Annotated in this window: 56 protein-coding genes and 2 pseudogenes (2 of these 58 cut by a window edge); 24 read left to right on the top strand and 34 right to left on the bottom strand. The window is 49.0% G+C overall.

Translation table 11 applies throughout. From position 1 onward, the window contains the following. The 4 genes from IO95_RS22965 to IO95_RS22950 all read left to right on the top strand — a co-directional run. Positions 1–59 carry the 3' end of a hypothetical protein gene (locus IO95_RS22965; protein ID WP_037384846.1) on the top strand. The gene continues 208 nt to the left of window position 1, outside the view, so the window shows 59 of its 267 coding nt (coding positions 209–267); its start codon lies beyond the left edge, outside the window; the stop codon is at positions 57–59. Positions 60–233: 174 nt separating this feature from the next. Continuing rightward, the gene (locus IO95_RS22960) at positions 234–2,150 is read left to right on the top strand and encodes a PTS mannitol transporter subunit IICBA (protein WP_037384843.1); all 1,917 of its coding nucleotides are present in this window, start codon (positions 234–236) and stop codon (positions 2,148–2,150) included. A gap of 65 nt (positions 2,151–2,215) precedes the next feature. Next, complete coding sequence (locus tag IO95_RS22955; protein ID WP_023491295.1) at positions 2,216–3,370, top strand: mannitol-1-phosphate 5-dehydrogenase; 1,155 nt, start codon at positions 2,216–2,218, stop codon at positions 3,368–3,370. 143 nt (positions 3,371–3,513) lie between these two features. Continuing rightward, on the top strand, positions 3,514–4,071 hold the full coding sequence (locus IO95_RS22950) for an MltR family transcriptional regulator (RefSeq protein WP_023491294.1): 558 nt from the start codon (positions 3,514–3,516) through the stop codon (positions 4,069–4,071). A gap of 1 nt (position 4,072) precedes the next feature. Here the strand turns inward: IO95_RS22950 and dinD are convergent. Both dinD and IO95_RS22945 read right to left on the bottom strand, forming a co-directional pair. Then, a pseudogene (gene dinD, locus IO95_RS26275) lies at positions 4,073–4,168 on the bottom strand (DNA damage-inducible protein D); the annotation flags it as partial. 281 nt (positions 4,169–4,449) lie between these two features. Continuing rightward, positions 4,450–6,483 carry an RNA-binding domain-containing protein gene (locus IO95_RS22945; protein WP_051791157.1) on the bottom strand — a complete coding sequence of 678 codons (2,034 nt, stop codon included), beginning with the start codon at positions 6,481–6,483 and terminating at the stop codon, positions 4,450–4,452. A 304-nt stretch (positions 6,484–6,787) separates the two neighbouring features. On the opposite strand from IO95_RS22945, the gene IO95_RS25465 reads away from it, so the two are divergent. Then, the gene (locus tag IO95_RS25465; RefSeq protein ID WP_152554916.1) at positions 6,788–7,051 is read left to right on the top strand and encodes a hypothetical protein; all 264 of its coding nucleotides are present in this window, start codon (positions 6,788–6,790) and stop codon (positions 7,049–7,051) included. 249 nt (positions 7,052–7,300) lie between these two features. On the opposite strand, the gene IO95_RS22935 is transcribed toward IO95_RS25465, so the two are convergent. After that, positions 7,301–8,164, bottom strand: a complete 864-nt coding sequence (locus IO95_RS22935; RefSeq protein ID WP_023490025.1) for a YicC/YloC family endoribonuclease — start codon at positions 8,162–8,164, stop codon at positions 7,301–7,303. 130 nt (positions 8,165–8,294) lie between these two features. Here IO95_RS22935 and rph point away from each other — a divergent pair, with 130 nt between their 5' ends. Next, positions 8,295–9,011, top strand: coding sequence for a ribonuclease PH (gene rph, locus IO95_RS22930; RefSeq protein ID WP_023490026.1), 717 nt, complete (start codon positions 8,295–8,297; stop codon positions 9,009–9,011). A gap of 88 nt (positions 9,012–9,099) precedes the next feature. Then, on the top strand, positions 9,100–9,741 hold the full coding sequence (gene pyrE, locus IO95_RS22925; protein WP_023490027.1) for an orotate phosphoribosyltransferase: 642 nt from the start codon (positions 9,100–9,102) through the stop codon (positions 9,739–9,741). A gap of 65 nt (positions 9,742–9,806) precedes the next feature. Here pyrE and slmA read toward each other — a convergent pair whose 3' ends face one another. The 3 genes from slmA to coaBC all read right to left on the bottom strand — a co-directional run bounded on the left by slmA (position 9,807) and on the right by coaBC (position 12,276). Continuing rightward, the gene (gene slmA / locus IO95_RS22920; RefSeq protein WP_023490028.1) at positions 9,807–10,403 is read right to left on the bottom strand and encodes a nucleoid occlusion factor SlmA; all 597 of its coding nucleotides are present in this window, start codon (positions 10,401–10,403) and stop codon (positions 9,807–9,809) included. Between the two features lie 219 nt (positions 10,404–10,622). After that, positions 10,623–11,081, bottom strand: a complete 459-nt coding sequence (dut, locus tag IO95_RS22915) for a dUTP diphosphatase (protein ID WP_023490029.1) — start codon at positions 11,079–11,081, stop codon at positions 10,623–10,625. Beyond that, a complete protein-coding gene (gene coaBC, locus IO95_RS22910; RefSeq protein ID WP_023490030.1) occupies positions 11,059–12,276 on the bottom strand; it encodes a bifunctional phosphopantothenoylcysteine decarboxylase/phosphopantothenate--cysteine ligase CoaBC in 1,218 nt (405 codons plus the stop codon). Before coaBC ends, dut begins: the two co-directional genes overlap by 23 nt. A gap of 196 nt (positions 12,277–12,472) precedes the next feature. On the opposite strand from coaBC, the gene radC reads away from it, so the two are divergent. From radC to mutM, 4 genes are all read left to right on the top strand, one after another. After that, entirely contained in the window at positions 12,473–13,141 is a 669-nt protein-coding gene (gene radC / locus IO95_RS22905; protein ID WP_200874164.1) for a DNA repair protein RadC, read from the top strand. Between the two features lie 262 nt (positions 13,142–13,403). Further along, positions 13,404–13,640, top strand: a complete 237-nt coding sequence (gene rpmB, locus IO95_RS22900) for a 50S ribosomal protein L28 (protein WP_004931195.1) — start codon at positions 13,404–13,406, stop codon at positions 13,638–13,640. 11 nt (positions 13,641–13,651) lie between these two features. After that, positions 13,652–13,819, top strand: a complete 168-nt coding sequence (rpmG, locus tag IO95_RS22895) for a 50S ribosomal protein L33 (RefSeq protein WP_002208990.1) — start codon at positions 13,652–13,654, stop codon at positions 13,817–13,819. 127 nt (positions 13,820–13,946) lie between these two features. Then, positions 13,947–14,756: a bifunctional DNA-formamidopyrimidine glycosylase/DNA-(apurinic or apyrimidinic site) lyase gene (mutM, locus tag IO95_RS22890; protein WP_023490032.1), complete on the top strand. Its 810-nt coding sequence runs from the start codon at positions 13,947–13,949 to the stop codon at positions 14,754–14,756. Here mutM and coaD read toward each other — a convergent pair whose 3' ends face one another. From coaD to waaA, 3 genes are all read right to left on the bottom strand, one after another. Next, positions 14,757–15,242, bottom strand: a complete 486-nt coding sequence (coaD, locus tag IO95_RS22885; protein ID WP_023490033.1) for a pantetheine-phosphate adenylyltransferase — start codon at positions 15,240–15,242, stop codon at positions 14,757–14,759. A 62-nt stretch (positions 15,243–15,304) separates the two neighbouring features. Beyond that, a complete protein-coding gene (locus IO95_RS22880) occupies positions 15,305–16,075 on the bottom strand; it encodes a glycosyltransferase family 2 protein (protein WP_023490034.1) in 771 nt (256 codons plus the stop codon). Continuing rightward, positions 16,076–17,353 carry a lipid IV(A) 3-deoxy-D-manno-octulosonic acid transferase gene (gene waaA, locus IO95_RS22875; protein ID WP_023490035.1) on the bottom strand — a complete coding sequence of 426 codons (1,278 nt, stop codon included), beginning with the start codon at positions 17,351–17,353 and terminating at the stop codon, positions 16,076–16,078. 123 nt (positions 17,354–17,476) lie between these two features. On the opposite strand from waaA, the gene IO95_RS22870 reads away from it, so the two are divergent. Continuing rightward, on the top strand, positions 17,477–18,493 hold the full coding sequence (locus IO95_RS22870) for a glycosyltransferase family 9 protein (RefSeq protein ID WP_037384833.1): 1,017 nt from the start codon (positions 17,477–17,479) through the stop codon (positions 18,491–18,493). 33 nt (positions 18,494–18,526) lie between these two features. On the opposite strand, the gene IO95_RS22865 is transcribed toward IO95_RS22870, so the two are convergent. From IO95_RS22865 to rfaQ, 3 genes are read right to left on the bottom strand one after another with little or no spacing between them, the layout of a single operon-like run. Continuing rightward, a complete protein-coding gene (locus tag IO95_RS22865) occupies positions 18,527–19,624 on the bottom strand; it encodes a glycosyltransferase (protein WP_023492583.1) in 1,098 nt (365 codons plus the stop codon). Between the two features lie 2 nt (positions 19,625–19,626). Beyond that, entirely contained in the window at positions 19,627–20,754 is a 1,128-nt protein-coding gene (locus IO95_RS22860) for a glycosyltransferase family 4 protein (RefSeq protein ID WP_023492584.1), read from the bottom strand. Next, complete coding sequence (gene rfaQ, locus IO95_RS22855; RefSeq protein WP_023492585.1) at positions 20,751–21,833, bottom strand: putative lipopolysaccharide heptosyltransferase III; 1,083 nt, start codon at positions 21,831–21,833, stop codon at positions 20,751–20,753. Before rfaQ ends, IO95_RS22860 begins: the two co-directional genes overlap by 4 nt. A gap of 214 nt (positions 21,834–22,047) precedes the next feature. On the opposite strand from rfaQ, the gene IO95_RS22850 reads away from it, so the two are divergent. Together IO95_RS22850 and IO95_RS22845 are read left to right on the top strand one after the other, a co-directional pair. Next, positions 22,048–23,004, top strand: a complete 957-nt coding sequence (locus tag IO95_RS22850; RefSeq protein ID WP_037384831.1) for a polysaccharide deacetylase family protein — start codon at positions 22,048–22,050, stop codon at positions 23,002–23,004. A gap of 1 nt (position 23,005) precedes the next feature. After that, positions 23,006–24,103, top strand: a complete 1,098-nt coding sequence (locus tag IO95_RS22845; RefSeq protein ID WP_037384828.1) for a glycosyltransferase family 9 protein — start codon at positions 23,006–23,008, stop codon at positions 24,101–24,103. Positions 24,104–24,110: 7 nt separating this feature from the next. Here the strand turns inward: IO95_RS22845 and IO95_RS22840 are convergent, their stop codons facing one another. From IO95_RS22840 to rfaD, 6 genes are read right to left on the bottom strand one after another with little or no spacing between them, the layout of a single operon-like run. Continuing rightward, positions 24,111–25,109, bottom strand: coding sequence for a glycosyltransferase family 2 protein (locus tag IO95_RS22840; protein ID WP_037384826.1), 999 nt, complete (start codon positions 25,107–25,109; stop codon positions 24,111–24,113). Beyond that, positions 25,106–26,338, bottom strand: coding sequence for an O-antigen ligase (locus tag IO95_RS22835; RefSeq protein WP_037384823.1), 1,233 nt, complete (start codon positions 26,336–26,338; stop codon positions 25,106–25,108). The genes IO95_RS22840 and IO95_RS22835 overlap by 4 nt, the downstream gene beginning before the upstream one ends. A 21-nt stretch (positions 26,339–26,359) precedes the next feature. Beyond that, positions 26,360–27,529, bottom strand: a complete 1,170-nt coding sequence (locus tag IO95_RS22830; protein ID WP_037384821.1) for a glycosyltransferase — start codon at positions 27,527–27,529, stop codon at positions 26,360–26,362. Continuing rightward, positions 27,529–28,491, bottom strand: coding sequence for a lipopolysaccharide heptosyltransferase RfaC (gene rfaC / locus IO95_RS22825; protein WP_023488970.1), 963 nt, complete (start codon positions 28,489–28,491; stop codon positions 27,529–27,531). Before rfaC ends, IO95_RS22830 begins: the two co-directional genes overlap by 1 nt. Positions 28,492–28,493: 2 nt before the next feature. After that, positions 28,494–29,540, bottom strand: a complete 1,047-nt coding sequence (rfaF, locus tag IO95_RS22820) for an ADP-heptose--LPS heptosyltransferase RfaF (RefSeq protein ID WP_023488971.1) — start codon at positions 29,538–29,540, stop codon at positions 28,494–28,496. Positions 29,541–29,562: 22 nt separating this feature from the next. Next, a complete protein-coding gene (rfaD, locus tag IO95_RS22815; protein WP_037384818.1) occupies positions 29,563–30,495 on the bottom strand; it encodes an ADP-glyceromanno-heptose 6-epimerase in 933 nt (310 codons plus the stop codon). 239 nt (positions 30,496–30,734) lie between these two features. Here rfaD and IO95_RS22810 point away from each other — a divergent pair, with 239 nt between their 5' ends. Together IO95_RS22810 and tdh are read left to right on the top strand one after the other, a co-directional pair. Beyond that, complete coding sequence (locus tag IO95_RS22810) at positions 30,735–31,931, top strand: glycine C-acetyltransferase (protein WP_023490542.1); 1,197 nt, start codon at positions 30,735–30,737, stop codon at positions 31,929–31,931. A gap of 9 nt (positions 31,932–31,940) precedes the next feature. Continuing rightward, complete coding sequence (gene tdh, locus IO95_RS22805) at positions 31,941–32,966, top strand: L-threonine 3-dehydrogenase (protein WP_023490541.1); 1,026 nt, start codon at positions 31,941–31,943, stop codon at positions 32,964–32,966. A 33-nt stretch (positions 32,967–32,999) separates the two neighbouring features. On the opposite strand, the gene IO95_RS22800 is transcribed toward tdh, so the two are convergent. The 3 genes from IO95_RS22800 to gpmM all read right to left on the bottom strand — a co-directional run bounded on the left by IO95_RS22800 (position 33,000) and on the right by gpmM (position 36,976). Then, positions 33,000–33,935 carry a divergent polysaccharide deacetylase family protein gene (locus IO95_RS22800; RefSeq protein WP_023490540.1) on the bottom strand — a complete coding sequence of 312 codons (936 nt, stop codon included), beginning with the start codon at positions 33,933–33,935 and terminating at the stop codon, positions 33,000–33,002. A 155-nt stretch (positions 33,936–34,090) separates the two neighbouring features. Next, positions 34,091–35,422: a murein hydrolase activator EnvC gene (gene envC / locus IO95_RS22795; RefSeq protein WP_023490539.1), complete on the bottom strand. Its 1,332-nt coding sequence runs from the start codon at positions 35,420–35,422 to the stop codon at positions 34,091–34,093. 9 nt (positions 35,423–35,431) lie between these two features. Next, the gene (gpmM, locus tag IO95_RS22790) at positions 35,432–36,976 is read right to left on the bottom strand and encodes a 2,3-bisphosphoglycerate-independent phosphoglycerate mutase (RefSeq protein WP_023490538.1); all 1,545 of its coding nucleotides are present in this window, start codon (positions 36,974–36,976) and stop codon (positions 35,432–35,434) included. Between the two features lie 356 nt (positions 36,977–37,332). Here gpmM and IO95_RS22785 point away from each other — a divergent pair, with 356 nt between their 5' ends. The 4 genes from IO95_RS22785 to cysE all read left to right on the top strand — a co-directional run bounded on the left by IO95_RS22785 (position 37,333) and on the right by cysE (position 40,271). Beyond that, complete coding sequence (locus tag IO95_RS22785) at positions 37,333–37,767, top strand: rhodanese-like domain-containing protein (protein WP_023490537.1); 435 nt, start codon at positions 37,333–37,335, stop codon at positions 37,765–37,767. A gap of 112 nt (positions 37,768–37,879) precedes the next feature. After that, positions 37,880–38,362, top strand: coding sequence for a protein-export chaperone SecB (gene secB, locus IO95_RS22780; protein ID WP_037384815.1), 483 nt, complete (start codon positions 37,880–37,882; stop codon positions 38,360–38,362). Next, positions 38,362–39,381, top strand: a complete 1,020-nt coding sequence (gpsA, locus tag IO95_RS22775; RefSeq protein WP_023491250.1) for an NAD(P)H-dependent glycerol-3-phosphate dehydrogenase — start codon at positions 38,362–38,364, stop codon at positions 39,379–39,381. The genes secB and gpsA overlap by 1 nt, the downstream gene beginning before the upstream one ends. A gap of 68 nt (positions 39,382–39,449) precedes the next feature. Beyond that, positions 39,450–40,271, top strand: a complete 822-nt coding sequence (gene cysE / locus IO95_RS22770) for a serine O-acetyltransferase (protein WP_023491251.1) — start codon at positions 39,450–39,452, stop codon at positions 40,269–40,271. A 254-nt stretch (positions 40,272–40,525) separates the two neighbouring features. On the opposite strand, the gene trmL is transcribed toward cysE, so the two are convergent. From trmL to cpxR, 3 genes are read right to left on the bottom strand one after another with little or no spacing between them, the layout of a single operon-like run. Further along, the gene (gene trmL, locus IO95_RS22765; protein ID WP_023491252.1) at positions 40,526–40,999 is read right to left on the bottom strand and encodes a tRNA (uridine(34)/cytosine(34)/5-carboxymethylaminomethyluridine(34)-2'-O)-methyltransferase TrmL; all 474 of its coding nucleotides are present in this window, start codon (positions 40,997–40,999) and stop codon (positions 40,526–40,528) included. Between the two features lie 57 nt (positions 41,000–41,056). Beyond that, the gene (cpxA, locus tag IO95_RS22760; protein ID WP_023491253.1) at positions 41,057–42,427 is read right to left on the bottom strand and encodes an envelope stress sensor histidine kinase CpxA; all 1,371 of its coding nucleotides are present in this window, start codon (positions 42,425–42,427) and stop codon (positions 41,057–41,059) included. Next, on the bottom strand, positions 42,424–43,122 hold the full coding sequence (gene cpxR, locus IO95_RS22755) for an envelope stress response regulator transcription factor CpxR (protein ID WP_023491254.1): 699 nt from the start codon (positions 43,120–43,122) through the stop codon (positions 42,424–42,426). Before cpxR ends, cpxA begins: the two co-directional genes overlap by 4 nt. A gap of 148 nt (positions 43,123–43,270) precedes the next feature. Between cpxR and cpxP the strand changes: the two genes are divergently transcribed. Further along, positions 43,271–43,732, top strand: a complete 462-nt coding sequence (gene cpxP / locus IO95_RS22750; RefSeq protein WP_023491255.1) for a cell-envelope stress modulator CpxP — start codon at positions 43,271–43,273, stop codon at positions 43,730–43,732. Between the two features lie 124 nt (positions 43,733–43,856). Here cpxP and IO95_RS22745 read toward each other — a convergent pair whose 3' ends face one another. From IO95_RS22745 to phnR, 5 genes are all read right to left on the bottom strand, one after another. Continuing rightward, the gene (locus IO95_RS22745) at positions 43,857–44,687 is read right to left on the bottom strand and encodes an alpha/beta hydrolase (protein ID WP_037384812.1); all 831 of its coding nucleotides are present in this window, start codon (positions 44,685–44,687) and stop codon (positions 43,857–43,859) included. A 287-nt stretch (positions 44,688–44,974) separates the two neighbouring features. Continuing rightward, positions 44,975–46,693, bottom strand: a complete 1,719-nt coding sequence (locus IO95_RS22740; protein ID WP_023492350.1) for a putative 2-aminoethylphosphonate ABC transporter permease subunit — start codon at positions 46,691–46,693, stop codon at positions 44,975–44,977. Next, positions 46,690–47,754, bottom strand: a complete 1,065-nt coding sequence (locus IO95_RS22735) for a putative 2-aminoethylphosphonate ABC transporter ATP-binding protein (RefSeq protein ID WP_023492348.1) — start codon at positions 47,752–47,754, stop codon at positions 46,690–46,692. Before IO95_RS22735 ends, IO95_RS22740 begins: the two co-directional genes overlap by 4 nt. A gap of 156 nt (positions 47,755–47,910) precedes the next feature. Beyond that, positions 47,911–48,930, bottom strand: coding sequence for a putative 2-aminoethylphosphonate ABC transporter substrate-binding protein (locus IO95_RS22730; protein WP_023492346.1), 1,020 nt, complete (start codon positions 48,928–48,930; stop codon positions 47,911–47,913). 99 nt (positions 48,931–49,029) lie between these two features. Further along, on the bottom strand, positions 49,030–49,737 hold the full coding sequence (phnR, locus tag IO95_RS22725) for a phosphonate utilization transcriptional regulator PhnR (protein ID WP_023492344.1): 708 nt from the start codon (positions 49,735–49,737) through the stop codon (positions 49,030–49,032). Between the two features lie 178 nt (positions 49,738–49,915). Between phnR and phnW the strand changes: the two genes are divergently transcribed. The 3 genes from phnW to phnX are packed head-to-tail and all read left to right on the top strand — an operon-like array spanning position 49,916 to position 53,251. After that, entirely contained in the window at positions 49,916–51,058 is a 1,143-nt protein-coding gene (gene phnW, locus IO95_RS22720; protein ID WP_037384979.1) for a 2-aminoethylphosphonate--pyruvate transaminase, read from the top strand. Continuing rightward, positions 51,055–52,449, top strand: coding sequence for an aspartate aminotransferase family protein (locus IO95_RS22715; RefSeq protein WP_023492342.1), 1,395 nt, complete (start codon positions 51,055–51,057; stop codon positions 52,447–52,449). Before phnW ends, IO95_RS22715 begins: the two co-directional genes overlap by 4 nt. Continuing rightward, positions 52,442–53,251: a phosphonoacetaldehyde hydrolase gene (gene phnX, locus IO95_RS22710; protein ID WP_023492341.1), complete on the top strand. Its 810-nt coding sequence runs from the start codon at positions 52,442–52,444 to the stop codon at positions 53,249–53,251. The genes IO95_RS22715 and phnX overlap by 8 nt, the downstream gene beginning before the upstream one ends. 124 nt (positions 53,252–53,375) lie before the next feature. Here the strand turns inward: phnX and IO95_RS22705 are convergent, their stop codons facing one another. The 5 genes and pseudogenes from IO95_RS22705 to IO95_RS22690 form a co-directional block, all read right to left on the bottom strand. Continuing rightward, a complete protein-coding gene (locus IO95_RS22705; protein ID WP_037384810.1) occupies positions 53,376–53,633 on the bottom strand; it encodes an antitoxin in 258 nt (85 codons plus the stop codon). Between the two features lie 38 nt (positions 53,634–53,671). Further along, positions 53,672–53,927: pseudogene (locus IO95_RS22700) on the bottom strand (type II toxin-antitoxin system RelB/DinJ family antitoxin). Positions 53,928–54,289: 362 nt separating this feature from the next. Further along, complete coding sequence (locus tag IO95_RS22695) at positions 54,290–55,795, bottom strand: anti-phage dCTP deaminase (RefSeq protein WP_023492933.1); 1,506 nt, start codon at positions 55,793–55,795, stop codon at positions 54,290–54,292. 138 nt (positions 55,796–55,933) lie between these two features. Further along, positions 55,934–56,110 (bottom strand): hypothetical protein, encoded by a 177-nt coding sequence (locus IO95_RS25755; RefSeq protein WP_023492934.1) that lies wholly within the window; start codon positions 56,108–56,110, stop codon positions 55,934–55,936. Between the two features lie 594 nt (positions 56,111–56,704). Next, positions 56,705–57,011, bottom strand: the 3' portion of a protein-coding gene (locus tag IO95_RS22690) for a DUF2058 domain-containing protein (RefSeq protein WP_023492844.1). It continues 233 nt past the right edge of the window; the window shows 307 of its 540 coding nt (coding positions 234–540); the start codon falls outside the window, past its right edge — the gene reads right to left on this strand; it ends in the stop codon at positions 56,705–56,707.

Genomic DNA, 57,011 nt, shown 5'->3' with positions numbered 1-57,011 from the left:
ACGCTTTATTGGTGTCTATTATTTCTAATATCGAAAGTAATTGTGATTTCAATCACTAAATCCACTGGGTTAACCCCCTCTGTTGTGTGATTTTAATCACGTTTCTTGGGTGAGGTTCGCGTAGTCAGAGGAGCGTGGTAGAGTCCATTTCGCAAACAGCAGCAACACGGCTGGATATGACAACAATGAATGCGCGCTCTTATTGTCAGCGCGTAGCAATAGGGGGGTGTTTTATGTTTTCACCAGATATCAAGGTTAAAGTGCAAAACTTTGGCCGTTTCCTAAGCAATATGGTTATGCCCAACATCGGCGCATTTATCGCCTGGGGTATTATCACCGCATTATTTATCCCTACCGGTTGGGTGCCAAATGAGACATTGGCCAAGCTGGTTGGGCCAATGATCACCTATCTGTTGCCACTGTTGATCGGTTATACCGGCGGTAAATTGGTGGGTGGCGATCGTGGTGGTGTGGTTGGTGCAATTACCACCATGGGTGTCGTGGTGGGTGCTGATATCCCGATGTTCCTCGGTGCCATGATCGCGGGTCCGCTGGGTGGTTGGGCGATTAAGCATTTTGACCGCTGGGTAGATGGCAAGATCAAAAGTGGTTTTGAGATGTTGGTGAACAACTTCTCCGCCGGTATCATCGGTATGCTGCTGGCACTTATCTCCTTTATGGGGATTGGGCCATTGGTCGAAGCGCTCTCCAAAATTCTGGCGGCGGGTGTACATGTCATGGTGGTTAATAACCTGCTGCCATTGACCTCGATCTTTGTTGAACCAGCAAAAATTCTGTTCCTGAACAACGCCATCAACCACGGTATCTTCTCGCCGCTGGGTATTCAGCAAGCCTCAGAGGCTGGCAAGTCTATCTTCTTCCTGATTGAAGCCAACCCGGGCCCAGGTATGGGAGTCTTGATGGCTTATATGTTCTTTGGCCGTGGTAGTGCCAAACAGTCTGCTGGTGGTGCCGCTATCATCCACTTCCTGGGTGGTATCCATGAAATTTACTTCCCTTATGTACTGATGAATCCACGCCTGCTGCTGGCGGTGATTCTGGGTGGTATGACAGGCGTATTCACGCTGACGGTGTTGAATGGGGGTCTGGTATCGCCGGCTTCCCCAGGGTCGATTCTGGCCGTATTGGCAATGACGCCAAAAGGGGCCTATTTCGCCAATTTGGCTGCCATCTTCGCTGCTTTCCTGGTCTCCTTCCTGGTTTCTTCTTTCCTGCTGAAAACGTCGAAAGTTAAAGAGGAAGAGGGTCTGGAACAAGCCACCCGTCGTATGCAGGAGATGAAGGCGCAATCCAAAGGAGCTAAAGCGCCTAATGGAGCGGTAGATGGTGATCTGAGTACCGTGCGTAAAATTATTGTGGCTTGTGATGCGGGTATGGGTTCCAGTGCGATGGGGGCGGGTGTTCTGCGTAAGAAAGTGACAGATGCAGGACTGAAAAATATCTCTGTTACCAATTGCGCGATCAACAGTTTGCCGGAAGATGTCGATCTGGTGATTACCCACCGTGATTTGACGGAACGTGCCATGCGTCATGCACCACAAGCACAGCATATTTCATTAACCAATTTCCTGGACAGTCAGTTATACAGTGATTTGACCGCACGCCTGCTAGCCGCTCACAAAACCAGCGAAACAGAACAGAAAGTGATTTCAACGTTGGATGACAGCTTTGAAGCTAGCGAAAAGAACCTGTTTAAATTGAGTGAAAATAATGTGTTCCTCGGTCTACAGGCTAGCGACAAACAGCAGGCAATTCGCTTTGCTGGTGAGCAATTGGTGAAGGGCGGCTATGTGGAACCTGAATACGTAGAGGCGATGCTGGAGCGTGAAAAGCTCACTTCTACCTACTTGGGAGAGTCGATTGCCGTACCACATGGCACCATCGAAGCGAAAGATCGCGTACTGCGTACTGGCGTGGTGTTCTGTCAATATCCGCAAGGCGTGCGTTTTGGTGACGGTGAGGATGAGGTTGCCCGTCTGGTGATTGGTATTGCAGCCCGTAATAATGAGCATATTCAGGTGATTACTTGTCTAACCAATGCATTGGATGATGAAACGGTTATTGAGCGGTTAGCTAATACGGCAAGCGTCCAAGAAGTTTTGGAACTACTTGGTAGTAAGAAGAGCTAATATCACAGCACTGTTTTAAAGGGTGCACCGGGTGTGCACCCTTCGATATTAACAAAGGTAGAACTATGAAAGCATTACACTTCGGCGCGGGTAATATCGGCCGTGGGTTCATCGGCAAGTTACTGGCTGATGCTCATGCCGAACTGACTTTTGCTGACGTTAACCAGACGTTGTTGGATGAACTGAACCAACGTAAAAGCTACCAGGTACACGTGGTAGGTGATGAATCACGTATTGAACAAGTGAATAATGTCAGTGCGGTTAACAGCGGCAGTGAGCAGGCGGTGGATTTGATTGCTGAGGCGGATATTGTGACAACAGCAGTTGGCCCACAGGTCTTGGCTAAAATCGCCGGGACTATTGCCAAGGGGTTGATTAAACGCCATCAACAAGGAAACACCCAGCCACTCAATATCATTGCTTGTGAAAATATGGTGCGCGGCACCAGCCAGCTCAAGCACTCTGTTTTCGACGTATTGCCGCAGGATGAGCAGGCTTGGGTTGAGCAGCATGTCGGGTTTGTGGATTCTGCCGTAGACCGTATCGTGCCACCCGCGGAAGCCAACAGCAGCGATCCGCTGGAAGTTACCGTGGAAACGTTCAGCGAATGGATTGTGGATCAGACTCAGTTCAAGGGGCCCCCGCCTGCTATTGCGGGTATGGAGTTGACTGACAACCTGATGGCGTTCGTTGAACGCAAGTTGTTCACTCTTAATACTGGCCATGCAATCACGGCTTATCTGGGGCAGCGCGCCAACTTACTGACGATTCGTGATGCTATTCTCGACCCACAAGTTCGTCAGGTGGTACGAGGGGCGATGGAAGAGAGTGGTGCGGTGTTGATCAAGCGTTATGGCTTTGATGCGGATAAACATGCCGCTTATATCAACAAAATCCTCTCTCGCTTTGAAAACCCCTATCTGCATGATGATGTTGAGCGTGTTGGGCGCCAGCCACTGCGTAAACTCAGTGCAGGCGACCGCTTGATTAAGCCATTGTTGGGAACATTGGAATACGATTTGCCACATGGCAACCTGATAAAAGGGATTGCGGCCGCCATGAGTTACCGCAGTGAACAAGACCCGCAGGCCAAAGAGTTGGTAGAATTGCTGGAAAAACTGGGGCCAAAAGCGGCACTGATACAAATTTCTGGCTTACCGGCTGACAGCAAGGTGGTGGAAGAGGCGGTGGCTGCGTATAACACCATGCAGTCGCAGTAAATTCCATGGCGCAATAAATCGGTGTCAATAAACACTCCCTTACTTCACGGATAACGGTTAGGATGCAGGGCAAATTTTTTTGCCCTGGCCTATATTGATTTCCGCTAAGAAAGGGCACCCCTAATGCTGTTCGAAAAGTGACGATGATTGACACAAAGGCATTTGAAAACAAAGTATTGGAAAAACTGAATGCTGGCAAAACGGTACGTAGCTTTCTGATCGCAGCGGTCGAGTTGTTAGCCGAAGCACTGAACGTATTAGTGGTGCAGGTATTTCGTAAAGACGATTATGCGGTGAAGTATGCCGTCGAACCCCTATTGTCTGGTGCTGGCCCGCTTGGTGAACTCTCAGTTCGCCTTAAACTGATGTATGGCCTGGGGGTTATTTCACGGCATGAATATGAAGATGCCGAGTTGCTGATGGCAATGCGCGAAGAGTTGAATCATGATGGCACTGAATATCGCTTTATTGATGATGAAATCCTGGGGCCCTTTGGTGAACTGCACTGTGTGAGTGAACTCCCCCCAGTACCCACCTTTTTACAGCCGAGTGAAGCGGATGAGTCGTTGATTGCCATGCAACACCAGCGCTATCAACAGATGGTACGTTCCACCATGGTGTTATCGCTTACCGAACTACTGGCTGGCATTGGTGCTAAACAACCGTCCAGGCTCTCGCCACTGGGTGAGCAAAAATCGTAGTAGCATACCGAGATAGATGAATATCATCTAATTCGCGTTGAGCCCCAGAACCAAGAGTGACCTTTTAGGTGGCTTCAACGAAATGATCCGATACATTCCGGTTTTGCTTCGTGGCTGCCATCAGGTAAATGCGCACTCATCCGACAATCTCATGTAAACGTTGCGTTTTATTGCTGCCTTATACTGCTCCATAACAAGCAAAAATCCCGCTGTTATGCGGGAATTCTGGATTTATGCGGCTTGTTGATGCTTCCTGAATGGTTACTCGATATTGGATTTATACATTGAGTGTCGGCTTAAAATCCTTTTGATTACTGGATTTCTTATAATGCGCTTTTCTATTGTGTACACCCTTGTGTACACGGTAAAAAGGAATGCTCACCTTTTCGGGCTGTTTTTTGTACACATGCTGGTATTCACCACTTCACAAGCTATGTAGCCCTGCCGTTTATGTCTTCTTGCATGAGGAAAGGCTAAACGAATTTTTCCCATCCTTACTAAAGGAACTAGTTGTTTCTCTCGCAAGTTTTGTGGGGTGCGGGACATCAGTTTAGAAATAATACTAAGCGGCATGTAATGGCCTGCGCAAAGCGCAAGGATAATTTCATCCATAACTTCATTTGAGAGTCTTTTTTTCTCTCTTGCTAATGCTGATGCTGCTTCTAGTTGCTGCCTTAGCGACAAAGAAAGGTGATCGAGGTTGTCGATATAAGGATAAGGAAGTTTGTCTGTAACAAAACGGCCCAGATCGTCTCGTTCTTGCTCGTTATCCGTTATTATCTCGTCGTTATCCGTGATCAAGTAGCTGCTATCCGTGATCAAAGAGGTATTATCCGTGATGATTTGGCCGTGTAGGGAATCGGGTGTGCTTGTTGATAACGGATTAACACCAAAAACATCTTCAGGAGAGGGGAGCTCTTGCCCTGGTAATGTGTATGATTTGTTTCTTTTTTCACCGTGTGGAATCAAAAAACCGCCAGTTACGAGGCGAGGAAGCGTAAGAGTAACTTCACGAGAATGCAAGCTGGTGAGTTGGCAAGCCCGTTCATGATCTATCCATTTTTCTACCGCTGCTGTAATTACGATACTGCGTTCAAGCTCGCTTAGGTGATCAACTTTGTCTCCGAATTTGGAATGCAGAAGAGCCGCTGTTTCTTCCGAGACAAGGTTACCAATAGAGAGTTCAAGCAGTGTTTGTTCCGGTTCTGTTTTTTCATACAACCGGGGGAGACGCCAGTTGGCCAACTTCCAACCACTAAATATTTTGGGAATCCCTGAGCCTGAGCGCTCCCCAGCACCGATAATCAAAAACATCTGGTGCATAAGACGATTACGGCAATCGCTCTCGTAACCTTTTATCGCTTGTTCAAGAGGTACACGCATGAGCCCAGGATTGCGAAAGCCGAATAAATCAGGTCTTTTTACGACCATGATTGAAATCCGGCCTGTATAGTCCGCATGTACCAAGGTGTTTACCAGCGCTTCACGCAGAGCGGTATGTATTTGTGTATCGTCTTGCCTGATACCTTCTTTTAGTTCAAAAGGCACTTTCAAGTCGGCTATTAGTTTTCGGTATGTACGCCTGTAGAAATCGAATACGTTACCCGACCACGTTCCATCAGGGCAGAGTCTATCAACCCACCTTCTCTCTGTTCTCGCTTCTGGTCGTTCTTGGTAATCTACGAAATAGTTTGGAGCTACGTCTTGTATGGCCTCCCATGTTCCAAACATGAGGATGCCTGCCAAAGTCATACCTTCAGTACCTGTTTGGCGATCTTTTCTATATCCGCCGATGCTGCGTAAGAATGCAAAATTGTCTAGCTCTAACGCGGGATGGACTGGATTAGAGGCTGAAAGAAGGTTTCGATAGGCCAGAAGACTCTCTAGGTTTATATCGTTCATATCGAAGTTCTGGACAATGCGGTTATCACGGCTTTCTTCAACTTGTTCAGCCATCATCCTGCGAACTTGTTCTTCAGAACAACGATGGTCACCTTCATGCATTCTGAACCATGTTTCTGTTATTGGTTGATTGTTTAAATAGACTGGTTTTTGCTCACGTCTTGCAATCGGTACCTCAATGACAAGTATCTCTTTGCCGTCTAATTTGACAGTTTGAACAAGCTGATCAGTAAGAAGATTAACGTTTACCTTTTTCTTGCTGCCTGCAAGGTCAAAGAGCTGCTTTTTGACGGTATTAACATCCGGAATACCCGCAACAGTGAACTCACCTTTCTTTTCACGAATACCTAAAACAACATATCCACCGCGACAATTTGCCATGGCGCTATAAGTTGGCCAGAAGTCATCCGGCAACTTGCCTCTACCATCTTTCCCTTGAGCCAATTTAAACTCCAGCTCTGAGGATTCAGATAGTGCACGCAGATCTGTCAGATCAGATATCCGGAACACTGTACCTCCATGTGAGTATTGTGGGTATAAATTGGTCGTATCTTACCCTAGTTTAAGTGATAAGAAAGTCCAGGAAGGATCATTAAAACGCCAAATTAAAAATATAACTGTATGTTTGAACAGTTTTTTAAGTGGGTAGCCTTGTGTGGTAAGAAGGCGAGTGATCTACAATCCGTTATGACGTTAAGCCTATCCGTGATCAATTGTTCCTTATCCGTTATGAGATTGGTGGAGTTCATTAGAGTAGGAAACTCTTGACGGAGAAGCTGTATGCACCGTTATCTGATAACCGTTAACTCCGCCGGTGGATCATCAATCCCAGCGCCAACAGACAAAGCCGATTACCTGCATCGGGTACGGGTTGGGCTTGTCCGACTCCACCAGCACTGTGGCGGCGGCCATAACTCGGCCCATTCGTGTCTTTATGCGCCTGGGTGTGTTGGCGATTGTGCCGGTAATCGTTGCCGTGTGCTGCGCAGCCTTTTCACGCCGATTCTTTCGCATCGATACCACCTCTCAGAGTTTTTTGTTATCGACTCGCCGTGGCCATGGTCATTTTACAGAATAAAACTCCGATATGGGGCAAGATCCATACCGTCACGAATTGCCTGGTAAATTGATACATCTTGCCAAGGCTGGTTCAAGTCATCAGGCCAAACTCATTTTAAGGCGATCTCGACCAATTTTTGAGGGGCAAAGCGAGGTACATGGCAATAGTGTGCTTTCTTGCTTCTTTATGCTAGCTCATGATAACAAAAAAGCCCGCTGTTATGCGGGCATTCTGGATTTATGCGGCTTGTTGATGCTTCCTGAATGATTACTCGATATTCTGGATTTGCTCACGCATTTGCTCAATCAATACCTTTAGTTCAATGGCTGAGGCTGTGACCTCCGCATTGATTGATTTTGAGGCCAAGGTATTCGCTTCACGATTGAATTCTTGCATCATAAAGTCGAGACGGCGGCCCACCGCTTCTTTTTTCTTCAGGATATTGAACGTCTCTTTGACGTGCGCTTCCAGACGGTCCAGCTCTTCTGCAACGTCAATGCGTTGTGCCATTAGCACCAGTTCTTGCTCAAGACGTGTGTTTTCTAATTGCACTTGCGCTTCTTCCAGCTTACTGACCAGCCGTTCACGTTGCCATTGCAGGATATTGGGCATCTGGGTGCGTACTTTTGCCACTTCAGTGTTTACGCCCTCCAGCCGCTGTTCGATCATGCCTTTCAGTGCACTACCTTCGCTTTCGCGTGCCGTAATAAAATCGTCGAGCGTATTTTCCAGTAACTGCATCAGCTCTTCACTGATGACATCCAGATCCTGTTCTTCTGCGGACATGACACCAGGCCAACGCAATACATCGATGGGGTCTATCTCCCCTTCATCGCTTTGCATTTTCACCCAGTTGGCGGCTTCAACCAGTTGTTTTGCCAGCTTTTCGTTCAGGATCATCGAGCTCTGTGCACTTGGGTCGAGTTCGAAACGTAGGTTACATTCCACTTTGCCACGAGTCAGGCGGCCACGGATACGATCGCGGATCACCGGCTCAAGGCTACGGAATTGTTCCGGCAAGCGGATATAGGTTTCAAGGTAGCGCTGGTTAACAGAGCGTAGCTCCCAGGCTGCACTACCCCATTCGCCCTTGATTTCACGCCGGGCATAGGCGGTCATACTGCGGATCATTGTTGCTTACCCTGTAATAGCTAAAGATGCGTTGATTATAGCGTTGCACCTGAGGGCAGGATAGGCATAACGTCACGAAGCTCGTATAATACGCCTCAAATTGTTGATAAGAAGCCGGAGAAAACAGCCCATGCGTCCTGCAGGCAGAGCACCACAACAAATTCGCCCCCTGACAATGACCCGTCACTACACCAAACACGCTGAAGGTTCAGTGCTGGTCGAGTTTGGCGATACCAAAGTTTTGTGCACCGCCACCGTCGAAGAGGGCGTTCCACGCTTCCTGAAAGGTCAGGGGCAAGGGTGGGTGACCGCTGAATACGGTATGTTACCGCGTTCTACCCATAGCCGTAATGCGCGCGAAGCAGCGAAAGGAAAACAAGGTGGGCGCACGTTGGAAATTCAGCGCCTGATTGCACGTTCACTACGGGCTGCTGTCGATCTGAAAAAACTCGGTGAATTCACCATTACTTTGGACTGCGACGTATTGCAAGCCGATGGTGGCACCCGTACCGCTTCAATTTCAGGTGCCTGTGTGGCCCTGGCCGATGCGCTGAATGCGTTGGTTGCTGCAGGGAAATTGAAAACCAACCCGATGAAAGGCTTGGTGGCGGCAGTTTCGGTGGGCATCGTTAATGGTGAAGCGTTATGCGACCTGGAATATGTTGAAGATTCTGCAGCAGAAACCGACATGAATGTGGTGATGATGGAAGATGGCCGCATGATCGAGGTGCAGGGGACCGCTGAAGGTGAGCCGTTCAACCATGATGAGTTGCTGGCCTTGCTGGCATTGGCCCGTGGGGGTATCGAAACCATCTTTCAAGCGCAGAAAGCGGCGTTGGCAGAATAATTTTTCAAAGGCGACGAAGTCGCCTTTTTTACAACTTAAATTTGCAACCACAGCATAAACATTACAGTTCAGACGAGGAAAGTGAGTCATGAAAGCCTATCAGCGCCAGTTTATTGAATTCGCGCTTAGCAAACAGGTACTGAAATTCGGTGAGTTCACCTTGAAATCGGGACGTACCAGCCCTTATTTTTTTAATGCTGGCCTGTTTAATACCGGGCGCGATCTGGCGTTATTAGGGCGTTTCTATGCTGAAGCCTTGGTGGATTCTGGTATTGATTTTGATCTGCTGTTTGGCCCAGCCTATAAGGGCATTCCCATTGCTACGACCACCGCGGTCGCACTGGCGGAACATCATGACCGAGATATGCCTTATTGCTTTAACCGTAAAGAGGCCAAGGATCATGGCGAAGGTGGCACTTTGGTGGGGAGTCCACTGCAAGGGCGGGTGATGCTGGTGGATGATGTGATCACCGCAGGGACGGCGATTCGTGAGTCAATGGAGATTATCCAGGCTCATCATGCCACTTTGGCTGGGGTGCTGATCTCCCTTGATCGCCAAGAGCGCGGCCGTGCTGATGTTTCGGCAATTCAGGAAGTAGAGCGCGATTATCACTGTAAAGTGATCTCAATTATTACGCTCAAGGAGCTGATTGCTTATCTGGAAGAGAAACCGGAGATGGCTGAACATTTGGCAGCGGTGCGGGCGTATCGCGAACAGTACGGAGTATAAAGAGTGATGCCGGGTTAACCCCGGCACCTCATTCATCACTATTTAAGTAGCGCTACTTCAAAAGATTATTGCAACTGTGCTGCCAGGAGTGGCCAGCGGGCATCGAAATCCTGTGTTGGACTGTAGCGGAATTCAGACCGGATATAGCGTGAAAATAGCCCTTCGCAAAATGCCAATAATTGGCTGGCCAGCAACGTTTCATCAACGTTAAAGCCTTTCCCTTCACGCAGTTTACGTTCCTTCAGCACCTGACGCAGCTGTGCTTCAATACGTTCAAACAACTGGTTGATCCTACCCTGCAGGCGATCTTGCTCAAACATCAGTGCATGCCCGGTGATGATACGTGTCAGGCCTGGATTGCGCTCAGCAAACCCAAGTAGGAGTAGCATAATTAGGCGCAGACGGTTGAGTGTCTCTTTTTCATCCTGCAGGATCAAATTGATGCGCGTTATCAGGGTGTCTTCAATAAACTCGATCAGGCTATCAAACATTCGTGTCTTGCTAGGGAAGTGCCGGTAAAGGGCTGCCTCAGAGACACCTACGTTCGCGGCAAGCTTGGCTGTGGTGATACGCTGGCTGCCATCGCTGGATTCCAGCATCTGGGCTAACGCCTGCAGTATGTCCTCGCGCCGATTCCTTTTGGTATTTTCTTTTTCTGCCATGTGTAATAAGACCCTTGCTAAAACAGCCGACACCCACCGTCTTTCAAACTGCTGTCGGGCAATTTGAATCAACCTGGATATAAGCCAAAAGTTTCTCCGACAATGATTCTGCGTGTGACCTGGTATTCGGTATTTTATTGTCGGGTAAACCTTGCCATAGAGATGTCTTCCTCTTTTGGGCAGCAAGGTTTTCAGTGATCATCTTAAGATAGAGCAACCCTATTGGCGTCCCGAATGGCCGAAACCACCGGCTCCACGCTCGCTACTATCAAACTCAGTCACCAGATTGAACTCCGCTTGTACAACTGGCACAAACACCATTTGTGCGATGCGTTCACCGGGTTCAATGGTGAAAGATTTCTGGCCACGGTTCCATACCGACACCATTAATTGGCCTTGGTAATCGGAATCGATCAAGCCAACCAGATTGCCGAGTACCACCCCATGCTTATGGCCCAGACCCGAGCGCGGCAGGATCACTGCGGCAAGACCGGTATCGGCAATATGAATCGCCAGACCGGTGGGGAGTAAAGTGGTTTCGCCGGGTGCCAACTCGACAGCACTGTCCAGACAGGCGCGCAGATCAAGACCAGCAGAGCCTGGGGTAGCATAGGTCGGTAATGGGAAATCTTGACCGATACGTGGGTCGAGGATCTTAACGTCGATTTTTTTCATCATAACGGCTGATTATCTCGTCTATTAAACGTTGGCCAAGGGATGCCTTGTCACTATGGGCGAGGCGTTTTTCTCCATCTTGCCAAAAAAGATGCAGTGCATTGGTATCACTATTAAAACCATGCTCTGCAAGCGATACATTGTTAGCGCAGATTAAATCCAGTTTTTTACGCGCCAGTTTTTGCCGGGCGTATTCTTCCACATTCTGGGTTTCTGCCGCAAACCCGACGACAAAAGGTCGATTTTTGTTCATCAGGGCAACACCCGCAACGATGTCGGGATTTTTTACCATTTTAAGGGTGATGGTATCACCCTGTTTTTTGATTTTTTCATTGGCAACCTGCTCTGCCCGATAGTCAGCGACGGCGGCACAGGCAATAAAAATATCTTGTTGTTCGACCTGTTGCTTTACTGCTTGTTCCATTTCCAGTGCACTGATGACATCCACACGAGTTACGCCAGGGGGCGTTGGCAGGTTTACCGGCCCGGCCACTAACGTCACTTGTGCACCACGAGCAGCAGCAGCATGGGCGATGGCAAAGCCCATTTTGCCGGAGCTGTGGTTGCTGATAAAGCGCACTGGGTCCAGCGCCTCGCGAGTAGGACCCGCGGTAATCATAATTTTTAATTGTTTCAGATCTTGTGGCGCAGAAAAATAGCTCTCTGCCAGTTCAATGATCTGCAGAGGGTCCAACATGCGCCCAGGCCCAACGTCGCCACAAGCCTGGCTGCCACAATCTGGCCCCCATAATAGCAAACCACGGGCTTGCAAGGTTTGCAGATTCGCTTGGGTGGCGGTTGCGCGATACATTTGCTGGTTCATGGCCGGGGCTGCGGCGATGGGGGCATCGGTTGCCAAGCAGACGGTGGTTAACAAATCGTTAGCCATACCGGCGGTGATACGAGCCAGCAGATCAGCGGTGGCGGGAGCCAGGATCACCAAATCAGCCCATTTACCTAATTCGATATGTCCCATGGCAGCTTCCGCCGCAGGGTCGAGGAGATCGTCGGAAACCGGGTGGCCGGAAACCGCTTGCAGTGTCAGTGGGGTAATAAATGCTTTGGCGGCGGTGGTCATTACCACCCGTACCTCTGCCCCCCTGTCGCGCAGTCGCCGTACCAACTCTGGGCATTTGTAAGCAGCGATACCGCCACTGATACCCAGCACAATATGTTTACCGGAAAGTCCCGTCATCATGATTGTCCGATTGAAAATCTAAAGATGCAGCATATTAGCATAACCACTGCCAGGGAGCGCGATTCTGCTGTGTATGCAGCCAGTTGCATGGTGGTTTTCGCTATGCATCGCAATGTTATCAAGCACCTGTCGCAGTCCAAAATCCCTCGAGGCATACTCTGTGGCTTGCAGGGAGGAGGCGATGAGTAGTCAAGATATGTCTATATGGCCAGGGGCTCTGGCGCCCAGAGAGAAACTGATGCGTGATGGTGCGGCGGCGCTGTCTGACATCGAGTTGTTGGCAATTTTTTTACGAACAGGTTCACCAGGCGTGCATGTTTCACAACGTGCTGAACAGTTATTGGCACATTTTGGCTCGCTGTATCACCTTATTTCGGCTGATTACCAACAATTTTGCAGCCAGAAAGGGTTAGGGATAGCGACGTATACACAGCTACAGGCGATTTCTGAATTGGCTTTCCGGTTATTTTCTGGCCCCCATCTGTTGGAGAATGCTCTACTCAATCCGAAAATTACCCAGCATTATTTGCATAGTTTGCTGGCTCATCACGAACGGGAGGTTTTTTTAGTGCTTTTTTTGGATAATCAACACCGGGTGATTCGCCATCAGGAGATGTTTGCTGGTACCATTAATAGTGTCGTCGTGCACCCAAGAGAAATTGTGCGTGAAGCGTTGAAGGCTAATGCAGCGGCCATCATTTTGGCGCATAATCACCCATCGGGTAAGGCGGAACCTAGCCACGCTGACCGTTCAATAACCGAGCAAGTGGTCAATGCCTGCCGATTATTGGAGATCCGAGTGCTCGATCATGTGGTGATTGGCCGGGGAGAATGCGTCTCTTTTGCTGAGCGTGGATGGCTTTAAGTCACTTTTTCGCGATCCTTGTGGGATCTTTATTTGTTCGGGACTTGAGCACTTACGCTTCAGAGCGTATACTACGCCACCTTTGAGAATCTTGGGTTTGGCGTTAAGAGCCTATCTCAGCAGGTTTCTGACCTGATGTGTGGTTTCTGACCTGATGACGAGAGTCTCCTCAGTATGAAGTTTGCTGAGATGGGCTCTAAAAGCCTGACGAGGCGGCCATACCCCTTTGAGCTCGAGCTGATTTGATTTTTGGAGAATAGACATGTCCCGAGTCTGCCAAGTTACTGGCAAGCGCCCGGTGAGCGGTAACAACCGTTCCCACGCAATGAACGCGACTAAACGCCGTTTTCTGCCTAACCTGCACTCACACCGTTTTTGGGTTGAGGCTGAGAAGCGCTTTGTCACTCTGCGTGTATCTGCTAAAGGTATGCGTGTTATTGATAAGAAGGGTATTGAGACGGTTTTGGCCGATCTACGTGCCCGTGGTGAGAAGTATTAAGGAACTGAATCATGGCTAAAGGTGTTCGCGAGAAGATCAAGCTGGTTTCTTCTGCTGGTACTGGTCACTTCTATACCACTACGAAGAACAAGCGTACTAAGCCGGAAAAATTGGAACTGAAGAAATTCGATCCAGTTGTCCGTCAACACGTGCTCTACAAAGAAGCTAAAATTAAATAATTTTAGTGGATTATAATAAAAACCCGGTCTAGGCCGGGTTTTTTTCGTTGTATCACTCAGTAAGCCAAGTTGTTGTCGCCGATATCCCTTGTAGCTTGGAGTAACAAAAGCAGAGAAGGAGCCTGGTATGCCTGAATTACCTGAAGTCGAAACCAGCCGCCGTGGCATTGAGCCTTATCTTGTTGGTCACCACATTCAGTATGCGGTGGTACGTAATTCTCGCCTGCGTTGGCCGGTTTCAGAACAGATCCTGTCATTGAGTGATCGGTTGGTACGTAGTGTGCAACGCCGTGCTAAATACTTGCTGATTGAGTTAGATGATGGCTGGATTATTGTTCACTTAGGCATGTCTGGCAGTTTGCGCATGCTGACAGAGGAGACTGAAGCCGGTAAGCATGATCATGTTGATCTGGTGATGAGCAATGGCATGATCCTGCGTTATACCGATCCGCGCCGTTTTGGTGCCTGGCTGTGGTGTGCAGATCTTGCGCAGAGCTCGGTGTTAGCTCATCTTGGCCCGGAGCCGTTGAGCGAAACTTTCAATGGTACTTATCTCTACCAGAAATCCCGCGACAAACGCACATTGATTAAGCCTTGGTTGATGGATAACAAACTGGTGGTTGGGGTGGGTAATATCTATGCCAGTGAATCACTGTTCAGTGCGGGGATCTTGCCGGGTCGTCAAGCAGGGTCATTAAGCCAAGCAGAGGCAGAGTTGTTGGCAGCAACCATCAAGGCGGTTTTACTACAATCCATTAAACAAGGCGGCACGACATTGCGTGATTTTCTGCAATCAGATGGCAAACCTGGGTATTTTGCGCAACAACTGCAGGTTTACGGCCGAGCAGGAGAGCCCTGCCGCGTCTGTGGTACCTTGATTGATAGCACAAAACACGGGCAGCGCAGCACCTTTTTCTGCCGCAACTGCCAGCATTGATTACTGTTTGGCGAGTTTTTCCATTAATGCCTTGGCAACGACATCAGGCAGAAAGGCGGTGATATCACCGCCATGGCGAGCGACTTCTTTCACCAGTGTTGAAGAGATGAATGACCACTGTTCCGATGGCATCAAAAAGACGCTTTCAAGCTGTGGCATCAGGTGGCGATTCATATTTGCCAACTGTAATTCATATTCAAAATCAGACACGGCGCGCAGGCCACGTACCAGAATATTGGCATTCTGATGGGCGGCAAAGTGTGCCATCAGCTCACTGAAACCCTGTACTTCAACATTATCCAGATGCGCGGTTACCTGTGTAGCCAAGGCTACGCGCTCTTCCAGCGTAAACAGAGGTTTTTTGCTCGAGCTGGCGGCAATAGCCAAGATGATGTGATCAAACATCTTTGAGGCGCGCGTGACTAAATCCAGATGACCATTGGTCATGGGATCGAAAGTGCCAGGATAGATTGCTTTGCTGCTCATCACTCATATTCTCTGAATAGACCTAACGACCTTCAAGAAGCAGCATGGCTGTATCTTGAGGGTTATTGGGTAACGTTACGTCCCAATGCCCACAGTGCGGCATATTTATTGAAAGTATATTGCGCGTTGACCATGGCTAACAGCAAGCCTTGTTTACCGTCAAGAAAACCAGCCCGTAGCAACCAGGTTTTGCAGAAGGCTCCCAAGGTGTGGGTAAGGATCGACAAGTAACCACAGCGTTTACCTGCCTGATGGCGCTGGGCAGCCCACTGTTCGGCGTAATGCAGTTGTTTGCGCTGAAAAGCAAAAAAGTCGCGGCAGGTCAGGTGTAGCAAATCACCTTTTAATGGCACAATTTTGGCGCCCGCCGTATTGAGTGACTCGTGAACTAAATCATCGTTGTAACGATAATGGGCGTTGGCATACAACCGATTGACCCGATCTGGGTACCAACCACTATGGCGCATAAAGCGGCCAAGGAACAGGTTGCGGCGCCCAAGGCTGTAGACCACGTTGTCTTCTGCAGTTACCAGCGCTTGTTCAATCGATTGGCGTAGTTCTGGCGTGACACGCTCATCGGCGTCGATCATCAGAATGTAATCATGGGTGGCGTAGCTTTGCGCTTTTTGGCGTTGCTTGCCAAAACCTTGCCACTCGGTATGCATAAATACTTTAGCACCGAGGCTTTCCGCCAAGGCGACAGAACCGTCTGTACTGCCGGAATCGAGAACGATGATTTCATCAGCCCAAGAGACCGATTGCAGACACTCAGGCAACAGCTCGGCTTCGTTTTTAGCGATCATCACAACCGAAAGACGTTTACGGTCGCTCATTTAGTGACTCCGTGGCGGCAGATAGGGTTGCAGCAATTGTAGCAGATGCTGCAGTGCTCCCTGATTCTGATACAACACCTCAACGGCATGACGGCCATAGTAATGGCGGTAATCTTCATCAGTCAGTAATGTCGCTACTTCTTTTACCAGAGCATCGACATCATTGACCGTGATAAGTCCCCCCGCTTCGGTGAGCTTGGCACAGATATCTTTGAAGTTGAAGGTATGCGGCCCCATCAGGACCGGAATGGCATGCGCAGCAGCCTCCAAGGGATTATGCCCCCCACGTTCCACCAGGCTGCCACCAACAAAAGCCAAATCGGCAATGCCATACAGCAGCATCAACTCCCCCATGGTATCGCCAATCACCACCTGCGTACTACCGGAGGGGATCTCACCACTGCTACGAGTGATATAGCTAAAACCCGCTTTTTGTGCCAGTGCCTTAGCGGTAGGGAAGCGTTCTGGATGGCGTGGTACCAAAATCAGTAATAAGTTCGGGTAGGTGATCAATAACCTGCGGTGAGCCTCGAGCAACAAGGTTTCTTCACCCTCATGCGTGCTGGTGGCGATCCACACCGGACGGCGTGGTGCCCATTGGCGGCGTAGCGTAATGGCCCGCGCGGCAAGTTCTGGTGTCACCGAGATATCGAACTTAAGGCTACCGGTGATAGCCAGTTGAGAGCGTTTTAAGCCAAGGGCAAGAAAGCGCTCACCATCCTCATGATTTTGAGCGGCAATCAAGGTAATATGCTGCAGGATATCTTGAATAAATCCGCCAATTTTTTTATAGCCTGCTGCGGAGCGTGCAGAAAGGCGAGCATTGGCGATGACCAACGGGATTTGGCGTTGATACAGCCCATTGATTAGGTTTGGCCAAAGTTCGGTCTCCATGATGATCACCAGCTTAGGCTCAACCTGCTTGAGAAAACGGCGTATGGAACCCGGCAAGTCATAAGGGAGATAGACGTGGTGAACATCTTTACCAAAGGCGGATTGCACACGCTCAGAGCCGGTTGGTGTCATGGTGGTGACGGTAATCGGCAGGTAGGGATAACGGTGACGCAGCGCTCGAACTAACGGGATTGCGGCCAGGGTTTCGCCAACGGAAACTGAATGCAACATAATACCGCCCGGCACCACTTTTCCGGCGCAGAAACCGTAGCGTTCAGCCCAGCGTTTACGATAGGCAGGCGCTTTGCGGCTACGCCATAGCAAACGGAGCCAGATCAGAGGTTGGATAAGGTAGAGTAGTACCTGATATACACGAAGCAGCATGCTATCAATTTCATTTATATGCGTTATTCTGAATAGTATCATATCCAGCACGGAAAGGTGCTAGTTTGGTGGTTTGAAGAGCGCTGGCGACGACTGACACAAGATTTGGCTGATAGGTTTGGAATGAAGAATATTTTAATTATACGCCGTGACAATATTGGTGATTTGGTTTGTACCACTCCATTGATTGAAGGAGTGAAAATTGCCTACCCTGATGCAAAACTGTATCTGTTGATCAATAAAGTCAGCCAAGACGTGGTGAAGCATAACCCCCACCTTGAAAAGGTATTCGTGTATAAAAAGGCGAAACATAAAGCCAAGAATGAGACAACACTGGGTGTCTATTTTCAACGGTTAATGATGCTCTGGCAGTTAAGAAAAATAAAATTTGATGCAGTGATCCTCGCTAATCCAGAGCCTTGCAAGTATAGCTTACGCATGGCAAAAATGATTGGGGCTAAAAAGATTATCGGTGCTGATTTAGGCACCAGCGACATTCATCATCCTTTTAAATCAGCTAATTTTCATGGTAAACATCAGGTAGAACGTACCTTTAGCTATTTGTCGGCAATAACGGATAAGGTTATTCCGATTCCACCTGTGCGTGTCTATCTAACCGATGAAGAGCGTCATATCGCCAGGCAACGTTTAAAGGCATTGTTACCTGCCAGCAGTGGGCATCTCTATGCTGTGCATTTCAGTAACCGCAGAGTAAAGAGTAGTTGGCCACTGGAGCGCTATGCTGAGATTATTCGTCACTTAACGACGGATCATCATGCCTCGGTACTGATTTTTTGGTCACCGCCGGGTACGTTGGCTCCAGATGATATTGGTGATGATAAACGCGCTGAACAGTTGTTGATGCAGTGTCAAAATCCGCGAGTGGCGCTGTATCCCACCGCCTCGGTACGTGAGTTGCTAGCCGCATTTGATTTGTGCGATCTGGTGTTGTGCAGTGATGGTGGTCAAATGCACTTGGCTGCGGCATTGAATAAAAAGCAGGTGGTATTTTTTGGTGAGACCAAACCGGAAGAATGGCATCCTTGGTCGGATGATTATCAGATAATACAGGCTACGAGTGGTAACTGTGCTGATATTCCGGTTGAAGAGGTTTGGCAAAAAATGCAACAGTTAAAATAGTTTTAAGCAAAGGCAGGCCAACCCTGCCTATGTTTATTTTTTTAATGCAATATATTGTTCACAAATAGGTTTTAGACCATAACTTAATAATTGTTGATGATTAATTTCGGGAGGGTTGGCATAAATGTTTGCCATCTTTTCCGCTAGAGATTTTTCATTTAATTCGGCCAGTGCATTGCTCATACCTGCTTTTTCCAGGATTTCCTGCGGCCCACCGGGACAACGCGTGCTAACCACTGGAGTCGCACACAGCAATGCCTCAACCAGTACGTTGCCGAAACCTTCATTGTCTGAACTAAGCACCAACATGCGCGCGTGTTTGATAAATGGGAAGGGGTTGGCCTGAAAACCAAGAAATTGTACTTGTTCATGGATCCCCAACTCTTGCGCTAACTGTTTTGTCTCTTCGACTATTTTTTCTTCTCCGCCACCCAGTAATACCAAAGGGGCTTTAATACCGGAGAGCGCATAGGCTTTCAGCAAGCGGTCATGGCGCTTGTGTGGATGGAAACGGCCTACATGTATCAGATAATCTTTGCCTGCTAACATGCAGGGCTCGGCGGCTTCTTGTTCTATTGCTTTGATATCGAAAGGATTGTTGATTATTTCCAATCGATTGGGCTCAATTCTTAAATTTTGATGCAGGTCATGGCCTACCGCCTGTGAGACGGCAACAATATTTTTGTGCTGATAGATACTTGCTATCTTGCGGCGCTTTAACCAGCGATCCAGCCCAGCTCGGTGGCCCAGATAGGAAGTGGAAAGAATACCGTGTATGCAGAACCAGAGACGTTGCTGATCAATCACTTTACTACGGCTGACAATACGATCCGTCTTATGCAGGTTAGAGAACACCAGGTCATAACGGCCCTTTTGCTGTTCATTGGTACTAATTGTTCGGTCCAGCATGGCAGCACGACGTGACAGCTCAGTCAATTTGCGCCAGGGTGTCCTGCAGGTGTCGGGAATCACTTGATAATTAATCCCAGCAGGGATGGGATAGTTACAGATATCACGCAGTGAAATCAGGCTGATGTCATGCCCTGCTTGCTGCATGCCTTGGCATAACGTCAGTACTACCTTTTCTGCCCCGCCACCAGGCAGACCGTCGATAATCATCAGAATACGCATAGTTAATCCAGCAGTCGGTTATAGAGTGCAATAAGTTGTTCTGAGAGTTGTGTCGGTGTTGCCGACATAATACGCTGCCTTGCCGTTTCTCCCATGGCGGACCCCAACGCTTGCCGAGGTAATGCATCAATTGCTTCGGTCAGCGCGCGAATATCCAGTGCATCGCTGACAAATCCATTTGCACCTGGGGTGATAAACTCGGCTCCACCGCAGGTGGTACTGGTGATCACCGGTAATCCACATGACATCGCTTCCAGGATTACATTGGGGAAGGGGTCGTATAAGGTTGGCAGCAGCAGAGCATCTGCAGCTTGGTAGAACGGCAGGGTTTGTTGCTGCACGCCCATAAAGCGCACTCGGTGGCCACAACCCAGTGACTGCGCCAGTGCTCGGTAACGTTGCTCGGCTTTGTCTTTACCCACGACCAATAGATAACTCTCTGTTGCGGCTACCGCACGGATGGCTGCTGCCAGACCTTTACGTTCAAAACCGGAACCGACAAAGACCAGGCAGTGTGCTTGTTGGGGAAGTTGAAATTGCGCGCGCAGTTGTTGCCGTTGCTGTTCACCCGCAGGTAAAAATTTCTGGTTATCAATAGCGTTGTAGATCACGCTGATTTTATCCGCAGGGACGCTAAAGTCGTCGATAATTTCTTGCTTGATCATTTCGGCATTACAAATCACCGCTTTTAACTCAGGTGCGGCATACATGGCGCGTTCAGCGCACATGACATAACGATGGTAACGGTTAGAGAATAACCATTTGCGCCGCCATTCCGGCAGCAGGCGTGCTCGCTGCAACAGCCAGCGGCGGTGTACACCATCACCCGCACGATAAATATCGCAGCCAGGGATGCGCTCATGACTTTGTACCAGATCGAAATGCTCTTTTTGCCACAAGGCTCTAGCGGCCTGCGCAAAACCACGCTCGCGGCTGATACGGCCAAATTTCATCGGATTGCACAGATGGATATGCCATTGCGGATTGGCATCACCTTGCCATTCTCGGGTGATAACGTTCAGATCCAGATCCTGTTGCTCGAGAGCCTCCAGTGCCCGGGAAACAAAACGTTCTGCCCCGCCATCTGGGCGGTATTTTTGGCGAACAATCGCCAAACGAAATGCTTTCATGCCAGGGTGCTCCGCGCGGCTGCAATCACCACGTCTGTAGGAATAATGTTGAGGTAACGCTCATCAGTGCGGGTATTAACCGCATCAGGGTCTGGCAGTTCGCCATAGTTCCCCGCCCAAATTACCTGGCCGATGACTTGCCAAGGGCGCCAGAATGTCAATTTTGATGGCCCGAAAAGCGCCACGCAAGGCGTCTGTAATGCTGCTGCCATATGCATAGGGACAGAGTCGACACCCATAAACAGTTTGGCGTGATCAATCAGTGCAGCCAACTGCCGCAGCGTCAGTTGCCCTGCCAGGGAAACGATACCTGGCTGTGGGCACAGCTCCAGTATTTGCTTGACCATCTGCTGCTCTTTGGTATCGGGCCCGGAGGTTATCACTAATTGGTGTCCATCAGCCTGTAGTGCGCTGATGGTAGCGGCCATTTTTTCTTCACTCCAACATTTAAAGAACCAGCGTGACGTGGGTTGTACCACAATATAGCTATCCTTGATGCCATGCTGGCGTAAAAGTTGTTGGCTGGCTTGCCAGTCTTGCGCGCTGTAACTCATGGTGACTTGCTGGCTGAGATTCGGTAAACCGAGCGGTTGCAGCAATGAAAGGTTCTGCTCAACAGTGTGCAGATGCTGATGTTCAGCCACCGAGACCAATCGACTATGGCAATGGCGCCACAGAAAACCTCGGCGTTTGGGAAAATCGAACCCCAGGCGGATGCGCGCCCCCGTTAAACGTGAAAGTAGCGCGCTGCGCCACTGATCGGCAAGATTGATCACCAGATCGTATCGTTGGGCTCGGAGCTGACGGATCAAACGCCACTCATGGCTGAGATGAGCTTTGAGGCCCTGCTTTTTCCATTGGCGATCGATAACAAATATCTGTGATAGTGCCGGGTTGCTGGCCAGCATATCTTGCGTTTCTTGATATAGTAATATGTCTATCTGGGCTTGGGGGTAGTTCTGTCGCAAAGTATTGATGACTGGGGTAGTCAGCAGCATATCGCCGTGATGGCGCAGTTTAATGATCAGAATATGCTGTATTGGCGTGGCAGAAGCCGAGGCTAACGCGTCGTTCATCATAAGTCGCTTTCAGTGAAACCAAAGTGTGATTCTAAATGACCTAATCGTATGTTGCTACTATTGCCAAGTTTTCTTACCGATAACGAAAATCTCCCCTGACGATCAAAGCCTCGGACAGTCTGATGACAAAGTTGTTTGCCCTGAAGAAATCAGCTGCGTAACATGTATGCCTTATGAGTATCAGCCCGCTGCTTGCACAACAACAGGTATCTTTATGAGCGTACCAGCGTTTCTTATTACCATTGATACTGAAGGCGATAACCTTTGGCAAAATCATGATCGTATTTTGACCGAGAACAGCCGTTTTTTGCCGCGATTTCAAGCGCTGTGTGAAAAATATGGGTTCAAGCCAGTTTATCTAACCAATTATGAGATGGCAGTGGATGCGCACTATATCGAATTTGCCCGTGATGTGATTGCCCGCGGCACCGCCGAAGTGGGTATGCATCTGCATGCCTGGAACAGCCCCCCACTTGAGCCACTGACTGACAATGACTGGCGCCATAAGCCTTATCTGATTGAATATCCCGCTAATCAGATCCGTGCCAAAGTCGATCATATGACTAAGTTGCTGGAAGATACCTTTCAAACCAAGATGCGCAGCCACCGTGCCGGGCGCTGGGCGTTTAATGAGTTTTATGCGTCACTTTTGCTGGAATATGGCTATCAGGTAGATTGTTCGGTCACTCCACGGGTTAACTGGCAGTATTCACCGGGCAATCCCCAAGGTAACGGCGGAACTGATTATCGCCATTTTCCCTCTCAGGCTTATTTTATTGACCCAGCCAATATTGCCAAACCCGGTAACTCGATGTTGCTGGAAGTTCCTATGAGTATTCAGTATAAACACTCTGCGTTGATGAATTTGCTCAAGCAAGGTTATGATCGTTTTCGCGGTAAAAAACGCTCACCATCAGTAGATTGGCTGCGGCCATCCGGTCATAATCTGGCAAAAATGAAGCGAGTGGCGGAAAATTCGCTGGCACAAGGGCATGATTATGTTGAGTTTATGCTTCACTCTTCCGAGTTTATGCCCGGTGGTAGCCCGACCTTTAAAAACGAGCAGGATATTGAAGCCTTGTATCGGGATTTAGAACAGTTATTTGATTGGCTACAGCAACGCACGGTGGGTATGACGTTGGCTGAATATTATCAGGTTAAAGTGAATTAACATGTCGAAAAAGTGGAAAATCAAGGCTGCTGATTGGTTCTTGCGACGTTATACCGCGAAGTATGGTCGTTTCCAGGATAAAGCGACCTTTGACAGCAAAATGCAGTTCGAGAATATCGTTATTTATTCCACGACAGCTTTAGGGGATTTCATGTTCAATACCCCGGTGTTGAGAGCGATGCGTGAACGTTATCCTGCCGCACATATCACACTGGTAGTACATGAAAAAAATAGCGAGTTAGTAGAAAATGGTCGCTATTATGATCGGGTGATTTACTGGAACAGTAAAATAAAGACCATCGGCCCTCTGTTGAAATCATTGCGGCAACATCAGCCGGACCTGGCTCTGATCCTGCATTCACACCTACCTTATGACGTTATCAGTGCCATTATGGCCGGTGCAAAATATGTCATCAGAGATAACTATAGTTCAGGGATATGTGGGTTGGAACCTTGGTTGACCAACTATGTATTTCATTATTATGGGCACTTTATCCGCCGAAAACTGGAGTTGATTTCCATTTTAGGGTGTCGTTGTGACGATCCGACTATGGAAATTCCTGTCCCCTATAAGCCAGGCATTAGAAACATCGAATTTTGCTCAATTGGATTTCAACTTGGGGCTTCTACAGAGTCTCGTTGTTGGCCGGTTGGTCACTTTGCCAAGTTGGCGGATATGTTGGCTGTCCAATATCAAAATGTGCGCTTTGTGTTGATTGGTGCAGGGCAAAAAGATGAAAAGAAAGCACAAGAGTTCCTGCAGCTTATTCATCCTGATACTCGGACTTGTGTTGATAATAAGATAGGTAAGACTGGGCTACAGGGAACGTTGACATTAATTGATAGCCTCGATCTACTGGTATCTGGGGACACGGGGCCTTTGCATTTGGCGATTGCATTGAAAACCAAGACGATAAGTTTATTTGTGACGGCTGATCCTCGGTCTACCGGACCAATTCAGGATGTAGAGTTGCACCGAATTATTCATCTTTCTCGAACGGGTTATACCATGCCATTGGAGGTTGATGGACCGGTGGGGGTTATTCAGCCACAGCGTGTTTATGATGAGATTGTGGCTCATATGTCTTTGAACTCTTGATAAGAAGCTAGAAACGTCTTGGTATGATGGTGCGTAGCCACCAACGCATTTTCGATAGAAAAGTATCCACTCGTGCATAACGCATTTGGCGGACTTTTTTTCCCGGGACGTCACTATCTTGGCATATCATGGCCGCCTGACGAAGAGTATTTAGGGTCTCTGGTTCATAGTGATAATAGCCGTAAACTATTTTTGACATGGACTTCACCTCGGAGAAACAGTTGGCGAGCATCAATGCAGCCAATTGTCGTAGCGGTTCATCACCTTGGTGTTGTGCCACAAATTGCAGCATTTTTTTCATCGCAAACAGCATGTCTTCAATATCTTTAGCCTTGATATTGCGGGTGATCCCTTGGTTATTATCGCGATATAGATAGAGCGCATGGTCAATATGGGCAATTTTTCGGGTTTTGAAATATTGGAAAGGTGTGAAGATAACATCTTCATAGCGCCGCCCATTTTCAAAAGTATCTCCTGCTAGCAATGTACGCCGATAAACCCGACTCCAAAGATGCCACATCGAGTTGGCAAATAGCGGTTTTAGACAATCCAGCCCTTGATGTTGAAAGTCGTACACGATGTGTTTGACCTGCTGATTTGTGGGTAAAACAGAGGGAGAAACGGTGAATTTCTGATAGTTGAAATCAATCAAATCCTCGTGGTCTTCGAGCAGTAATGGGTATAAAACTGCCAGATAATCAGTACATAGCATGTCATCTCCGTCCAGAAAAGTGACATAGCGCCCACCGGCATTTTGTAACCCGACGTTGCGGGCATTGGCAATACCACCGTTTGTCTGAGAAATAAATTTTACTAAGGGATGTTGTTTTTTTAGTAGAAACTCGTTGACCAATACAAAGGATGAATCTGTCGAGCCATCATCAATAATTACTACTTCAATATCATCACGAATTTGATCAAATAATGACCCCAAACTATCGATGATAAAATCCTCATTATTGTAGAATGGAACAATAATACTAAGCAGAGGTGATGTCAGGTTCATGCTGTTGGCTCCCGACTTTTTTTCACGGAAAGTACACTGGCAATAATCGCTAGACAGAATATAACGGTGCCTTCCTTACTGAAGAAAACGACATCGCTGAGTCCGTAAGCAAATAGACTGAAACTTATTCCTAGCAGTAATGCATTGCGGTGAGGTCTCAGCGACGAGACAAACAGACCAATATAGAGTGCCAGTAAACATAGCGCCCCCCAGAGACCTTTAAGAGAAAAGGTTTCCAGTAATTCGTTATGTAGATGGACATTGATATAGGGCATGGCTCCATATAGCTGGGGCTCTTGCGCGACAATGGTACGGATTTTTTCGCCACGTAACTCTGCGGATTGGCCCCATAGTGCATCTGATCCAGCATGTATAGCCACGACCTGCATACTTAGCCTGGAAATAATTGAATTCTCCACTTTGGGTTGGTCAATCCTTTGTATGTCGGTTTTAAAATCACTAATACGTTTTTCTATCTGTGTTTTGAAGACAACACCACTCACTAGCAGTAATAAAGGGATTGAGATTACCAACTGGATTTTGCGTTTTCTAGATATTAACTCTGTTGTTGCTAGTAGCGATAAGATGGACGCAAGAGGATAGACCAACATGGCAGCTCTTGTTCCGGTTAGGATGATACTGGAGAACGTGAGCAAGAAAGCCAAAACATATAAAATCAGGCGGTAACGAGTTTGTAACATCAGAATGGCTTGCATCATGACCAGACTGATGGCGGTCATAATATAGGCAACGACAGTGGCGCGATCAAAGTTGAGTTCAATACGTGGAATATTTAATATCAATCCCTGATAAAGTGCGTAGCCATTGACAGCCAAACCGCAACTTAAAGCCACGACAATAAATGCACGCTGCATACAAAGGCGTTCATTCAGTGCGAACAGTAAAAGAAATGCGGTAGCTATTTGTAACTTTCCGGTTGATAAGTATGAGCGGTAAATATTGATATAGTCACCTGGTTGCTTAAAATCGCTCATCCAGAGAATGGATCCTATCCCTACGCAGAAAAAAAGCATAGGTAAAATTAGGTTCATCTTGTTTCTGAAGAAGTACTTTGCGTGCAGGAAAATAACAATCAATGAGAGGTAACTGGAGATATAAAAAAAATCACGCCCAATGTTGGAACCGAAAGGAATGGTAAAAAAAGCAACAGCACACCCTAAATAAATAAGATAGCTAAATGCTGGATGGGGGGCCTTTTCTGTCAGCATGGTTCTGTTTTTCCAACTAGGTTAATTCTGGGTGGCCAAGGATAGTAGAGTCTGGTCAAAATCAGTCTTGAACATTGCATAATTGAAATGTGTCATTGGGTAATTACGGGCATTTTTGCTGAGAAATTGGTAAGTATCTGTCACCAACAGTTTCTCCACAGCATCTGCGCAATCGATATGTGACAATAATTTTGGCTTAACGAGTGAATCACTGAGTGGATCGTAAACATCATGCGGGAAATCAACTTTTATGCCGGTTAGATGTTGATGCTGTTCAATAGTGATAGACGGTGTTAGCCCAATACCACAATAACCATCCTTCACTGCCTCTGGTTGACCATCGATTAGTGGGAATATTACAGGCACACCAAAATAGAGTGATTCCATACAGGACAAACCGAACGGTTCGGTAATCGGTGTACTCATATAAATATCGATACGGTTAAAGAAGTCTGCGACATTATCTTGAAAACCGCTGAATATGACGTGATCACCGAGTTGTAGCCGTTCAGCCAGAGCTTCAAAGGCTGCTCTGTCTAGACCTTTGCCTGCAATTTCTAAAGAAACATGATGTCCACGACGCAATAACTCTTGCATCATCAGCAGGGAAACGCTGATTCCTTTAAGACTTACTAGTCGAGAAGCAGTACCGATCTTGACTGGTTGCGATAGTAACTTGGGGGTATCGTTAAGCCCTGTTGGCGTTTTGATACGGTTGATTACTACTGGGTTTGGGCAGGGTAAATTAAAACGTAATTCCATCACGCGTTTCGACGCATGGGATGCAGAAATAACACCATCCAGCATAGCGAAGAAACCCAGAGTCTTATGATTTTTGGGATAACGCCAGGAGCAGCCATGATCGTAATAAATCAATTTGCCGCGTTTAGGTTTTGCTGCTAGACCGGGAATCAGATCCCATACGATGATCACATCGGCATTGGCCCTTTCTATTTTTCTTGTTAGCAGGTATTTTCGTAAAAATTGCGGGCAGCGCAGCGAGAGTGAATTGATTAATCGATTGGCAAACGTCACGGCCTGGTTTGGCATCTGTTGGCGAATTTCTTTAGCGACCTCACTGCTGATGCAAATTACTTCGTTACTGTTATCAGTGGTATCGTTGATATACTGCAAAAACAGGCGTTCAACACCACCCATTTTCCCTAAATTAATAATATGCAGTTTCTTCATTAGATGGCCTTTTGTAGTTCTGTCCGGACAGCGTTAGCGGTGATTTCTAGCATATTTTTTCTCGGCGCAATCAATGAATTCTGATTCAACCCATACCCCCCAATCAACCCCGGGTCTGTTGGACCATACAGGGTGATATTCGGGCGGTCCAGGGCGGCAGCCAGATGACTCAGCCCGGTATCGACTGAAACCACCGCTTTAGCGCCTGCCAACACGGCGGCTACCTGCTCAAGAGTCAGCTTGGGTAACACTTCAACATGCCCAAACCCGTCTGCCAAGCGTAAAGCTCGCTGGTGTTCATGCTCGGCCCCCCAGGGGAGCTTGATCTTTAACCCGCTAGGGGCAAGTAATTCAATCAGTTGACGCCAATGCTGCTCTGGCCAATGTTTTTCATCACGCGTGGTTGCGTGCAGGAAAACCAGATATTTCCCGCCATCTGCAAGGGGATGGCTAAGAAAACGCGCGGCAATGGCGTAATCCCCGGTATTATGCGGTTTTTCATAACCCAAGCTTTTGGCAAATAGTTCGCGTATACGTTCTACTGCGTGTTGCTGTTTATCCACAGGATGACGATGCTGATAAAAGCAACTGGCTAGTGGTTCCCGTGCGCTGTGCCAATCCAGACCATGTTTGCTGCCGCGAGCAAGGCGCGTCACCAACGCAGCGCTCTTAATTAACCCCTGCGCATCAATGACAATATCATACTGGCGTTGTTGTACCTGCTGTTTGAAATCGTTGCGCTGCTGCCGGGTCTCTTTAGCAAACCAATTTTTACGCCAACGGCGAAGTGCCACCGGGATCACGCGGTCCACCGCCGGGTGCCAACTGGGGATTTGGCTGAATCCTTCCTCCACCACCCAATCGAAACCAATACCAGGGATAGCCTGCACGGCATCGGTCAGTGCAGGCAGGGTATGAAGTACATCCCCCATTGAGGAGGTTTTAACGATCAGTACCTGCATGGTTATTCCTCGCTGGCGGCAAGTAGTGGCATCAGCGTGTCTAACACCTGCTGGGGCTGTATGTCGATCAGGCTTTGGTGATAACCCTGATCAGCATCGCCTTTACGGATTTTGTGATACCCATCAATCAAACGGATCACCCTGGCCTGCTGAGATAACGGAGGAGTGAAGTCCGGGCTACTTGGGCCATACAGTGCGATGAGTGGTTTATTCAGGGCCGCGGCAATATGCATCAAACCGGAATCATTGCTGACAACTGCCTGGCAGGAAGCCAGCAGCACGACGGCTTGTTCGAGCTGTGTTTTCCCGGCCAGATTAAGGCAGAAATCACGGCTGTTTTCTTCCAGTGCGGCACGGATCTGTTCCCCCGCTTCACTGTCTTTGGCCGAACCAAACAGGACAATTTGATAACCTTGATTGATCAGCGCTTGTGCCAAGGTGGCGTAATGATAGTGCGGCCAACGCTTGGCTGGGCCAAACTCGGCACCTGGGCAAAAACCGATAATCGGCCGCTGCTCGGTGAGGTTAAATGCCGCTGTGGTTTCGGCGATTTCCCCGGCGCTGACCTGCAATTGTGGGCAGAGTAGCGGCTGGGGCAGATCTTCCGCCCGGTGTATACGTTGTTTATCGTAAGCCAAGGCGACATAGCGCTGCACCATCAAGGGGAACGCCGCTTTATCCAACACACGCAGGTCATTGAGTAAACCGTAACGCATCTCACCGCGCCAACCGATACGCAAAGGTACCTTGGCAAAGAAGGGAACCAGGGCAGATTTGAACGAGTTGGGTAGCACATAGGCACGCTGATAACCCTGCGAGCGCAGAGCATGACCAAGACGACGGCGCTCACCCAGCCCCAGGGCGCCATGGCCCAGTGGCATGGCTAATGCCTGATTCACTTCTGGCATACGAGCCAGCAGAGGACGGCACCAGGCAGGGGCCATCACGTCGATTTCTGCTGAGGGATACTCGGCCTTCAAGGTGCGATAGAGGCTTTGCGACATCATCATATCGCCAACCCACGAAGGGCCGATAACCAGAATTTTCATACCGTAAATTCGTTCCTTCAGCTTAAGCGGTACGATCCAACCAGGCCATGTACTCTTTAACGCCTTCGGCGACGGTTTTGAATGGTGCGCTATAACCGGCTGCGCGCAATTTGGTTTGATCCGCTTGCGTGTAGGCCTGATAGCGGCCTTTCAGTTTTTCCGGGAACTCAATATATTCCACGGCACCTGATTGATGATAATCCACCACGGCATCCGCCACCGCCTGGAAGGTTTCCGCCCGGCCAGTACCGCAGTTAAAAATACCGGATACGCCGTTTTGCCAGAACCACAGATTCACTGCCGCCACGTCGCCGACATAAATAAAGTCACGCTTGAAGTTTTCACTACCGGCGAACAATTTGGGGTTTTCACCGCGCTGGATCTGGTTGTTCAGGTGGAATGCCACACTGGCCATACTGCCTTTGTGCCCTTCACGGGGGCCATACACATTAAAATAACGGAAAGCGCATACCTGCGAATCCGCCTCTGGCAAGATTTCACGCACGTATTGGTCGAACAGGAATTTTGAGTAACCGTAGACATTCAGCGGCTGCTCATACTGCCGTTCTTCAATAAAGTTATCGGTGCGACCACCGTAAGTGGCAGCAGAAGAGGCATACAGGAAGGGGATTTGGCGGTCCAGACAGAAATGCAGGAGATCCTTGGAATACTGATAGTTGTTATCCATCATGTATTTGCCATCCCACTCGGTGGTGGAAGAGCAGGCACCTTGGTGGAAAACAGCCTCGATATCACCCAGATCGTCACCCGCCATAATGCTGACGAGAAACTCTTCTTTATCCATATAGTCAGCGATATCAAGGTCTACCAGGTTGACGAATTTGGTGCCATCTTTTAGGTTGTCGACGACCAGAATGTCACGATATCCTTGATCATTCAGTGCCTTAATGATGTTGCTGCCAATCATGCCAGCGCCGCCAGTGACGATAATCATTGGGTTTACCCCTATATTCTGTTTGGTGATGCACCATGCTCACTCTGATATGCCGCCTATAATAGCATTTCATTGCATCAGGAGCATCGGCGGTATGGTTAATATCCTATTCGCTTAATTGACGCTGCCATTTGCCGTGATATCTGCTGCAATTTTAATTTTCTCTGTCGTGTATTGTCGTCAGCTTAGTTATAAATCAGTAAAATATCCCAAAATATCCCTATTTTGGAGATGACTAAATGTCCGCATCCTTTTATCAGCAGTTAGAACAACAACTTGCTACCACTCGTGCCGAAGGGCTATTCAAGGAAGAACGTATCATCACTTCCGCCCAGCAGGCAGATATCGCCGTTGCCGATGGCCGCCATGTTATCAATTTTTGTGCCAATAACTATCTTGGGCTAGCTAACCACCCGGCATTGATCGCTGCTGCCAAGGCGGGCATGGATAGCCATGGTTTTGGTATGGCTTCAGTACGTTTTATCTGTGGTACGCAAGATAGCCATAAACAATTGGAGCAGAAACTGGCGGGTTTCCTGGGGATGGAAGATGCCATCCTCTACTCCTCCTGTTTTGATGCCAATGGCGGTTTGTTTGAAACCTTGCTTGGCCCGGAAGATGCCATTATTTCTGATGCCTTGAATCATGCTTCCATCATCGATGGCGTGCGTTTGTGCAAGGCTAAACGCTACCGCTATGCCAATAACGATATGAATCAATTAGCGGAGCAACTCAAGCAGGCCAAGGCGGATGGTGCGCGTCACATCATGATCGCCACCGACGGTGTGTTCTCGATGGATGGGGTGATTGCCAATCTGAAAGGGGTGTGTGACCTGGCAGATCAATACAACGCACTGGTGATGGTGGATGATTCCCACGCGGTGGGTTTTGTCGGTGCCCATGGGCGCGGGACACATGAATACTGCGAAGTGATGGGCCGGGTTGATATTATTACCGGCACCTTGGGTAAGGCGTTGGGTGGTGCTTCCGGTGGCTATACCGCAGGGAAAAAAGAGGTGGTGGAGTGGTTACGCCAGCGCTCACGCCCTTATCTGTTCTCCAATTCGCTGGCCCCGGCGATTGTGGCTGCGTCGATCAAAGTGCTGGAGCTATTGGAACAAGGGGATGCACTGCGTGAACGCTTGTGGAGTAATGCCCGGCTGTTCCGTGAAAAAATGACCGCTGCCGGTTTTACGCTTGCCGGGGCTGACCATGCGATTATTCCGGTGATGCTAGGTGAGGCCAAATTGGCGCAGGATTTTGCCAACGCTTTGCTGAAAGAAGGTATCTACGTCACCGGTTTCTTCTATCCGGTGGTACCACAAGGCCAGGCACGTATCCGTACCCAGATGTCTGCTGATCACACACCAGAGCAGATCGAACATGCGGTTGAGGCATTTATCCGTATCGGTAAGACACTGGGTGTTATTGCATAAGGTACTTCTATGAAAGCATTATCAAAACTAAAAGCGGAACCCGGTATTTGGATGACTGATGTGCCTCAGCCAGAGCTGGGTCACAATGATGTGATGATTAAAATCCGCAAAACGGCCATCTGCGGTACTGATGTTCATATCTACAAGTGGGATGAATGGTCGCAGAAAACCATCCCGGTACCCATGGTGGTTGGCCATGAGTATGTGGGGGAAGTGGTGGCTATTGGCCAAGAGGTCAAAGGATTCAATATCGGGGATCGTGTTTCTGGTGAAGGGCACATTACCTGTGGGCATTGCCGTAACTGCCGGGGTGGCCGTACTCATCTGTGTCGTAACACCACCGGAGTGGGGGTTAATCGCCCTGGTGCTTTTGCTGAATATCTGGTGATCCCAGCGTTTAATGCCTTCAAAATTCCGGATAATATTTCCGATGAGCTGGCCGCTATTTTTGACCCCTTCGGCAATGCTGTACACACCGCTCTCTCTTTCGATCTGGTGGGTGAGGATGTGCTGGTCTCCGGTGCTGGCCCAATTGGCATTATGGCTGCTGCGGTATGTAAGCATGTCGGCGCTCGTCATGTGGTGATTACCGACGTCAATGAGTATCGTCTCGACCTGGCGCGCAAAATGGGTGTCACCCGTGCGGTGAACGTGGCTAAAGAGGACCTGACGGCGGTGATGGCCGAGTTGGGCATGACGGAGGGCTTTGATGTGGGGCTCGAGATGTCCGGCGCACCACCGGCATTCCGTTCGTTACTCAATGCGATGAATCATGGTGGGCGCATTGCGCTACTGGGGATCCCACCTTCGGATATGTCTATCGATTGGAATCAAGTCATTTTCAAAGGGCTGTTTATCAAAGGGATTTATGGCCGTGAAATGTTTGAAACCTGGTACAAGATGGCGGCATTGATTCAATCAGGTCTTGATCTGACACCGATTATCACCCACCGTTTCTCGATCGACGAGTTTCAGCAGGGGTTTGATGTCATGTGTTCCGGGCAATCCGGGAAAGTCGTCTTGAGCTGGGATTAAGCGGCCAGGAGGAGCCCACGGCGTGCTCCTCCGCTAATCTTGTTGGTTTTGTAGGTTTTGCGTTGAACCGGCCCAGTTCTGCCAATGGCGTTTAATTAATACCACGATGGGTGATTGCGCCACTCCTTCCCCAATCACCTTCAAGGCGTCACCTGTGTTGACCCCCTGTTTCGGCAGCTTAACCTTGCACTGCTTGATGGTGCCGCTAAATGGTGACTTCGGCGTTAGGATGTGTGGTTGCCGTTGCGGTGTATCGCTGCCATGACTTTGCTGTGGTTCATTAAGCAGTGCGCTGGGTTTCACCAGGACGATATCACCGGGCAAGGTCGGCAACATCTGTTGCAGCACTTTTATTGTGGCGGGGCGAGGATGGCCGATGGCGATAGCCGAACCATGACGGCGTGCTACATCAACGGCCCGATTAAACTGCTGGCGGATATCATTCGGGTTGGCGCTATCATCAAGGAACACCTTGCGTTTGATCACCGTTATCCCGGTGCCCGTGGCAGCGCGTGTGGCCTGACTATTTCCAATGGTCATGCTGTCCAGAAAATAGAGCTGGTAGCCGGCCAGCGCCTGCATCACCTTTTGCATCCCCGGTAGGCTGGAGGTCATGGCGCTGCCCATATGGTTATTTATCCCTACCGCATAGGGCACATTATTGACGGCATCACGAATAATGCGCTGAACCTCTTCACTGCTCATGGAGGGTTGCAGCGTATCACGCTCTAGCGACTGTTTGCTGAGCGGAGCCATGGGTATATGGATGAGTATTTCGCGGCCCTGATTGTGCGCTTGGGTGGCGATTTGGTGGGCATGAGGGGAATTAGGCAGGATGGCCACAGAAATGGCTACCGGCATTTGCAGTATGGCATGGTCTTCACGTGGCAGATAACCCATATCATCGATTACAATCGACAACTTTCCTGCCTGCACAGTGCTAGCGAGCAGTAGCGCCCCCAGCAACATGGCGATACCTGTTTTGGTATATACACAAAATAATTCGAGTTGCTTGTAGGCATGGCAGCGATGGAATCCCCAGGAGCATAGAAAACTATGTGACTGGGGTGATTGAGCGCAGCTAACACCCAAGAAACTTGAAGTATAACGGGTATAGTACAAAGCTACCTTCCTAACCATGGCACCGGGTTGACCGCTCGGCCTTGGCGACGAATTTCAAAGTACAGCGACGGTGTACCCTGCCCACCACTGGTACCCACCAAGGCAATGGGTTGGCCAGCACGCACTTGTGCATCGACGTTAACCAACGCACTCTGATTGTAACCGTACAGACTCATATCACCCTGGCCGTGGTCAACGACGATCACCAGGCCGTAACCTTGCAGCCAGTCAGCCAGCAGAACCCGGCCATCGGCAATGGCTTTTACTTCGCTGCCTTCTCGAGCTTCGATCACAATCCCTTTCCAGCGTAACTCACCCTGCAGTTGTTCGCCAAAATTATGTTGGACGCGACCTCGCACTGGCCACATCGCTTGCCCAGATGGCTGACCCAAACCGCCGGTTCGTGCCATCAATGAACGTTCGCTTTCACTGGGTTTATAGCTGGTGCCGGTTTTTTTCGCCTGCTGTTCTTTGACCTTCACTTGTTCACGTACTTTAGTCGCTTCACGCGCTTCCCGTTCGGCGCGGGCTCTAGCTTCACGTTCTGCCCGGGCGATTTGGTCACGTAGACGGGTTTCGTTCTGGCGTAATTCCACTAGCCGCTGTTGATCTTTTTCCAACGAGGCTTCTAATGACACCAAGGTTTTTTTACGTGCACTGCGCGCCTGCTCCAACTTTTGTTGCTGGCTTTGCTGTTCGTTAAGTAGAGATTTTTGTTGACCTTGTTTAGCCACCAGCGAACGTTTCTGTTCCGCCAATTGACGGCGAGTCTGCTTGAGTTGTTCTATGGATTGCTGGCGTGCTTCATTGAGGTAACCGAAATAGGCGAGAATACGTTCGCTACGTTGGCTTTCTTCACCACTGAGAATAAGCTGCAATGCGCCATGCTGCCCTTGTCGAAACGCTGCATCAAGTTGCTTGGCGAGGATTTCTTGCTGGGTGGCTTGTTGTTTTTCCAGTTTGGCGATTGAGGTATTAAGGCCAGAAATATCTTTGCCCAGTACCGTGAGTGTTCCCTGGGTACCATGTAACGCGCGGCTAGCTTGTGCGATGCTTTTTTCTTGCTGCTTGAGCTGATCCTGCAAGGAACTGCGTTTCTGCTGCTGCCGTTTAACTGCCTGCTCTTTTTCTGCGATGCTCTGCTGGATGTCTTTGAGTTGGGAGTTGTTATCTTCTGCACTGTGGCTGGTTAATGGCCACAACAATGCGCCAGCAAAAAAAACACTGGCGCAGAGGGTAGCAAACGACCACCCAGCATATTCAGGCCGTGATAGCTTGCCTGAATATGCGTTTGGCGTTGCCTTTGATAATACAAAAGTGGCCTTCTCCTTCATGGAGAAGGATTATTCCACGATGAACAGCGGCTTACCAGTCATCTCTTGCGGGATTTCCATTCCCATCAATGACAGCATGGTGGGGGCGATATCTGACAGTTTGCCACCTTCTACTGCTTTGGCCGCTTTACCCACATAAATCAACGGTACCGGCAAGCTGGTGTGTGCGGTGTGCGCCTGACCAGTTGCGGGATCGCGCATTTGTTCTGCGTTGCCATGATCGGCGGTGATCAACAGTTGGCCATCAACGGCTTTCACGGCATCAACCACCTGCGCGATGCAGTTATCCAGAGTTTCTACCGCCTTGACAGCGGCTTCGTAAATGCCGGTATGACCTACCATGTCGCCATTCGGGTAGTTACAGATAATGGTGTCATATTTACCGCTGTTGATCGCAGCCAGCAGTTCTTTGGTGAGTTCTGCTGAACTCATTTCTGGTTGCAGATCGTAGGTGGCGACTTTGGGCGAGTTGATCAGCAGACGATCTTCACCTTTAAATGGCTCTTCGACACCGCCGTTATAGAAGAAGGTGACATGAGCGTATTTTTCGGTTTCGGAGATGCGTAGCTGGGTTTTATTGTGTTTCATCAGCCACTCACCGAAGGTATTGGTCAGTGACTCTGGCGGGTAGGCACTGGCCGTCTGAATATCGGCTGCGTACTCGGTCAACATCACGAAATCACAGAATTTGACCACTTTGCTCCGTGGGAAACCATCGAAATCGGCATTCACAAAGGCACGGGTGATTTGACGCGCACGGTCAGCACGGAAGTTCATAAAGATAAGTGCATCACCATCATTCATGGCGGCAGAGGCTTCACCTGCGGCCTGAATCACGGTGGGTTTGACGAATTCGTCGTTCTCATCACGAGCGTAAGCCGCTTGCAGTGCGCTGACTGCGTTATCTGCAGTATATTCGCCCTTTGCCTGAGTCATTAGATCATAGGCCAATTGCACCCGATCCCAACGGTTATCACGGTCCATGGCATAGTAACGGCCCACCACCGATGCGATGCGACCACAACCCAGTTGGGTAAATTGGTCATTGAAACGTTTCAGTGTATTTTCAGCACTGCGCGGTGGTGTATCACGACCATCCAGGAAGGCATGCAGGTAAACCGCTTTGGCTCCCCGTTGTGCTGCCAGTTGGACCATGGCCAGAATATGGTCTTCATGGCTATGTACGCCTCCTGGGGACATCAAACCCATAATATGGACCGCTTTACCCGCTTTTACTGCGTTATCGACAGCGTTGGTCAGTATTGAGTTGGTGAAGAAATCACCCTCTTTAATCTCTTTGTCCAGACGGGTCAGATCCTGATACACGATACGCCCGGCCCCCAAGTTAACGTGGCCCACTTCCGAGTTACCCATCTGGCCATCGGGTAAGCCGACATCCAGGCCTGAAGCGGCAATCAGGGTATGTGGCTGTTGCTGCCACAGTTGATCCATCACGGGTGTGTTGGCATTCAGGATCGCATTATCCTGTTGCTCTTCCCGGTAGCCGTAACCGTCCAGGATCACCAGTACCATGGGCTTTTTCGTGCTCGACATTGCAATAACCTCTTTTATGATCGCTATACGTGTCATCTTTCAAGTAGCTATTAACGGCTTGTCACTTGAAGGATGATAGGTATACAAGTTGTGAATAGCCATCAGCCCACAGGAGTGATGGCTATTCACTCTCCCAAACCGGGTAATTCTACAACGTAGCTGGCTAAAAAGAACCCAGAGAGATCAAATATGCACTTAACGATGGTGCATTTCTGGCTCTCATCAGGGTATTTTTCCAATTTACTCCGCAGTTTCTGCATTCCGGTCTTGCTTATTGGCTGTATTTGCCGCATTCGGCAGGTATACTCTGAAGCCTTGACTTATTTTCCCTTAACTGACGGGAGTTGTTACCCCCCATGCTGCAAGAAATTATGCTATTTGTTAGTAGGAACACCATACTGAGCCTGGCTTGGGTCGCTTTACTGATTGCTGTGATCGTCATGACCTTCAAGAGCCGTTTCTCTAAGGTGAAAGAGATCGGTCGAGGTCAGGCTACCCTAATGATTAACAAAGAAGACGCGGTTATTGTCGATATCCGCAGCCGTGATGATTTCCGTAAAGGCCATATCGCCAACGCTATCAACCTGACGGCAAGCGAAATAAAAAGTGGCAGCTTTGGCGAGTTGGAAAAGCACAAAGCTCAACCTGTGATTGTGGTTTGCGCCAATGGTACGACTTCTCGCGCGTCAGCAGAAAACCTGAGCAAAGCCGGGTTTGAAAACGTTTATACTCTGAAAGACGGCATTACGGGCTGGAGTGGTGAAAACCTGCCATTGGCTCGCGGCAAGTAAGTTTTTATTCGCTCTGGCTGACGGGGTATCCCAGTCACAGAGTGTCAATAAAGATAGTTAAACAATAAACATAGTTAAACAATAAACATCGTTAAACAAGGATATTACACACATGTCAGAACAAAATAGCGCAGAGATGGCTTTCCAGATCCAACGTATTTATACCAAAGATATCTCATTCGAAGCACCACAGGCTCCGCAGGTATTCCAGCAAGAGTGGCAACCAGAAGTGAAACTCGATCTGGACACGGCCTCGACTCTGCTGGCAGATGAGGTGTACGAAGTGGTACTGCGTGTTACCGTAACCGCTTCTCTGGGTGAAGAAACTGCTTTCCTGTGTGAAGTTCAACAGGCAGGGATTTTCTCTGTATCTGGTATCGAAGGTACACAGTTGGCACATTGCCTGGGTGCATACTGCCCGAACATTTTGTTCCCTTATGCGCGTGAGTGCATCACCAACCTGGTTTCTCGCGGTACATTCCCACAGTTGAATCTGGCCCCTGTCAATTTTGACGCACTGTTCATGAGCTATTTGCAGCAGCAAGCGGCGGAAACAGCGGGAACGGAAGGTGCTGAACCGCGTCAGGATGCCTGATGAGTAGCGTCAATGCTTCAATGACTGTCATCGGTGCCGGCTCGTACGGCACCGCATTGGCTATTACACTGGCACGTAACGGTTATCCGGTCGTGCTCTGGGGGCATAACCCCGAACAGATCCAAATTATGCAGCGTGATCGCTGCAATCAGGCGTTTCTGCCTGATGTCCCCTTCCCCGATACTTTGTTGCTTGAAACCGATTTGGCTCGTGCGCTGGCCGCCAGCCGAGATGTGCTGGTGGTCGTTCCCAGCCATGTTTTTGGCGATGTACTGCGCCAGTTGAAGCCCCATCTGCGTCAGGATGCTCGTATTGTCTGGGCCACCAAAGGGCTAGAAACCGAAACCGGCCGCCTGCTGCAAGATGTAGCACGGGATGCGCTTGGGCCGGATATCCCACTGGCGGTGCTGTCTGGGCCCACGTTTGCCAAAGAGTTGGCGGCAGGGCTGCCTACGGCTATCGCGCTAGCAGCCACGGACCAACAGTTTGCCGATGACCTGCAGCAATTGTTGCATTGTGGCAAAAGTTTCCGCGTGTACAGTAATCCGGATTTTATCGGCGTGCAGTTAGGGGGCGCGGTTAAAAACGTGATTGCAATTGGTGCCGGGATGTCAGACGGAATTGGTTTTGGTGCTAACGCCCGTACCGCATTGATTACCCGTGGCTTGGCGGAAATGAGCCGCCTGGGTTCAGCATTGGGTGCCGATCCGGCCACTTTTATGGGGATGGCTGGGCTGGGTGATCTGGTATTGACCTGTACTGATAATCAGTCTCGCAACCGGCGTTTCGGTATTATGCTGGGGCAAGGTATGGGAGTAAAGGAAGCCCAAGAGGCAATTGGTCAAGTGGTAGAGGGCTACCGCAATACCAAGGAAGTATTGGCACTGGCGCAGCGTTTTGGGGTGGAAATGCCCATTACTGAGCAGGTTTATCAAGTGCTGTATTGTGATAAAAATGCCCGTGAGGCAGCATTGAGCCTGCTTGGGCGTACCAAGAAAGACGAAAAGCGCAGTGTTTGATCCCCGAGGTATTGCTCGGGTGCTGGAGTGATGGCGAAAGGCTGTTTTTTTGAGGCGGAGAAAAAGGGATGTCGTCAGAAGAGTTAGCACAGGTGTGGAACAATATTAAATCAGAAGCGAGGGCATTGGCTGAATGTGAACCGATGTTGGCCAGCTTTTTTCATGCGACCTTGCTCAAGCATGAAAATCTGGGCAGTGCACTGAGTTATATTCTGGCCAATAAATTGGCTAACCCCATCATGCCAGCGATTGCCGTGCGTGAAGTGGTGGAAGATGCCTACCGTTCTGATGCACAGATGATTGTTTCCGCCGCCCGCGATATTCTGGCGGTACGCTTGCGTGACCCTGCTGTGGATAAATACTCAACGCCATTGCTCTATCTGAAAGGTTTCCATGCCTTGCAGGCTTACCGTATTGGTCATTGGCTATGGAAGCAAGGCCGTCAGGCTTTGGCTATTTATCTGCAAAACCAAATCTCCGTCGCTTTTTGTGTCGATATACACCCGGCCGCCAACATTGGTTGCGGCATTATGCTCGACCATGCCACCGGTATTGTGATCGGTGAAACCGCCGTGGTGGAGAATAACGTCTCTATTCTGCAGTCGGTGACGCTGGGTGGGACAGGCAAAACCGGGGGGGATCGCCATCCGAAAATCCGTGAAGGGGTGATGATTGGCGCGGGGGCTAAAATCCTCGGCAATATTGAAGTGGGCAAAGGGGCAAAAATTGGTGCAGGTTCGGTGGTATTACAGTCGGTTCCGCCACATACCACCGCTGCTGGCGTTCCCGCGCGTATTGTTGGTCGCCCGGAAAGTGATACTCCTTCCATGGATATGGATCAGTACTTCAACGGCGACAATAACGGATTTGAATATGGCGACGGGATCTAGCGCTATACACTAAATAATTCGAGTTGTTGGCAGCGCGGCGCTGCGTTGGCTACGCTCGCTCACCCGAATCACTTACCCATGTAAGCTTATCGGGGTTAATAAACCTCTTCCATGAGGTTCACCCTGCGGACCAGCGCTTGCCGTCTACCTGCAATTTCTTTGAACTTGGGTATATACCCCAGTGAAATCAAGTTGCCGGATAAAAGCACGGTGCACTTTTGAACACCACTCTCGCGTAATATCAACTGTACGCGCTACTCTTTGATTAGTGCACCTGCGTAGTCCAATTGGCGCCAGGCTTCATAAACCACCACCGAGACAGCGTTTGACAGGTTCATACTACGGCTCTGGGCCAGCATGGGGATACGAATTTTCTGTTGTGCAGGTAGCTCATCCAGAATACTGGCGGGCAGGCCGCGGGTTTCTGGGCCAAATAGCAGATAATCCCCAGCCTGGTAGCTGACCGCACTGTGTGCTGGTGTGCCTTTAGTGGTCAGAGCGAATAGCCGCTGGGGGTTTTCGCTGGCGAGGAAAGTCGCATAATCGGCATGGCGCTTGATGCTGACAAACTCATGGTAATCCAGCCCGGCTCGGCGTAGGCGTTTATCATCCCAAGGGAACCCCATCGGCTCGATCAGATGCAGTTGGAAACCGGTATTAGCACACAGACGGATAATATTGCCGGTATTAGGTGGAATTTCGGGTTCAAATAAAACGATATTCAGCATGTCAAAAGCCTCTCACGACGAGGCGAGCAGAATAACAAAATCTTGTAACGCTGGCGATTAACGCTGATGTAATGGCAGCCATAATACCAAGCGTAACCCACCCAACGGACTGTCTTCTGCTTTGATCCAGCCACGATGCTGATTGACGGCGGCTTCCACAATGGCCAAACCGAGACCAGATCCACCGGATTGACGGTCACGGGCTTCATCGGTGCGGTAAAATGGCCGGAAAATCTGTTCGCGCTCTTCCGGGCTGACACCGGGGCCATCATCATCGACCACGATAGTAATGCCCTGATTATCAACACTAAATGCCACGGCGATCTGCGTATGAGAATAACGTAAGGCATTGCGGATAATATTTTCCAATGCACTATCCAGCGCCGCAGGGTTACCATAGAGGGTCCAGGGGCCTGGGGGCGCGGTGACAGCCAGTTGTTTCCCCATCTGTTCGGCTTCAAAACCGGCGTTATCCAGCACCTCGGCCCACAATTGATTGGCTTTCACTAGTTCGCGTGCCAGTTCGCTCTTTTGCTGCCCACGAGATAACTGCAGTAAATCGTTAATCATTGAATCCAGGCGTTGGGCTTCCATTTCAATCCGTGCAAGCTCATGCCCTTCACCGTGGCGGCGACGCATTAACGCGGTTGCCAACTGTAGACGGGTTAATGGGGTGCGCAATTCGTGGGAAATATCAGAAATCAGCCGTTGCTGGGCAGTCATCATTCTTTCGAGCGCGCTCACCATCTGGTTAAAACTGGCGCCGGTGGCCAGGAACTCTTGTGGCCCGGACTCCAGTTCCGGGTGCTGCTTCAGGTTGCCGTGAGCCACATCATCGGCAGCATTTTTCAACTTGCGCGCAGGTTTAGCCAGGCTCCAAGACAACCAGAGCAATAGCGGGGCGCTGATCAGCATGGTGAAAATCAGCATCATTAATGGCCTATCAAACAGCAGATTAATAAAATCTGATTGCGGGCTGTTGGCGGGCCTGATCAAGTACAACTGGTAATTATCTTCACCATCACTAATCGAGAAAGGACCGACTAACTCTACTCGGCCATACTTTTTCTTTTTCGGTTGGTCTGAGTTATCTGATTGACCGATGAAATTGCGCACCACCTGCATCTCATTACGCTGTGCGCCAATCACTCGCCCTTCGCTGGTGACCAGCAGCAGGCGCTGGCCCGGTGGAGCCCATTTCTCGATGGCACGAAACAGCCGCCGCCACCACATCAAGTCATTGGGCGGATCGTTTTGCAGCTCAGCCTCGACGTGCTGCTCCAGCATCACCCCTTGCCGCTGTTCGCTGTCTAGCAATGAGGTCATTTGGCGTGAATCAAGTTTGGGCACCATCAACACCAGCATCAGCACCAACGCTAATGTGAACCAGAAAATAGCGAAGATGCGTGCCGTCAAACTATTAATCATGTAGCAGATACCATCAAATAACCGCGACCACGCAAGGTTTTGAACCAAGGATGACCATCTTTACGGTTCGGCAATTTACGCCGTAAGTTGGAGATGTGCATATCAATCGCGCGATCAAAGGGTGTCAAACGTTTACCCAGCACTTCCTGGCTGAGTAACTCGCGGGAAACCACCTGCCCAAGATGCTTTGCCAGCAAATAGAGTAAGGTAAATTCGGTACCCGTCAGCTCCAACTCATGCCCATCAAAACTGGCTTCTTGGCGACCTGGGTTGAGTTGCAGGCCATCTACATCCAGCGTAGGGGCACCGTTATCCATAGTCTGCTGCTGTTCGTTCCAGTTGGAACGGCGCAGAATAGCCCGGATACGAGCAAGCAGTTCGCGGTCATTAAACGGTTTCGGCAGATAGTCATCCGCCCCCAGTTCCAGGCCAAGAACCCGATCCAGTTCACTACCGCGTGCTGTCAGCATGATCACGGGCGTCTGGTGATTCTGGCGCAGCTCTTTCAAGGTATCGATACCGTTTTTCTTCGGCATCATGATATCGAGCAACAGCAGATCGATGGAGCTGTCTAGCAGCGACAACGCCTGTTCACCGTCGTAAGCGACGACAATGTTAAACCCTTCCATTTCGAGCAGTTCTTTCAGTAGCGAGGTTAACTCGCGGTCGTCGTCAACTAACAGAATTTTATTCATTGTGCTTTACCTCCAAAGGCAAAATACGCTATCAACTGCTGGCATTCCATGACTTTACGTAGTTTTACATGCACTGACGCATGTTTGCAGGTACGGCGATACACTGCTCTTCGTTGATTCGCAAAGTCAGAAAGCGCGAGGAGCTCAAATGTTTAAGGTAGGCGCAGTGGTTATGGCATCAATGCTAGTGATAGGTTCTAGCACTCCTGCTTTTGCTGCACCGAAAACTGACCTGCCTTATGTTGATGACTTTTTACTTGGAACCTCAGGTCAGAATCACATATTTGATGGCGTTGACCTTACTGAACAGCAACGCCAGCAAATGCGCGACTTAATGCGCCAGGGTCATGACGACCCGCCAGGGGTTAATGTAGTAGAAATAGACACCATGTATAAACTGGTGACGGCAAATAAATTTGATGAAGCCGCCGTGCACGACCAGGCGGAAAAAATGGTTCATCAGCAGGTAAAACACCAGGTCGAATTGGCCCGGATACGCAACCAAATGTATAACCTGCTGACACCAGAGCAAAAAAATGTTTTAGACCAGAAACATCAGCAACGTATGCAGCATATTTCTGGTTTACAAGGAACTTCTGCCCAGAAGTAGAGTACGACTGAGTAAACCCTGTTTTTCCTTGCCATAATACCATCCCTATTTTCCCCGTCGTAATGGCGGGGCTTTTTTTATCCGGCGTCAGTCAATATTCCTATTTATTTAATAAAATCATCGGTCAGGCTTTTTCGAACAACGCCTGCAATGAGTTAACCAACAGACCATCCGCGCGTTCAAATTCATACAACTGAGTAAAATGGTCATCGTGACCCACTTCTTGATAGGTGACATCACACCCAATAGCCTTAAGCCCGTCATAGAGCTCTTGAGAATGCCTTATCAGCTCAGGTAACTCCCCACCACCAACATGAACAGCGGTTGGTCCACCTTGGGTGAGTTTATTGATGGGGCTGTATTTCTCTATCTCTTCACCGGTTAATGCTAGTTTCTCATTCAACCAGCATAGGCTGATAGGTTGTAAATCAATCAACGCGCTGATTGGCATGGAATGTGAAATCAGCGGGTGGCTGCGGTGAATAGCGGTTAAATGGCCGCCAGCGGAATGGCCACCAAGACAGACTTTACCTTGGGTAATATTAAATTCAGCACGATGCTGATGGAGGTAATCTAAGAGTAGGCCAATCTCGCTAACTATTTGTGTCATTGATGCATCGGGCGCTAAAGTGTATTCGGCGAGAATAACATTAATCCCTGCATTTAAAATGCCGTTGGCAATAAAGGCAAAATCCTCTTTGTTACAGTTCTGCCAATAGCCGCCGTGGATAAAAATAAAGGTAGGGCACCCTTTTTTGTCGGCAGGGAAGTAGTCGAAGGTGGTTCTTGGGGATGAGTGATAAGGTATGTTTCTTTGTGAGCTCTTTTCTGAATATAATTTTTTGCTTCTGGCCTGAAACTCACCTAGTAGCTCGGCAAAGTTTTTAACGGCTTTAGTATTATTGTATGCAGCATCTAATTGCTCGCGAGTCATTCCTTTGTATACTTCTTTCATCTTAAATATTCCTTATCTATACCCGTCGCCAATCAAGCTGCGAAAATCTTGGCGATGCTCAAACGTTTCTACCGCTGAAGTCGGGTTATTCGGGTTTTGCTAAAAACACGTGCCAAGCCTACCACTGCCGTTTTTTATTGGTTAAGCATAATGTGTGCTTTATTGCGCGTATTACCCGATAAAGGAGGTTAGTTTAGTCTTACCGTTGATGCCTTTCCCGCCGATGCCGCGAGAGGGGAACCTCACTCTCGCGGATCTCTTATCTCTTAACTCTTATCTTTTATCTCTTAACTCTGGCGCCAGCGCTGAGTTCTTTCCAACAGTGCGCGGCTGAGGCCAAGCTGAATAAGCTTAACCGTAGCCGCTGCCAGCAAGATCAACGTTGCCATGGCGGCCGCGGTGGCGGTATCCCCGGAATCCTCCATATTCAGCACCGCAACCGAAGCCAACACCGTGTCGCTGGAGTAGAGGAAGATCACCGCCGAGGTGGTGGTCATGGCGTTAACAAACAAGTAGATGAAGATCTCCAATAAAGCAGGCAGTGAGGCTGGCAGGGTGATCCGCCAGAATGTTTTCCACTGCGAAATACGCAAAGAGATGGCAACCAGCTCCAGCTCTTTCGGTAACTGCTTCAGGCTGGTCAGCGCGGTCATATGGCCCACTGTGTAGTAGTGGATCACACAAGAGAGCACCATCAACGGCAAAGTACCGTATAGAGCACTTAGCAAACTGTCAGCACGGTTAAAAAAGAAGATATAGCCCAACCCCAGCACCAGCCCGGGTACTGCCAGCGAAAGCATGGCAAGCAGGTGGATGAGGTGGCGCAACGGGGCGAAATACTGCCCTTTCTCTTGCACCCAGGCGATGACCATGATGATAACCGTTCCACTGATGGCCGTGAGCGCCCCCAGTTTTAGCGTATTGATAAAGGGTTGCCAGCCATAAACACTATTACTGTTAAAGGCGTAGTGATCTAACGTCAAATTGAGTTTATAAGGCCAGAACTGTACCAGCGATCCATAGATGGCCATCCCCACCAGGGCGAAAAACAGCAGCGCCCACAGGCTGCACCAAAGCAGAGCCAGTAAGTCCCGCAAGCGATGTGGTGCTGGTTGATAGGGAACTGACCGGCTATTACTTTGTTCCTGCATCTTACTGCGCACCCGGTGCTCCAGGGCAAAGCTCAATAGCGCTGGCAGCAAAAGGATGACGCTGGTCACCGCACCCAGTGAAAAGTTTTGCAGCCCGACAACCTGGATATAGATATCCGTCGCCAACACACTAAACTGCCCGCCGATAACTTTCGCCACCCCGAAGTCACAGATAGTGAGCGTGAAAACGGCAATCGCCGCACTGAGCAAACCATAGCGAGCAGCGGGCAACGTCACGGTGAAAAAGGTTCGCCAGGCAGGGCTACCGAGCACCTTGGCCGCCTCGTAAAGGCGTGCATCACTATGACTGAGAGCGGTAATAAGAATCATCAAGGCATGAGGAAAGCACCAAAAACTGAGGCCCATCACGATACCAATGGGGCCATAGATGCTCGCATCACCCAGTAACCCTTTGGCAATCCCCTGGTTACCAAACCAGTAAACCAGACTGATAGCCGGTAACAATGAGGGCATCAGGAGAGGAATAAGAGCAATCAAGCGGAACAGGGATTTCCCGGGCATGCAAGTACGGGTCAGCGCATAGGCATAACCAAAGGCGACAGTGACCACCAATAGCGTAATGCTCAAGCCAAGCGAAAGGGTATTACTGATGGTACGCCCCAGCGATGGGGTGGAAAGATAATGACGGAAGTTGGCAAAGCCGACCCAGCTACCGTCACTGTCTTGCAGGCTTTTTTGCAGCATGGCGAGCACCGGGAACAGCAGCCCACCTGCGAACAAGGCAATCCCCAGTAGCAACAGAATCAACTGTAGGCCCTTATCGCGGCTCCAACTACCCCATAACCGTTGCCAGATTGAATAACGAGGAACGGTGGTAACAAGATGCTGTGTCATGCGGCTTTCCCATAAAAAGGTTGCATAGCACTGGTGGGCCAGTGCAGAGAGCACGCCATGCCACTGCGCCAGTCTTGACCTTCATCGTTAGAGAGTTGTACCAGCAGCCGCTGGGGGCCCATTAGCGTATCGGCCAGGCAGATCAACCGCTGGGCAGAACCGAGAAACTCCACTTGCTCAATCCTGGCTTGTAGCCCTTGCTGCGCTGGTGGGGCCAGGCTGATAGCTTCAGGGCGGATAGCCACCTGCAACGTACTGCCTGCAGCGGCATGATTGGTCAGCGGCAGCGGCTGCTCGTTAAGACGCACCTGCTGAGCATTGAGTACCTGCGTATCGAGAAAGTTCATACTGCCAACAAAGCTGGCAACAAAACGGCTTGCGGGATGGTGGTAGATCTCCTGCGGCGTCCCGACTTGCACAATGGTGCCATGTTCCATCACCACAATGCGGTCTGCCATAGTGAGCGCTTCTTCCTGATCGTGAGTCACCATAATTGTGGTGATCCCCAACCGTTGTTGCAGGGCACGAATTTCACTACGCAGATGAGTACGTACCAGCGCATCGAGGGCACTTAGGGGTTCATCCAGTAGCAATAACCCCGGGGATAAAGCCAAAGCCCTGGCTAAAGCCACTCGCTGTTGTTGGCCACCTGAGATTTGGCTTGGATATTTATTCGACTGCGCACCAAGGCCAATCAAGGCGAGCCAATGCTCCACCCGCTCTTTTACTACCTGACTATCGAGCCCTTGATTTCGCAACCCAAACGCAATGTTCTCCGCCACTGTTAGATTAGGGAACAGGGCATAAGACTGGAATACAATGCCAAAATCCCGTCTCTGCGGAGGGAGCTGTGAAATATCGCACCCCCCTTGCCAGATTTCACCGCTGTCTGGCAGATCAAGCCCGGCGATAGCCCGTAATAAGGTGGTTTTTCCACACCCGGAGGGGCCGAGAAAACAGACAAACTCCCCTTTCTTTACGGTCAGGGAGATATCTTTGAGTGCCTGAAAGGCCTTGAAGTGTTTGTTAAGGTGTTTGATATCCAGATAGGGCTGGGTCATGACAAGGCTCGCGGCTATTTTTGGTCTATACCAATTTAGCGTTGAAATATGACGATGCCATGAATAAACAGTGACAAGCTGATTAAGGCGCGACTAACCAAGGGGAAGACAACCAGCACAGACCGACGATGGTCAGCCTGTGCGGTAACAACCCGCTTATTTTTTAGCTTCAGTCTTGCCAGAGAAGTTAGAGTTCCAGCGGGTCAGTATATTGTCACGCTCACGGGCCGCCCAGGCAAAATCATTCTTGATCATCTGGCTGTTGATATCAGCCGGGTAACCTGGCCGAGCTTGTGCCACCTGTGGGATGGCAACCACAGCGAACGACTTGTTATACAGCCTGTTAGCCTGTTCTGTTGCCGCGAAATCCAGCAACTGCTGCGCGGCTTGCAACTTGCTGGTGCCTTTGATGATAGCGGCGGCTTCCATATCCCAACCGGAGCCTTCTTTGGGGAAGATCACTTCAATGGGGGCGCCTTTAGCCTTAAGGCTCGCAGCAGGGAAATCAAACGAGATACCGACCACCGTTTCACCGCTGGCCGCCAGTTTACAAGGTGCTGAACCTGAATGGGTATAACGGCTGATATTCTGGTGCAGGTCATTCATAAACTGCCAGCCTTGCTGTTCCCCCATGGTCTGTAACCAACCTGCGACGCTCAGGAAGCCAGTACCCGAAGAGCTGGGATTAGGCATGATCACTTTACCCTTGTAGATAGGCTTAGTGAGGTCAGCCCAACTTTCTGGGGCAGGGATCCCTTGTTTTTTAGCCTCTACCTCGTTAAAGCAAATGGCGCTGAAAAAGGCATCCAGCCCAATCCAGTGAGGTTGTGCCTTGTCGTCACGGAAACGGCTATCCAGTTTCTCCAACCCTTTAGGGGCATACCCTGCCAGCATTTGCTGTTGATCGAGTTGCATCAGGCTGGTGGCGGCCAGCCCCCATACTGCGTCGGCTTTAGGTTGCGCTTTTTCTGCCAACAAGCGCGCCGTAACCACCCCAGTAGAATCGCGCACCCACTTAATATTTATATCCGGGTGTTGCTGTTCGAAAGCGCTTTTTAATTCAGCCAGTTGCTCGGGCTCGAAGGCGGTATAGACAGTCAGATCGGTATTAGCCACTGCCGGTGCAGCGATACCGGCAATCAGCGAGGTGATGAGCAAAGAAGTTATCGGTTTCATGTTTTCTCCAGCAAAATTGGTATAAACCAGATGATATGGGAGAAAGATTAGGGGATCTTTATGACACCCCCGTGACGTCAATATGACAACTTGATGCGTTTAATCTTGGGTATCCACTTCAATTTCCAGGCTGTCGTGACGCCAATACTCCAGGTCAAAATCCAGTACCTGCCCATGCTGATCGAAGTTAAGTCTCTCCAAGCGAAGTGCCGGTAGCCCCGCCGTGGCCCCTAAATGGCTGGCAACCTCATCCGGTAGCGCCGTGGGGTAAAAGGTCACCTGCATACGGGCGTAATGTAACCCGTAATGGCTCTGGTAAAGCTCAGTCAAGCTGCCATTGAGATTGAGATCTAACAGGCCCGGTACGCGTTCAGGCAGGCAGTAGTTCTCGCAATAACAGATTGCCCGCTCATTGGCAAAACGCAGCCGCTTGAGCAGGAAGATACTGTCAAATGGCTTGAGTAACAGCCGATTAAGCAGAAACGGTGGAACAGCTTTACGGCCCTTTTCCAGCAATTCGGTGCGCGGTTCACCGCCCTGTTCACGCACTATCTGGTGAAAATTGGAGGTATGCCGTGGTTTGAGTTGAAAGCGCGGCGGCGTGACGAACCAGCCCCGGCGATCTTCCCGATAAATAAGGCCATTAGCCTCCAACTGGACTAATGCTTCGCGGATGGTCACCCGGGTGGTGCCATAGAGTTCGCACAACAACCGCTCGGAGGGGAGGCGGTCATTGGCTACCAATCCCCCGGCCTGAATCTGGGTGATAAGAGCATCTTTGATTTGCAGGTATTGCGGTTTCGTCATGATGAACCTTGGTGTTGGTCAAGACCAGTAATAACCAATAAAGCCGGAACAGAGAGCTTATCTCATCAAGGGCGTGAAACATGAATTTTTTGTTGCACGATAGGCACCCCCTTTGACCTGGTCGAATAAGTTGCTCACAATGGCTTTATTCTGGTCTATACCAAAAGAGAGCGTAATGATGACCCATATTCCCCCTACACAAGAGGCTGTCGATTATCTATTGTTGACCCCGGGCCCTCTGTCCACCACGGCTTCCGTGCGAGCGGCGATGTTACAAGACAGCTGTACCTGGGATGCTGATTATAATCTTGGCGTGGTGGAACCCATCCGCCGTGAACTGGTGCGCCTGGCAACCAGCCCGGAATTTGCCAACGATTACAGCGCGGTATTACTGCAAGGCAGTGGCAGCTATGTGGTAGAGAGCGTACTGGGGTCCGCATTGGGTGCTGATGACTGCGTGCTGATTGTCAACAACGGAGCCTACGGTGCCCGGATGGTGGAGATGGCTCAATGTCTGGGGCTGAACCATCGGGTGCTGGATTGTGGTGAAACCGCCCGCCCAGAGGTGCAGGATCTGGAAGAACTGTTGATAAGGCACCCTGAAATCAGCCATCTGGCCATGGTTCACTGCGAAACCACCACCGGTATGTTGAACCCCTTGGAACAGGTTGCCAGCCTCTGTCAACGCCATGGGATCCGCCTGATCCTCGATGCAATGAGCAGCTTTGGCGGCATTCCTTTTGATATCGGCCAGCTTGGTGTCGAGTTTCTTATCAGCTCAGCCAACAAGTGCATTCAGGGCGTACCGGGTTTTGGTTTTGTTATTGCCCGTCGCGCCGCCTTGGCCGCTTGTGCCGGTAAAGCCCGTTCAGTCTCTCTTGACCTTCATGCCCAGTGGCAAACCATGGAACAACAGGGGGGGAAATGGCGTTTTACCTCCCCGACCCATACAGTATTAGCCTTTGCCCAGGCGTTGCGCGAGTTGGATGAAGAAGGCGGCGTCAGCGCACGCTATCAACGTTATCAGGAAAACCAACACACGTTGGTAGCCGGAATGCAGGCGCTCGGTTTTGAACCGTTGTTGCCCAAGGAGTGGCAATCTCCGATTATCACCGCCTTCTATTCCCCGACTCATCCCGATTACCGTTTTGTCGATTTTTACCAGCGCCTCAAAGCACAGGGGTTTGTGATCTATCCAGGCAAAGTCTCGAAAGCGGATTGTTTTCGCATCGGCAATATCGGCAATGTCACCCCACAGCAAATTCAGCAGTTATTGGCGGCGATACAGCAAGCCAGCTACTGGCTGGAAGCCAACGCATGAAACACCCGTTGATACTACCCGCTGGTGGGGCGGACACGGAAGGGGATATCAACCAAAGTGCGGCCCGGGAGCAGTGGTGGGCCGAACAAAGCGCAGCCACTCAAGAGTCCCTGGCTGAAGATAGCCGCTACTTTCTCCATCAGGCGCTATCAACGCCCTGCCTTGATGTGCTGACGGCTGCTGAAGGCGCGCTCCTCACCAGCCAGTCAGGTAAGCAATATCTTGATTTTCATGGTAACAACGTGCACCAACTTGGGCACGGCCACCCCAAGGTGGTGAAACGGGTACAACAGCAACTGGCATCACTGCCATTTGTGCCACGGCGTTATACTCACCCTATCGCTATCGAGTGCGCCCGCACCCTCGCTGAATTGGCCCCTGGTGACCTTAACCGGGTGCTGTTTGCCCCTGGTGGCAGCGAAGTGGTGGGGATAGCCCTCAAACTGGCCCGCTTTATTACCGGCAACAGCAAAGTGGTTTCTTTGTGGGATGCGTTCCACGGTGCCTCCCTTGATGCTATTGCCGTCGGCGGAGAGGCCTGCTTCCGTGCTGGCATGGGGCCGCTGATGGCGGGAGTGGAGCGTATTCCACCGCCGACTCGCTATCGCGGGGTTTGGTATCGTGGCGAAGGGGAAGACCTGCACTACGCCGATTACCTTGAATATGTGATTGAAAAAGAGGGCGGGATCGGTGCCTTTATTGCCGAACCTATCCGCAATACCGATGTACAGGTGCCCTCCAAGGCGTATTGGCAACGCATCCGCGAGATTTGCGATCGCCATGGTGTGTTGTTGATTGTTGATGAGATCCCCAACGCCCTGGGGCGCACCGGGCACTGGTTCAGCTTCGAACACTTTGGTATTGAGCCTGATATCATCTGCCTGGGGAAGGGATTAGGCGGGGGCATCGTGCCCTTTGCTGCCTTGATCACCCGTGATCGTTTCAATCAGGCGGCGGCGATTTCCCTGGGTCACTATACCCATGAGAAAAGCCCCATCGGTTGTGCTGCGGCCTTGGCCACCATTGAGGTGATCCGCGAGGAACAGCTTCTCGCCAAGGTGGTTGCCGATGGGGACTTTATGGCGGATGAGTTAGCCAAGTTGGCTCACCGTCACCCGCTGATCGGTCAAGTACGGGGGACCGGCCTGCTGTGGGCGCTTGATCTGGTGCGTAACCACCAAAGCCGTGAACGAGCAACCAAAGAGGCAGAACAACTGCTCTATCGTTGCTTGTCACTTGGGCTCAGTTTCAAAGTCTCGCAGGGCAATGTGATCCAACTGTCACCACCGCTCACCATTAGCCGCGCCGAACTTGCGCGTGCCATTGCTATTCTTGATCTGGCATTGAGCCAGGTTGAAACCACCGTTGAACAGGAGTATTCCCATGTCTGATGTACAAGCACTGATCCTGGATTGGGCGGGCACCGTGGTCGATTTCGGTTCCTTTGCCCCAACCTCCATCTTTGTTGAAGCCTTCTCCCGTGCCTATGATTTCCCGGTGAGCCTGGATGAAGCCCGTCAGCCGATGGGGCTAGCAAAACGCGCTCATATTACCGCTTTAGGGCGTTTGCCATCGGTAGATAGCCGCTGGCAGGAACGTTTTGGTCACCCGATGAGTGACCAAGAGGTGGAGCACCTCTATCGCACCTTTATGCCGCTGCAAATTGAGGCAGTGACCAATTTTGCCACGCCTATTGCTGGGGTATTACCGGTGCTGGCGATGTTGCAACAACAGGGGATGCGCATCGGTTCTTGCTCTGGCTACCCGCGCCAAGTGATGGAGGCTCTGGTCCCTGCTGCCGCAGAACAGGGATATACGCCAGATTATTGGGTGGCAAGCGACGACCTGAAAGCAGGCGGTCGCCCTGGCCCCTGGATGGCACTTGCCAACGTGATTGAGTTGGGTATTGATGGCGTGCATCGTTGCATCAAGGTGGATGATTCGGTACCGGGTATTACCGAAGGGCTCAACGCCGGTATGTGGACCGTAGGGCTGGCGGTTTCCGGCAATGAGTTTGGTGCCACCTGGGAGGAATATCAGGCCATGAGTGAACAGGCGATCACCGCCCGGCGAGAACCAGCTAAGGCGAAGCTGCAACAAGCAGGCGCACACTATGTTATCGACACCTTGGCAGATATTTTACCAGTGATTGCCGATATCAATAGTCGCTTGCAAAAAGGTGAGCGGCCTTAAGCAAGGCTTTTATTAATATCAGGGAGTGATGATTTTGGCGTTAGAGGGAGATAAGCATATTGCCGCTTATATGGCGTCTCCCTCGGTATTGAACCTGTAAGGTCGGATTTCACCTCTTTCCATGTCAGATTACCTCACCGCCAGCGGCAGGTGCATCAATCCATTCACGCTCTTCTGCACTGAGTTCAACTGGTGGGTCACACTGCGCTAGCCGTTCAGTGAGAGCATCCTGCGGAGACCTGAGCGGTTCAACAATCAGCCAGCCATTATCAATGATCAGGCCTACTTCGCTACCTGAGCCCAACGAAAGGGCATTGAGCCGCGCTGGTGGCACCGTCAGCATGACTGAATCGGCAACCTTTTTCAGACGAGTGGTGTGTATAATTTGCCTCCTTTAATGCACATGCGTAAAACTCAATATTAAATATCATCAAGATCTACCCTTATCCGTTTGGTTGGAGTTTTCAAGCGTTCACGAACCACCGCCAGAATATCGGCATCTTCATCTTGCTCGCCCACTATCACAGACACCTCAGCAAACGGCAGCTTTTCATGCTCAGCGACATAACGCAGAAATAACCGTAATACATCGGATGGGGAAAGATTAAGTTTTTCAAGACGCATAATATGCATTCCTTTATAATTCCTCATCTACACGGATTTGTATGGTGCTCATTTGTATTCCTCTGCCATTACAGATGTAACACACCATAATGCATTACATTTGTAGTGCAATCATTGTGATTAATTAAATAAAAATGTATAACTTCATCCGAAATAATTATATTTTCTTATAGGCGGAAAACAGGTAATCCCGATGACCTATTATGTTACTAGGATTATAAAGTGAATCCAGCCCTAAATACTAATAAAAATCAAGTTAACTCATTCGTATTTGGAATGATATATGTATTGAGGTATAATTCCCTTTGATTAATAAATTGAAAACAAGGATCATTATTAAATTTTTTAATGATCCTTGTCATGAATTAATTTCCATTAACTTATATGTCGAAAGAATAGTAGCGCTAGATATAATTACAAATCAAATTTAGCTTTGACATTATTGATTACTTTAGACTCGTAATCAGAATAGCTATCAAGATATTGTGTGTCAACATGATAAGATTCCTCAACACTATATGTAATTGGCTTACCTTGGCTATCTTTTCTTTTCCTATTGTAGCCGAAAAATTTCGCATATCTCTTGGGAGCTACACCTTCAAAGTTTTCAAACAAAACTTTATCAGGTGATGGAGTCTGATCTGACTGACAAATCGTATCATCATGCAACTGCAAGGCTAGGCTTTTTTCATATGGTTCGATATATACAACACGCAGCAAGCCTGCTGCGACAATATGACGAGCACAGACATGGCAAGGATAAGTAGTACAATATAAAGTATTCCCAGTTGTTCCCATGCTTGTATTTCTAGCCAGAGAAACAATAGCATCCATTTCTGCATGAACAGCTCGTGAGTACTCTATTAAATACTTCGCTTTGGTTTCTTTCATTATTTCTTCAGCAAGTTGCTCAGCGTCTTGTTGTTTACATCTTTTTAAAATATTTGTGATTTCCATTTTTAAAAGGGCTTTATGTTTATCATTATGACAACCATTTTTATTAAAGCACCGCCTATCTTTTTTACTCTCTGATGTATAAAGCCCGCCACCGTATTCTGGAACATCATTTCTACCTGTAGCAATTATACTTCCAGACACATCCATTATAGATGCACCTACTTGACGTGATAAACATGCTGATCCCAAAGATGCCGAATATGCAGCATACATTCCTGATTCATCTTTGGTCGGGGTAAGATTATTTGCGCTATGTATTAAATCAATAAAACGTTGAACCGACTTTTTCATTACCTCAGTGTCAAGGTTTTTAATAAAAAAATCTGCTAACTGTAAAGTTTCCTCTACTTGTTGGCCAAATTTTTCTGAGGATTTCCTATCCCTTTCTATAATTTTCTGGACGTTATCTTCACTAATTCCTTCGTCTTTTAAATTCTGTACACGCTCGGCTACAGTTCGTAATAATCCAACAAGATAGAAATTATTTTTATATACTTGATTTAGAAGTTCTACTTCTGAAGGATGTTTTATTTGGTCGATTATATAAGCTGTTTTCTTTGTGTTTTTTGTTAGTTCTCGAGTATCTTTACCATATACTTCTTCACGCAATTCTTGAATCCGCAGGATTGCAAGTTCAGCACAAATGAAATTTTTATTTTCTTCTCTAAGTGTGTCACCAAGATCTTGCAATTTATTATATCGCTCGAAGTTATTTAGCCTTGATGTGCTAACCTTCGTGAACTCAGATATTAAATCACTTATCCTGATGTGCTCTACATGATAACCATTTTGTTTGAGGCAAAAAATGACTTGCTCTTTAAGAGTTTTTATTCCAGAGCCAATTGCTCCACATAGGCCAATAATAAGCTCTTGGGAGCGCCGTCCTTTGATATCATTAATGCTATCAGAATTATGTCTTTCTTTCAATTGAACAGGAATAATATTCTCAGCTGAATGTGCCATGTATTCACTCCAGATATAAATAATTGATTGAGTTTATATATAACATCTATTGATAAGGTTGCAATCAGGTGAATGATATAAATCATTTTATAAAAATAAAAATAAAAATAAAAATAAAAATTTACTAATTTTAATATATTACCAAGTGATTTTTGACGATGCTAACAACACTTTTTCTCTAGCTTTACTTTGAGAAATGGCCTTTCTGCGTTCAACTAAACTTTCAACATTATTTAAAGATGTAGTGTTATCAGTAGACTCATTTCGGTCCACTATTTTTTTTTGTTGTTCAGTCATCTTTAATAAGTAAATCATTATTTTTCCTTAACATTTCGTCACATAAAAACCGAGCGATTATACTTACATCTCATTTTTTTTCAATGAGTATACTGTTCATATACGCTAAAAATGAAACTTTATCAAGTTTGTAAGGCTTAATTCTAGGGTAATACTATATTTAGTATAGATTGTTGTATTCTCTACTATATACATGATTTTCATATAAAAATTTCGTCATGTTATGTGAGATTTTTTATAATAAAAACAATATATTACAAGCTTCCCTATGGTTGATTTTTTTGCATGAATGGCTTGAATCCATACAAGTCCTGGATGAGATAGACTAAGCAAGTGCATTATATCTATGCATACTCGCTTCCCGCGACTTTTCTTATGTCGAACCGCTAGACTTTATGCTGACTGGTACTTACTACACTAGATAGTTCACACTGGATAATAATTAGTGTAGTAGAGATGAAAAAATCACGAAGCAAAAAACACAACCCAATCAGCCTGATAGTAACGGCACTAGCAACTACCAGCGTGCGTTTTTCCATATGCCCTGAGTGAAGATAAAACCTTAATGAAAAGCCCCTTGGGGCTTTTCACCATTCACATCCGAAAAATTAATTACCACATTAAATCGTCGGGTACTTTAAAATCGGCATACGGATCGTCTTCATCTTGCTCTTCCTGACTCAGCGCACTGTTTAATACAATACTGTTGGCATCTCGTTGCGCAATTTTATCAGCGACGCTGGCGGGGATGATGGCGTATTCACTGCCACCACTGCTATCAACCACCAAACGAGCAATGGCGAGGCGGCCATTGATCAACTGAGCTTGGGTTGGCTTATCCACTGCCACTTTTTTAATCAAATTATTATCTGTGAAGTTGAAATCAATATCGCCTTTTGAAATAACGATTCTGTTCATT

The sequence above is a fragment of the Serratia sp. DD3 genome, from assembly GCF_000496755.2.
This window is presented reverse-complemented; position numbering and strand designations above follow the sequence as displayed.

Bases quoted from the DNA above. Each gene is read 5' to 3' on its own strand.
- IO95_RS22960 (WP_037384843.1), top strand. From the start codon at position 234: ATGTTTTCACCAGATATCAAGGTTAAAGTGCAAAACTTTGGCCGTTTC.
- IO95_RS22955 (WP_023491295.1), top strand. From the start codon at position 2,216: ATGAAAGCATTACACTTCGGCGCGGGTAATATCGGCCGTGGGTTCATC.
- IO95_RS22950 (WP_023491294.1), top strand. From the start codon at position 3,514: ATGATTGACACAAAGGCATTTGAAAACAAAGTATTGGAAAAACTGAAT.
- IO95_RS22935 (WP_023490025.1), bottom strand. From the start codon at position 8,164: ATGATCCGCAGTATGACCGCCTATGCCCGGCGTGAAATCAAGGGCGAA.
- rph (WP_023490026.1), top strand. From the start codon at position 8,295: ATGCGTCCTGCAGGCAGAGCACCACAACAAATTCGCCCCCTGACAATG.
- pyrE (WP_023490027.1), top strand. From the start codon at position 9,100: ATGAAAGCCTATCAGCGCCAGTTTATTGAATTCGCGCTTAGCAAACAG.
- slmA (WP_023490028.1), bottom strand. From the start codon at position 10,403: ATGGCAGAAAAAGAAAATACCAAAAGGAATCGGCGCGAGGACATACTG.
- dut (WP_023490029.1), bottom strand. From the start codon at position 11,081: ATGATGAAAAAAATCGACGTTAAGATCCTCGACCCACGTATCGGTCAA.
- coaBC (WP_023490030.1), bottom strand. From the start codon at position 12,276: ATGATGACGGGACTTTCCGGTAAACATATTGTGCTGGGTATCAGTGGC.
- radC (WP_200874164.1), top strand. From the start codon at position 12,473: ATGTCTATATGGCCAGGGGCTCTGGCGCCCAGAGAGAAACTGATGCGT.
- rpmB (WP_004931195.1), top strand. From the start codon at position 13,404: ATGTCCCGAGTCTGCCAAGTTACTGGCAAGCGCCCGGTGAGCGGTAAC.
- rpmG (WP_002208990.1), top strand. From the start codon at position 13,652: ATGGCTAAAGGTGTTCGCGAGAAGATCAAGCTGGTTTCTTCTGCTGGT.
- mutM (WP_023490032.1), top strand. From the start codon at position 13,947: ATGCCTGAATTACCTGAAGTCGAAACCAGCCGCCGTGGCATTGAGCCT.
- coaD (WP_023490033.1), bottom strand. From the start codon at position 15,242: ATGAGCAGCAAAGCAATCTATCCTGGCACTTTCGATCCCATGACCAAT.
- IO95_RS22880 (WP_023490034.1), bottom strand. From the start codon at position 16,075: ATGAGCGACCGTAAACGTCTTTCGGTTGTGATGATCGCTAAAAACGAA.
- waaA (WP_023490035.1), bottom strand. From the start codon at position 17,353: ATGCTGCTTCGTGTATATCAGGTACTACTCTACCTTATCCAACCTCTG.
- IO95_RS22870 (WP_037384833.1), top strand. From the start codon at position 17,477: ATGAAGAATATTTTAATTATACGCCGTGACAATATTGGTGATTTGGTT.
- IO95_RS22865 (WP_023492583.1), bottom strand. From the start codon at position 19,624: ATGCGTATTCTGATGATTATCGACGGTCTGCCTGGTGGCGGGGCAGAA.
- IO95_RS22860 (WP_023492584.1), bottom strand. From the start codon at position 20,754: ATGAAAGCATTTCGTTTGGCGATTGTTCGCCAAAAATACCGCCCAGAT.
- rfaQ (WP_023492585.1), bottom strand. From the start codon at position 21,833: ATGATGAACGACGCGTTAGCCTCGGCTTCTGCCACGCCAATACAGCAT.
- IO95_RS22850 (WP_037384831.1), top strand. From the start codon at position 22,048: ATGAGCGTACCAGCGTTTCTTATTACCATTGATACTGAAGGCGATAAC.
- IO95_RS22845 (WP_037384828.1), top strand. From the start codon at position 23,006: ATGTCGAAAAAGTGGAAAATCAAGGCTGCTGATTGGTTCTTGCGACGT.
- IO95_RS22840 (WP_037384826.1), bottom strand. From the start codon at position 25,109: ATGAACCTGACATCACCTCTGCTTAGTATTATTGTTCCATTCTACAAT.
- IO95_RS22835 (WP_037384823.1), bottom strand. From the start codon at position 26,338: ATGCTGACAGAAAAGGCCCCCCATCCAGCATTTAGCTATCTTATTTAT.
- IO95_RS22830 (WP_037384821.1), bottom strand. From the start codon at position 27,529: ATGAAGAAACTGCATATTATTAATTTAGGGAAAATGGGTGGTGTTGAA.
- rfaC (WP_023488970.1), bottom strand. From the start codon at position 28,491: ATGCAGGTACTGATCGTTAAAACCTCCTCAATGGGGGATGTACTTCAT.
- rfaF (WP_023488971.1), bottom strand. From the start codon at position 29,540: ATGAAAATTCTGGTTATCGGCCCTTCGTGGGTTGGCGATATGATGATG.
- rfaD (WP_037384818.1), bottom strand. From the start codon at position 30,495: ATGATTATCGTCACTGGCGGCGCTGGCATGATTGGCAGCAACATCATT.
- IO95_RS22810 (WP_023490542.1), top strand. From the start codon at position 30,735: ATGTCCGCATCCTTTTATCAGCAGTTAGAACAACAACTTGCTACCACT.
- tdh (WP_023490541.1), top strand. From the start codon at position 31,941: ATGAAAGCATTATCAAAACTAAAAGCGGAACCCGGTATTTGGATGACT.
- IO95_RS22800 (WP_023490540.1), bottom strand. From the start codon at position 33,935: ATGTTGCTGGGGGCGCTACTGCTCGCTAGCACTGTGCAGGCAGGAAAG.
- envC (WP_023490539.1), bottom strand. From the start codon at position 35,422: ATGAAGGAGAAGGCCACTTTTGTATTATCAAAGGCAACGCCAAACGCA.
- gpmM (WP_023490538.1), bottom strand. From the start codon at position 36,976: ATGTCGAGCACGAAAAAGCCCATGGTACTGGTGATCCTGGACGGTTAC.
- IO95_RS22785 (WP_023490537.1), top strand. From the start codon at position 37,333: ATGCTGCAAGAAATTATGCTATTTGTTAGTAGGAACACCATACTGAGC.
- secB (WP_037384815.1), top strand. From the start codon at position 37,880: ATGTCAGAACAAAATAGCGCAGAGATGGCTTTCCAGATCCAACGTATT.
- gpsA (WP_023491250.1), top strand. From the start codon at position 38,362: ATGAGTAGCGTCAATGCTTCAATGACTGTCATCGGTGCCGGCTCGTAC.
- cysE (WP_023491251.1), top strand. From the start codon at position 39,450: ATGTCGTCAGAAGAGTTAGCACAGGTGTGGAACAATATTAAATCAGAA.
- trmL (WP_023491252.1), bottom strand. From the start codon at position 40,999: ATGCTGAATATCGTTTTATTTGAACCCGAAATTCCACCTAATACCGGC.
- cpxA (WP_023491253.1), bottom strand. From the start codon at position 42,427: ATGATTAATAGTTTGACGGCACGCATCTTCGCTATTTTCTGGTTCACA.
- cpxR (WP_023491254.1), bottom strand. From the start codon at position 43,122: ATGAATAAAATTCTGTTAGTTGACGACGACCGCGAGTTAACCTCGCTA.
- cpxP (WP_023491255.1), top strand. From the start codon at position 43,271: ATGTTTAAGGTAGGCGCAGTGGTTATGGCATCAATGCTAGTGATAGGT.
- IO95_RS22745 (WP_037384812.1), bottom strand. From the start codon at position 44,687: ATGAAAGAAGTATACAAAGGAATGACTCGCGAGCAATTAGATGCTGCA.
- IO95_RS22740 (WP_023492350.1), bottom strand. From the start codon at position 46,693: ATGACACAGCATCTTGTTACCACCGTTCCTCGTTATTCAATCTGGCAA.
- IO95_RS22735 (WP_023492348.1), bottom strand. From the start codon at position 47,754: ATGACCCAGCCCTATCTGGATATCAAACACCTTAACAAACACTTCAAG.
- IO95_RS22730 (WP_023492346.1), bottom strand. From the start codon at position 48,930: ATGAAACCGATAACTTCTTTGCTCATCACCTCGCTGATTGCCGGTATC.
- phnR (WP_023492344.1), bottom strand. From the start codon at position 49,737: ATGACGAAACCGCAATACCTGCAAATCAAAGATGCTCTTATCACCCAG.
- phnW (WP_037384979.1), top strand. From the start codon at position 49,916: ATGACCCATATTCCCCCTACACAAGAGGCTGTCGATTATCTATTGTTG.
- IO95_RS22715 (WP_023492342.1), top strand. From the start codon at position 51,055: ATGAAACACCCGTTGATACTACCCGCTGGTGGGGCGGACACGGAAGGG.
- phnX (WP_023492341.1), top strand. From the start codon at position 52,442: ATGTCTGATGTACAAGCACTGATCCTGGATTGGGCGGGCACCGTGGTC.
- IO95_RS22695 (WP_023492933.1), bottom strand. From the start codon at position 55,795: ATGGCACATTCAGCTGAGAATATTATTCCTGTTCAATTGAAAGAAAGA.
- IO95_RS25755 (WP_023492934.1), bottom strand. From the start codon at position 56,110: ATGATTTACTTATTAAAGATGACTGAACAACAAAAAAAAATAGTGGAC.